The sequence below is a fragment of the Rhizobium sp. B230/85 genome, assembly GCF_019355735.1.
Classification (GTDB): Bacteria; Pseudomonadota; Alphaproteobacteria; order Rhizobiales; family Rhizobiaceae; genus Rhizobium; species Rhizobium rhododendri.
Genome location: NZ_CP072156.1, coordinates 2858765 through 2915183 on the forward strand (window position 1 = coordinate 2858765; position 56419 = coordinate 2915183).

Genomic DNA, 56419 nt, shown 5'->3' on the forward strand with positions numbered 1-56419 from the left:
CCTTGTCGCGCGACGACAGGATCGGGAACATGATGCGGTCGCGAAAGCGGTCGTAAGCAACCGGGATGTCCGACCCGTGGACGACGAGCCCGCAGGCCTCGATCTGGTCCTTGGGCACGTTCTTTCCAGCCAGATATTCCTTCAGCGCGTTGCGGCTGTCGAGCGCAAAGCCGAGCCGAAAGGTCTCGATGGTCCGGCCCGTCAGGCCGCGGTCACGAAGATAGGCCCGGGCCCGCGCGCCGCTTGGGCTCTGCAGCTGCTCCTGGAAATACTGCGTTGCCATCTCCATCACGTCGAGCAGCGAGGTCTGCTCGCGCTGGCGCTTCTCGGCAACCGGATCGGCCGCCGGCATGGCGATGCCGGCCATATCGGCCACCTGCTGCACCGCCTCGGGAAAACTCAGGCCCTCGAGATCGGTCAGGAAACGAAAATGATCGCCGGTGACGCCGCAGCCAAAGCAATGATAGCGGCCCTTGCGGTCCTCGCAGTGGAAGCTCGGCGACTTCTCGCCGTGGAACGGGCAGCAAGCCCAGTAGTCGGCCCGCGACACGTTGGTCTTGCGCTTGTCCCAGCTGACGCGCCGCGCGATCACGTCCGATATCGGAACGCGGTCGCGGATCTCGTCAAGAAAGGTCGGGGAAAATCGCATGGACACCTCTGGCTGATGCTTCTCCTATAAGCCCTAACGTCCGCCATTGCCATGAAACTCGTGGGGGTCAGTGCTGATCCACAGGATTGACAAAGCGGGTGCTGTATATACAATTTGAAATACAACAATCGAGTTTAGCGGCTGTGAGGGACGAGAGAACTCCATGCCGCTGATCCGAATACGATTTGCCTCCCACGAATGGGACGATGACAAACGCCAATCGAATTTGCGCAAACACTGAATAGATTTCGAAGATGCCGTTCTCGCTTTGCGTGAACCGCATATCGAATACGGCTTTGACAGAGAAGGAGAAGTCCGCACGGTGGCAATCTGCACCGACTCCGGAAAACTGATCGCCATTGTCTATACGATGAGAGGCGAGATATGCCGGATCATTTCAGCCCGTGCGGCACGAAAGAATGAAATCAGAGAATATCACCAGAATAACCACTGACGAAATCCTTGCGAAACGCGCCCGTGGCGAGGTGAGCGAGACAGACTGGGCGCGCGTCGATGCCATGACCGATGAAGACATCGAGCGTGCCATGCGCGACGATCCCGATTGGGCTGACTTCATCGACATCGACTGGTCGAAGGCCGAGTGGATGGTTCCCGTCGCCAAGAAAGCCGTGTCGATCCGGCTTGATCAGGATATCGTCGATTTCTTCCAGGCCAGCGGCAAGGGCTACCAGACCCGGATCAATGCTGTCCTGCGTCACTACATGAGCGAGGAAAAGAAGCGGCGCGCCAAATAGTGGCGGCATCGGTCGCAACAAGGATGCAGATCGCCGCTGCCGACACCTCGATCACGGCGCATTTGCGGCCGAACTTGCCGCGCGAAACATTATTTTTTTGTAATTTGAAAAGCATGCTGCAGCGCAATAGCTTGCAGGTACGGGCTAGGACATGCCGGCAGAGTTGATATCTTTGCGACGCGACATGTCCGGACAGCCCCGCCGAACCGGAAGCCGAGGAGAGCTTCCTGTTTAGGAGAATGGCATGCGAATACTGATCGTCCCCTTTGCCGCCGCAGCCATCTTCGCGATGGCAAACTACAGTGCCTCGGCCATGAACGACAGTCAGGCAAATAGCCTGAAATCTTTCGACCAAGCTGTCATGGCTTGGCAGATGGCGCATCACCCCGCGACACAAACGAAGGCCTCGACAAACCGCTGATTTTTCGAATTCCCGTGTGAGACACCATCCCTACCCCCGGCGCGGTCTCACATGGGTGGCTTTGCTATAGACGTCTGATTTTGGGCCCCACCCTGCGTCATCAGACGGCTGCAAAGTACAAAGGCAGGAGCTCCCCCCAGCTCCTGCCTTTTTTATGTCCTTGGGCTCGTTGGCATTATTTCAGCAAATCCTTCAGGATCCCGGAGGCTTTGGCGAAATCCATCTGGCCCGCATAGCGCTCCTTCAGCACGGCCATGCACTTCCCCATGTCCTTGATGCCGGCAGCGCCGGTCTCGGCGATAACCCCGGCAATGATCTCCCGGGCCTTGTCGTCGGAAATCTGCTCCGGCATGTAGCCTTGGATAATGGCGATTTCCTCGCGCTCCTTGGCAGCCAGTTCCGGGCGCTTGCCCTCGTCGTAGATCTTGGCCGATTCGTCGCGCTGCTTGATCATCTTGGCGAGGATCTGCAGGATCTCGTCGTCGCTGGCCGCCTCCTTGGCGACGCCGCGATTGGCGATGTCGCGGTCCTTGATGGCCGACAGGATCAGCCGCACGGTCGAAAGCCGGGCAGCATCCTTGGCGCGCATCGCATCTTTCTGGGCGTTGGCAAGCGTTTCGCGGATCATGGTACACTCCTTCAACGGGCCAGCCGCGAAAATCGGCCGCCCCTCATCTGTTTGCATGTCTCTTAGACTATCGGGTCGCGACCGATCAACGCAATTGCACGGGAATTGCCCTAGATAGATTGACCGGCGGGACACATTTGGCTATTGACCGGGACCTGCACACACATCGATATCAGGACCTGATACAGCGCGACCTTTGTCGTGCGCTCCTGTCCGCGAACCAGAATGGCGACTGCGGCCGACCTTTGCAAGGTTTGGCACGCGCACGCCGGAAACGGGATAACAATGACCGCGACTGCCCCCTGGACGACCGAACTGCCGACCGCCATGCTGGTTCTTGCTGATGGCACCGTGATCGAGGGCAAGGGCATCGGCGCCACCGGCAAGGTGCAGGCCGAAGTCTGCTTCAACACGGCGCTGACCGGCTACGAGGAAATCCTCACAGACCCCTCCTATCTCGGCCAAATCGTCACCTTCACTTTCCCGCATATCGGCAATGTCGGCGCCAATGACGAGGACGTCGAGGATCTGACGCCCGCCGGTCGCCACGGCGCCGTCGGCGTCATTTTCAAGGCCGACATCAGCAACCCTTCGAACTATCGCTCGCTCAAGCATCTCGATGCCTGGCTGAAGGGCCGCGGCATCATCGGCATGTGCGGCATCGACACAAGGGCGCTGACCGCCTGGATCCGCGAGCATGGCGCGCCCAACGCCGTCATCGCCCACGAACCGACCGGCACCTTCGACATCGACCAACTGAAGGCCGACGCCAAGGCGTGGAGCGGCCTCGAAGGCCTCGATCTCGCCAAAGTCGCGACTTCGGGCCAATCGGCCCAATGGGCGCAGACCCCTTGGGTCTGGAACGAAGGCTATGGCGAACTCGGCCCCGAAGAGGCAAAATACCACGTCGTCTGCCTCGACTACGGGGTCAAGCGCAACATCCTCCGGCTGTTTGCCGGCCTCGACTGCAAGGTGACGATCCTGCCGGCCAATGCCTCGAGCGAAGATGTGCTTGCCCTCAAGCCGGACGGCGTCTTCCTGTCGAACGGCCCCGGCGACCCGGCAGCAACCGGAGAATATGCCGTGCCTGTCATCAAGGACCTGATCGACAGCGACATCCCGATGTTCGGGATCTGCCTCGGCCACCAGATGCTTGGCCTGGCGCTCGGCGGCAAGACCGAAAAGATGCATCAGGGCCACCACGGCGCCAACCATCCGGTCAAGGACCACACGACAGGCAAGGTCGAGATCGTCTCGATGAACCATGGCTTCGCGGTCGACGCGAAGTCGCTGCCGGAAGGCGTTGAAGAGACTCACGTATCTCTGTTCGACGGCTCGAACTGCGGCCTCAGGCTTTCCGGTAAGCCGGTGTTCTCCGTCCAGCACCATCCGGAGGCTTCGCCCGGCCCGCAGGATAGCCACTACCTCTTCCGCCGCTTCATCAACATGGTGCGCGAGAAGAAGGGCGAACCGGCCCTGACTGAACGCTAAACCTTATTAAGGAACATCGATCTGAGCCCTGGCTGAATTTTCAGTCCGGGGCTTTTTTGTTGCCAGGGGCCAATTTCAGCTGGAGGTCGAGAGCGTTGAGCACGCCAAGCAGCGTGCTCAGCTTCGGATCGCCGTCGGCGCTGAGAGCTTTGTATAGCGCTTCGCGGGTGATGCCTGCCGTTTTCGATACTTCCGTCATGCCTTTGGCGCGCGCAATGACGCCCAACGCCACCGCGACATAGGATGCGCTCCCGGAATTAAAAGCATCGCTCAGCAACTCAAGCTGGGATTGGCCGCTCTGCAAATGATCTGCAGCATCGAAAGGTAGCGTCTTCACTGGCAATCAAATCTCCAAATCATTCGCCATGGCCTTGGCTTTCCGTATATCGCGGGTTTGAGAACTCTTGTCGCCGCCCCACAGTAAAATGACCAGGACAGATCCGCGCTGCACAAAATAAACCCGATACCCAGGCCCATGATCGACGCGCAACTCGCCGATGCCATCGAAGAATTTTATGTCTCCAAACAAACCGGCTTGCAGTCGAACGATACGCTGGGTGATCCGCTCAACCGCACGCTTGTCTTTCAGGCCATCGAACCAACGCCTGAACAAGATCGTCTGCCGAACTTCGGGCATCGACACAATGTAGAGACAGCTCACAGTTTTGTAAACTGTAGATTACAGCTTCTTCACAGGATTCATCCTCCGAGCCGCAAATTCAGTCAGCCAACTCGTCGCGCCCTTCCGCCTTCACCAGCAGATAAAACCGGACGCACAGCATCGTTGCTGCTGCGGCGAGACCTAGAAGGAAGCCGAGCCAGATGCCTATGCCACCGAGACCGAGCGGAAACGCCAGCACCCAGGCGAGCAGGAAGCCGATCGGCCAGTAGGCGACCAGTGCGATGATCATCGGTACCCGCGCGTCCTTCAGACCGCGCAAGAGGCCGCTGGCGATAGCCTGCAACCCATCCACCAGCTGGAAAATTCCGGCAACGACGATTAGCGGCGCGGCATAGGCGAGCACCTGCGGCGCCTCGGCGGAGGTTACATCGAGGAACCAGCTGCCGAAATATTCAGGCATCGTGGCAAACAGGATCCCGCCTATTACGGACAGCGTCGAGGAGATGATGAGCACGGTAATCGCCGCGCGTATGAGTGCGGTGCGGTCCCCACGGCCATGGGCGACACCGATCAGGACGGTGGCCGCCTGCGAAAGCCCGAGCGGGATCATGAAGGCGATGGATGCCCATTGCAGCGCGATGCCGTGGGCGGCAAGCTCGATGGTGCCGATCCTGCCGATCAGCAACGAGGCTGCGGTAAACAGGCTGACTTCGGCAAGGATGGTGATGCTGATGGGCAGGCCGAGCCGGACGACGTCCCACAAGGCATGCCAGTCCGGCCGCCAGAGGCGAACGAAAATCTCATAGCGGCGTGTCTCGGCAATGCTCTGCACATAGCCGACGATGAACAGGAATCCAGCTGTCTGCACCGCAAGCGCCACATAGGCGGCACCCCGCAGACCCATGGCAGGCAGGCCGAAATGGCCGAGCACCAGCCCGTAGGCCAGCAGCGCATTCATGGCGAGCATGGCGATGGTGACGTAGAGCACGATACTCGCCCGCCCGATGGCGCTGACCAGCGAGCGGATCACATTGTAGAGCGACGCCGGCAGCAGCGCGAAGTGGCCGATCGCGATATAGCCTGCGGCAAGTCTGGCGACATCCGGCTTCTGCCCGGCGGCAAGCAGAATGTCCTCGGCGTAGTAAAACGCCGGTTGCATGATTAGCCAGTAGGCAACGGCCACCCACAGCCCCATCCGCAGAGAGCGGCGAACGCTGATGACGTCGTCGCGCCCATAAGCCTGCGCCACCATCGGAATGACGGCGATGGAAAAGCCGGAGCCGAAGATCAGGATGGTGAACAGGAACTGGCCCGAAAGCACCATGGCGGCCAGTTGCTCGGCCCCGAGCCTGCCGACGATCATCACATCCGTCGTGTTTATACCGAGCTGCGCCAGCTGTGCGCCGATCAGCGGCACGCCAAGCATGATTGCAGCGCGGAAATGCGCTGGCCAGGAATTGTCGTCGTTATGCGCAAAACGCTGCGCAAGCAAAGGCGTATCCATGTCGAAAGTCTCGTCGTTCGCTGCGCCGGTCGACCGGATGGGTCGCAAGCGTTTCGGGCGCTGGTAGCGCAAATAGGCTTCATAAGCCAGTCGCGAGCGCAATTTTGACGAAGAATGCGGCAGATTCCATGAGGAATGACTAAGCCTTAGGCATTTTCTTCAACGTCTCGCGCTTTCGAGCGCACCCTGACCACAAAGACCAGAAGCGCCACCAGCAGGAAGACCGATGCCAGCGCATAGGGAGCCCCGGCAAAGACGATGGGTGCACTGGGCCCGGTGAACCAACCGAACAACTGGGTGAAGATCAGCGGTCCGATGATCGTCGTCAGGCTGGAAAGGCTGCTCATGGCACCCTGCAACTCACCCTGCGCCGAGGCCGGCACAGAGGCTGAGGCAATGCTGCGCAGCGGCGCATCCGCCACGCTTTCCAACGCTGTCGCAACGATGACCGCATAGACCATCCACCCCTCCCAGGCGGAGGCATAGCCGGCAAGACCAGCGGTACAGAAGGCAAGACCGACCAGCGCCGTCCGCCATTCGCCGAGGACGGGCACCAGGCGCGGCATGACGAAGCCCATGACGACGGCGCTGCCGATGCCGAACACGCCGAGCGACAGACCGATCTGCCGCTCGTTCCAGCCGTACCGGTCGGCGCTGACGAAAGGCCAGACGGCGGGATAGACGGTGTGAGCCAGCCAGTAGAGAAAAAACACCAGGCCGATCCAGCCGATACCGGGATAGCTGCGCATCTGCTTCAGCGCACCGAAAGGGTTGGCCCGCGAGAGGTCGAACCGGCGGCGGTTCTTCGCTTCCAGCGTCTCCGGCAACATGAAGCAGGCGAGCACGAAGTTGACCAGCGACACGAATGCAGCGCCGAAAAACGGCACGCGCGCACCGAACCCGCCGAGAAAACCGCCGATGATCGGCCCGAGCACGAAACCCACGCCGAAAGCGATGCCGATCAGCCCGAAATTTTTCGAGCGGTTCTGGTCATTGCTGACATCGGCGATGTAGGCCGAGCATGTGGCGATGCTGGCACCGCTGATGCCGGCCAAGATTCGGCCGACGAACAGCATCCAGTAACTTGTCGCCAGCGCGCAGATCAGGTTGTCGATGGCAAAGGTCAGTACCGACGCCAAAAGGACGGGCCGGCGCCCGAACCGATCCGAGAGATTGCCGATAAACGGCGCAAACAGGAACTGCATGCCGGCATAGGCGAGCAGCAGCCACCCCCCTTCCACCGCAGCCTCGCTGATGGAGGCCCCCGTCAATTCCTCGAGATAGGCCGGCAGCACCGGCATGATGATGGCTATGCCGATGATGTCGAGGAGCAGGATGACAAAAACGAGGAAGAGGCCGCGGCGTGCAAATGTCGGATCGATCATGAAAGGCGCCTGTGTTGATAGGCCCGGGCATCTGAAGAGACAGAACGGGAACGCAAAACCGCAGTACTTGTGAGCGCTATCGTAGCGCAGAAACAATGGGTGAACAGATCAAATTTATTGATCGATAAATCGCCAAAATTCGTTCCAGACCAGAACATTAGATATTGATTTCACGGCTGCACGGCCCGTTTCTGGTCGGCCTTCAGAAAATCCACGAAGGCGCGCAGCGGCCCGGGCATGTGGCGGCGGCTGGCATAGTAGAGAAACGGTCCGGGAAAACGGCTGACCCATTCGTCGAGAATAAGGACCAGTTCTCCCTTTTCGACGGCAGGCGCGACTATCTCCTCGAAACAGCGCAGCACGCCCAGTCCGCGCACGGCGGCACCGACCTCGATCTCGAGCGAATCGGTGATCAGCGAGGCCGGCGGCGAGAGGACGAGGCTCTCCTCGCCTCGCTCGAATTCCCAAAGTCCTACCGAACGGCTGACGAAACGGTGTCGGATGCAGCGGTGCTCGAGCAGGTCGCTCGGATGTTGCGGCGTGCCATTGGCTTCGAGATAGGCCGGAGACGCGGCGGTCACATAACGCTGCTCGCGCGGCCCGAGCGGTACCGCGATCATGTCCTGTTCCAGCCGCTCGCCATAGCGCACACCGGCGTCGAAGCCGGCGGCCAGCACGTCGATGAAGCTATCGTCGGCCGCCACCTCCAGCCGGATATCCGGATAGAGCGCCATGAAACGACCAAGCAGCCCAGGCATGATATAACGGGCAACGATGGAGGGGATGTTCAGCTTCAACGTGCCGGCCGGGTTATCGTCGGAACTGTTGATCTGGTCGAGAGCGGCAGCAACGTCGCTGAAGGCAGGCGCCAGCCGTTCCATTAGCCGCTCACCGGCTTCCGTCGGGGTAACGCTGCGGGTGGTACGGTTCAACAGCCGCAGGCCGAGCTTTTCTTCCAGCCGGCGCACCGCCTCGCTAAGCGCCGAAGGCGAGACGTTGCGGTTGCGAGCGGCGGCGCGAAAACTGCGTTCTCGGGCAACGGCATGGAAGGCGGCGAGATCGCCGAGCGGCAGGTCGTCCATTGTGCAAAATTCCGTACGGCCTGTTTCTCAATATACCGATTATCGCACAACGCGCGAGGGAGTAAACGTCTTTCGAAGACTTCAGACGGAAGTCCGCCATCAAGGAGAATGAGCATGGAAAAGGTTCGTCTGGGCACCACCGGCCCGCAGGTATCGTCAATCGGCCTCGGCTGCATGGGCATGTCCGGCATGTACGGTCCATCGGACCGGGCAGAAAGCATCGCCACCATCCACGCGGCTCTCGATGCAGGCGTCAACCTGCTCGACACCGGTGATTTCTACGGCATGGGCCACAACGAGATGCTGATCGGCGAAGCCATCAAGGACCGCAATCGCGACGACTTCCTGCTCAGCGTCAAGTTCGGTGCGCTCCGCGATCCCGCCGGCGGCTGGAGCGGCTATGACTGCCGGCCTGCGGCAATCAAGAACTTCGTCGCCTACACGCTGCAACGGCTCGGCGTCGATCACATAGACATCTACCGCCCTGCGCGGCTCGATCCGAACGTGCCAATCGAAGAGACGGTTGGCGCCATCGCCGACCTCATCAAGGCGGGATATGTCAGGCATATCGGCCTTTCGGAAGTCGGTGCAGATACCATCCGCCGGGCCGCAGCCGTGCACGAGATCGTCGACCTGCAGATCGAGTATTCGCTGATCTCGCGCGGCATCGAGGAGAAAATCCTGCCAACGTGCCGCGATCTCGGCATTGCCGTCACCGCCTATGGCGTCCTTTCCAGGGGCCTGATCAGCGGCCACTGGCAGAAGGATGGCGGCAAGTCCAAAGGGGATTTCCGCGCCTTCAGCCCACGTTTCCAGGAAGGCAATATCGATAAGAACCTCGCACTGGTAGAGGCGCTTCGCACAATCGCGAAAGCCCGGAATGCCTCGGTGGCGCAGATTGCCATTGCCTGGGTGACGGCCAAGGGCGCGGACATCGTCCCCCTCGTCGGCGCCCGCCGTCGCGACCGTCTGAGCGAGGCGCTCGGTTCGCAGGCCGTGCATCTTTCCGCCGACGATCTGGCCGACATCGAGACAGCCGTTCCGAAAGATGCTGCCGCCGGCGACCGTTACCCGACCGCAATGCTGGCACACATGGACAGCGAAAAGAGCCAGCGCTGAATTCACCAATGCGCTGGTCAGCTTCAAACAAGACTGAATTGGCAATGAGACAACGGGGCAGAAACTACGATTACCGCGTCTCTTGAAAGCCGATTTTATGAACCAGTACGTCGTGCCTTTGTCTCCCGAGCCGTCAGCCCTTTCCGCCATCCTCGGCCGAACGGCGGAATTGCTGGGCGCGGCAGACTATGATGGTGCCATTGCCCTCCTGCAGTCGGAGCACAGGCTCGTCACCGGCGAACCTGTCGCCTGCAATACGCTCGCCTATCTCCTGATCCAGGTCGACAGGCCATTGGAAGCCGTTTCCTGGTTCGAAGCATCCCTGCGCCTACGGCCGGACGACATCCAGGCGTTAAACGGCCTGGCGATGGCACTGCGATCGACGGGCGATGCGGCAGGTGCCTTGCAATGCTACGACAGGCTCGTGACCTTGAGGCCGGACGATGCTGCCTGCTGGTATAGCCGCGGCGAGTTGCAGGCCGAGGGCTGGCATCTGCAGGAAGCCCTCTCCAGTCTCGACCGGTCGATTACACTGAAAAACGATCATGCCCCTGCCTTCGTCAAGCGCAGCCATGTGCTGGAATCGCTGGGCGATCTGCCGGCGGCGATCGATGCCGCTGCCCGCGCCTGCACGCTTCAGCCGGCCGACGTCTCGTCCTGGTCGTTGCTCGGCGATCTCCTGCAGAAGGCAGGCAATCTTGGCCAGGCGATTGCGGCCTACGAACGCGCCCTGACGCTCTCGCCCGATGATATCTCATGCATGACGAACCTCGGTGTAGCCCTGAAGGCTGCGGGAAAGATGGATGATGCCCTGCTGGCCGCTCGTGCGGTTCTGGCACTCGAACCCGGCAATCAGGACGCGCTGCTTCTCTGCGGCAACGCCGAACTGCACCTCGGCAACACCGATGCCGCAAGGGCGAGCTTTCTTGCTGCCGCCAAGGCTGGCGTGGCCTGCAGCTATCCGGCATCACAGCAGCCGGCAGCCTTCCGGGCGCTGATGCTGTTCTCGCCCTTTGCCGGCAATACACCCTACGAAGATCTCATCCGGAATGTCCGCTTCGATACGGACCTCGTGATCGTGCTGGAGAACCATTACTACGATGTCGCGGCACTCGCCAAAAATGCCGACGTCGTCGTCAACCTCATCTCCGACGCCGACCTCGGCCTCGACATGATCGGCGCTCTCGGTGAACTCGTCGCTTCTCTGCGCAAACCGGTAATCAATCATCCGGCGCTGATCGTCGGAACCGACCGCCAGACAATCTCGCGGCGCCTGGTCGCCGTCCGCGATACCGTCGTGCCCGCTACCAGCCGTATCGGCGCGGCCGAACTCCTGCGCCGCCTTGCCGATGGTGAGAGCCACGCCTTTCCGCTGATCGTGCGCCATGCCGGCACGCATGGTGGCGAGATGATGGAAGTTGTGGCCAGCCGGCAAGAATTGCGGACTTTTGCCGAGCAAGCCGGCGATCAGCCGCTCTATCTCACAGACTTCGTAGACTATCGCTCGCAGGACGGTTTCTTTCGAAAATACCGGCTGATTTTCGTCGGCGACGAGATCTTTCCCTACCATCTGGCGATCGGCGAAAGCTGGAAAGTCCATCATATCTCGACACGCATGACGGAACTCGAATGGATGCGCCGGGAGGAACAAGCTTTCCTGGAAAAGCCGACGCATGTCTTCGGCCCATCCGCCATGGCAGCCCTCGAGACCATCAGGCGCATCGTCAATCTCGATTATTTCGGCATCGACTGCTCCATCGATGCAAGTGGCAAGGTCGTGGTCTTCGAGGTCAATGCCACCATGCTGGTCCATCTCCACAATGAAGGCTTCGAATACAAGACGCCGCATGTCATGAAGATCAAGGCGGCTTTCGAACAGCTCCTGGAGAAGCGGGCGTCCGCCGGCTGAAACGTCTCTCAGGCTATTCCGGCGGCGTTCAGATCGACTTTCCCTCACGAGCACGTTGACGGTCCGCGGCAAGCACGCGGATGCGGTCGGCGATACCTGGGTCGACTGGATTGTAGATGAACAGGCTGAGATCGGGCCGGCCATCGACGGCGAAGGCGGAGTATTCCAGTTCAACCAGGCCGAGGATCGGATGATGGATCCGCTTCAGGCCATCGCCGTGGATCTTGACGTCGTTTTCCCGCCATAGCGCCGTGAATTCGGGGCTGGCCTGACACAGTTCCTCGACGAGATCGGCAACCTCGGACACCGCACCTGCCCGCGCCACATCGGCCCTGAAGGCGCTGACGACAACGCGCGCGACACTTTCCCAGTCGTGCTGCTTGCCCTTAATGGCTGGGTTGCAGAACATCAGGCGCAGGATATTGCGCTGCTCGGCCGGAAGTGCGCCGTAGTCCGTCAAAACGACCGCAGAGGCCTGGTTCCAGGCGACGACATCCCAGGTGGCTGTCTTGATGAACGCAGGACTGGCGTCGAGCGTATCCAGCAGTCGTTGAAGACGGGGAGAGACGCCCTCGACCGATTTGTAGCAGACCTCGGGTGGCCGCCCGAGACCAAGCATGAACAGATGCTCGCGTTCCGGCTCTGTCAGCATCAGCCCGCTGGCAATCCGGTTCAGGACGTCGGCAGACGGTGCGCCACCGCGCCCCTGCTCCAGCCATGTGTACCATGTCGGACTGATATTGGCGCGCTGGGCAACTTCCTCCCTGCGCAATCCGGGCGTCCGCCTGCGCCCGGAGAACCCGAACGCTGCCGGGTCGAGCCGTGTGCGACGATCCTTCAGGAAGGACGCCAGTGAACCTGCGGCATTTGTCGGCATGGCGATCCCGTTATAGTTTATACCCTGATAAGGTCACTACTTTAACAGGATAAATATGTCGGCGATAGTGATTGCAACCAACAAGGAGGTCTATCGTGCGTATATTTCTGACCGGTGCTACCGGCTTCATTGGTTCGGCCCTCGTGCCCGAACTCCTCAAGGCAGGCCATCAGGTGATCGGCATGACGCGCTCGGATGCAGGTGCTGCGGCTTTGGCTGCAGCAGGTGTCGAAGTCCACCGTGGAACGCTGGAGGACACCGACAGCCTGCGCAGCGGAGCGGCAAAGGCGGACGGCGTCATCCACGCCGCCTTCGACCACGACTTCTCGCGATTTGTCGAGAACTGCGCAAAAGACGGGCGAGCCATCGAAGCGCTGGGATCGGCGCTTGCCGGTTCGGACCGGCCGCTGGTCATCACATCAGGCACCGGCATCGGTAGCCGCGGCCCTGGCGAGCCTGCCACCGAAGACGTGTTCGATGTCAGCCATCCCAATCCACGCATTGCCTCGGAGTTTGCCGGCAACGCGCTTCTGGAACGGGGGATCAACGTCTCGGTGATGCGGTTGCCGCAGGTCCACGACACGCACAAACAGGGCCTGATCACGCCGCTACTTGATATAGCGAGGCAGAAAGGCGTCTCGGCCTATGTTGGCGATGGCCGCAATCGCTGGCCTGCCGGCCATCTCCTGGATGTCGCGCGCCTCTATCGGCTCGCCATCGAAAAGGCTGAACGGGGAGCGCGCTATAACGCCGTTGGCGAGGAAGGCATCGAGAGCCGTGCAATCGCCGAAGCCCTCGGGCGGGGTCTCAACGTGCCGGTCGTCTCGATCGCACCTGAAAAGGCGTCGGAGCATTTTGGCTGGATGGGCATGTTTGTCGGCATGGACATGCCCGCATCGAGCGCCCACACGCAGGCAGCGCTCGGCTGGCGCCCAACCGGCCCGACGCTGCTGTCGGACCTCAATGCCATGAAATACGCTTAAAAAGCAAAAGGCCGGCATCGCAGTATCCCTGCAATGCCGGCCTTTATCGATACCAAACCGGACAGCGAGCGTTCGCTCAGACCGGGTTCGAAAACGTGTCGCAGGAGGTCAGCTTGCCGCTGTCGAAGCCCTGCTTGAACCATTTGACACGCTGCGCCGATGTGCCGTGGTTGAAGCTGTCAGGCACGACATAGCCCTGGCTCTTCTTCTGCAGCGTGTCGTCGCCGATCTGCTGGGCTGCGTTCAACGCCTCCTCCAAATCGCCACTGTCGAGAATGCCCTTTTGCTGCGTAAACTTGCCCCAGATCCCGGCAAAGCAGTCAGCCTGCAACTCGATGCGAACGGACATCTTGTTGCTGTCCACCTCGTTCATCTGGCTGCGCGCCTGATCGGCCTTCGGCAGGATGCCGAGCAGGTTCTGGACGTGATGGCCGACTTCGTGCGCGACGACATAGGCCTGCGCGAAATCGCCTGAAGCACCGAACTTGTCCTTCATCTCCTGGAAGAATCCCATGTCAAGATAAATCTTGCGATCGGACGGGCAGTAAAACGGCCCGGACGCGGTGGAAGCTAGGCCGCAGCCCGAGTTCAGCCTGTTGGTGAACAGCACCAGCTTCGGGTCCTCATAGGTCTTGCCCATGGATTTGAAGATGCCGCCCCAGGTATCCTCGGTCTCGGCAAGCACGGTGGCGACGAACGCCTTTGTTTCATCGTTGCCCGGGTTCTGCGGCGCCGAGTTGCTCTGCTGGTAGCTGGAGCCGGTATTGCCGGTATCACCCTGGCTGAGGATCTGCAGCATGTCGATGCCCATCGCCTTGAGAATGAGGTAGATCACCACCAGGACGACGATCGTGCCAATGCTGAGGCCGCCGCCGGCCCGCCGCATGCCACCGCCCGGAAAGTTGAAACCTCCACCACCGCCGCCAAGCGGTCCGGTGCCTCCTGAAGAGCCACGCTCATCCTCGATATTGTCGGACTGTCGACGTCCCTTCCATTCCATGACCTGTCTCCCCGGCTGCGCTCACGGATATCCCGTTAAAGCCTATATATCCGCCGCATGCCCGATGACCAGTCGCGAAGGCCAACATCGCACATCAGACGGGAATGCTCCGGGCGCCCCAGGCGGCCCATGCAAGGAATAATGCCATCGCCACCAGCAGCAGCAGGGGCATCGTCTCGTGACCGGTAAAGACCACAGCGTTCATGATCCGGTGCGGCAGCAGCGTGAAGGCGCCGGCACCCCCGATACCACCAAAATAAAGTCCCAGGACAACACGACGATGACGCGCAATGTCATGCCGGCGAGCAGCGACAATCGCCTGGACGCAGGAATAGAGGACGAAGACCGACAGAAGATGGATCGGGCTGAAGCCATGAAAGACGTTTAGTTCATGGATGAAGAAGCTGGAAAACGCCCCGACGGCCATCAGCAAAAGCCAGATCTTACCAAGCAGCCGATGCAGCCACGTCCCCTTGCGCCGCAACAGCAGGTAGGCGCCGAGCAGCGCTGATGTGACCACGGCAACCACATGGATGTGAATGGCGGGCGAAGCCGACAGCAGCGGTTCGAGGGTCATGGCACGGCACCTCACAAGGCCACCGATCCAACGTCGGCTGGCTCGATCATACCCGACGGCTGCCCGAAGTCGAGAGGCCGACGCGGACGAGAATTTGGTTATAATAGCAGCAGATAGCCTTGACGCGGCAAGGTTTTTGACGACCATTGCCCGCCAGTCCATATATCTCTCTGGGAGGAGACATCGATGCAAGCCATACGTCTCGACGCCATCGGCCAATTGACCGTCAGCGAGATCGAAAAGCCGGTGCCCGGTCGAGGCGAACTGCTCGTCCGCGTCGAGGCTTGCGGCATCTGCGGCACGGATCGCCATATCCTCCACGGCGAATTCCCGTCCGCACCGCCGGTGACGCTGGGCCACGAATTTGCCGGCATCGTCGAGGCTGTCGGCCCAGATACGACAGGCTTTGCGCCCGGTATGCGCGTCACCTGCGATCCGAACATTTCCTGCGGCCTCTGCAGCCAGTGCCGCAGCGGCCGCGTCAACCTCTGCGAACGGCTGCAGGCGATCGGCATCCACCGCGATGGCGGCTTTGCCGACTACGCGATCCTGCCCGTCTCCCAGGCCTTCGAACTGCCGCTCGGGCTCGACCCGCTGCACGGCGCCTTCTGCGAGCCTCTCGCCTGCTGCCTGCATGGCGTTGACATGGCGAAAATCGAAACCGGTGCCTCGGTGGTCGTGCTCGGCGGCGGCGTCATCGGCCTTCTGGTCGTGCAACTGGCACGGTTGGCCGGCGCCACCCGCGTCGTCCTAGTTACCCGTCACAAGGACAAGCGCGCCCTTGCCGAGCGCCTCGGCGCCACCGCGACGCTCGATCCCAGCCTCAGCGACCCCATCGCCGCCATATCGGGGCCGGATGGCCTGCTGCCCGGCGGTGCCGATGTGGTGTTCGAATGCGCCGGCGTCGCCGAGACGGTGCAGCAATCGACGCGCATGGCAAAGAGCGGCGGCACCGTTGTCATCCTCGGCGTCATGCCGCAGGGGCAGACCGTGCCGATCGAGCCCTTCGACCTTCTGTTCCGCGAACTGAAATTCATCGGCTCCTTCATCAACCCGTTCACCCACCGCCGCGCCGCCGATCTCATTGCCTCGGGCGCCGTCGACGTTGCCCCACTCATCTCCCGCGTCGTCGGCATGACAGACGGTGCCGAAGCCATCCGCCAGCCGGCCCGCCCCGGCGAAATCCGCGTCCTGGTGGTGCCCGATCACGCCGCAAGGTAGGCAGCAATCGGAATCCTGTCGATTGGACGATTTATGGGGTTCCGTTTGCAAAAACATTTGCCTATAAGCCGCTTCTAGCCTTTTGAGATGCAGAGCGCGCGCCCGGCCGGTGGACACACCTGGCTGGTTTTTGGCGCACGCAGAAAATGGATAGAGATCATGCCGAAGCGCGAAGACATCAAATCGATCCTCATCATCGGCGCGGGGCCGATTGTCATCGGTCAGGCATGCGAATTCGACTATTCAGGCACCCAGGCCTGCAAGGCACTGAAAGAGGAAGGCTACCGCGTCATCCTCGTCAACTCTAATCCGGCGACGATCATGACCGACCCGGATCTGGCCGACGCCACCTATGTCGAGCCGATCACCCCTGAAGTCGTCGCCAAGATCATTGCCAAGGAGCGTCCCGATGCGCTGCTGCCGACCATGGGCGGCCAGACCGCGCTCAATACTGCGCTCTCCCTGAAGAGAATGGGCGTGCTCGATCGCTACAATGTCGAGATGATCGGCGCCAAGCCGGCCGCCATCGACATGGCCGAGGACCGCGCGCTGTTCCGCGAAGCCATGGCCCGCATCGGCCTCGAAACGCCGAAGTCGCTGCTGGCCAACGCCACCGACATCAAGGAACTTGATCGCAACCGCCACGAAGCAGCGCGCGACGAGGTCAGGTCCCGGTTGAGTGGCGCCGAGCTCGACACAGCGCTTGACGACCTCGAAAACACCTGGAACCTCGGCGAAACGGACCGCAAGCAGCGCTACATGAGCCACGCCATGGCTCTGGCAGCCCAGGCGATCGACGTCGTCGGCCTGCCCGCCATCATCCGTCCGTCCTTCACCATGGGCGGCACCGGCGGCGGCATTGCCTACAATCGCTCGGAATTCTTCGAGATCGTCGGCTCCGGCCTCGACGCCTCGCCGACCACGGAGGTGCTGATCGAGGAATCGGTGCTCGGCTGGAAGGAGTATGAAATGGAAGTCGTCCGCGACAAGGCGGACAACTGCATCATCATCTGCTCCATCGAGAACATCGACCCGATGGGCGTCCACACCGGCGATAGCATCACAGTCGCGCCTGCCCTGACGCTGACCGACAAAGAATACCAGATGATGCGCAACGCCTCGATCGCCGTTCTGCGCGAGATCGGCGTCGAGACCGGCGGCTCAAACGTGCAGTTCGCCGTCAACCCGGCCGATGGCCGCCTCGTCGTCATCGAGATGAACCCGCGCGTTTCGCGCTCATCGGCGCTGGCCTCCAAGGCGACCGGCTTCCCGATTGCGCGCGTCGCCGCCAAGCTCGCGGTCGGCTACACGCTCGACGAACTCGACAACGACATCACCGGCGGCGCGACGCCTGCTTCGTTCGAACCGTCGATCGACTACGTCGTCACCAAGATCCCGCGCTTTGCCTTCGAGAAATTCCCCGGCGCCTCGCCTGTGCTGACGACCGCGATGAAGTCGGTCGGCGAAGTCATGGCCATCGGCCGGACCTTTGCCGAATCCCTGCAGAAGGCGCTTCGCGGCCTTGAAACCGGCCTCACCGGCCTCGACGAGATCGAGATCCCCGGCACCGAGGAAGGCGAAGGCAGCCGCAACGCCATCCGCGCCGCCATCGGCACGCCGACGCCGGACCGACTGCGCATGGTGGCCCAGGCGCTGCGCATGGGCATGAGCGCCGAAGAGGTGCACGAAGGCTGCAAGATCGACCCATGGTTCATCGCGCAACTCAAGGCCATCGTCGACATGGAAGCCCGTGTTCGCGAACACGGCCTGCCGGACGATGCAGTCAATCTGCGCATGCTGAAGGCCATGGGCTTTTCCGACGCGCGCCTGGCGACCCTCACCAACAAGCGTCCGAAGGAAGTGGCCGAGAAGCGCAATGCCCTCAACGTGCGTCCGGTTTTCAAGCGGATCGACACCTGCGCTGCCGAATTCGCCTCGCCGACTGCCTACATGTATTCGAGCTACGAGACGCCCTTCGTCGGCGAAGCGCGCTCCGAAGCCAATGTGACGTCAGCCAGGAAGGTCGTCATCCTCGGCGGCGGTCCGAACCGCATCGGCCAGGGTATCGAGTTCGACTATTGCTGCTGCCACGCCGCCTTCGCGCTGCAGGATGCCGGCTATGAAGCGATCATGATCAACTGCAACCCGGAAACCGTGTCGACCGACTACGACACCTCGAACCGGCTCTATTTCGAGCCGCTGACGGCCGAGGACGTGATCGAGATCCTGCGCGCCGAGCAGGAAAGCGGCGAAGTCGTCGGCGTCATCGTCCAGTTCGGCGGCCAGACGCCGCTGAAGCTTGCCGAAGCGCTGGAAAAGAACGGCATCCCGATCCTCGGCACAGCGCCTGACATGATCGATCTCGCCGAAGACCGCGACCGCTTCCAGAAGCTGTTGATGAAGCTCGACCTCAACCAGCCGAACAACGGCATCGCCTATTCGGTCGAGCAGGCCCGCGTCGTCGCCTCGGAAATCGGCTTCCCGCTCGTTGTCCGCCCGTCCTACGTGCTCGGCGGCCGCGCCATGCAGATCATCCATTCGGAATCGATGCTGCAGACCTACCTGCTCGACACCGTGCCGGGCCTGGTGCCCGAGGACATCAAGCAGCGCTATCCGAACGACAAGACCGGCCAGATCAACACGCTGCTCAGCAAGAACCCGCTGCTGTTCGACAGCTACCTGTCGAATGCCATCGAGATCGACGTCGATTGCCTGGCCGATGGCGAGAATGCCTTCATCGCCGGCATCATGGAACATATCGAGGAAGCCGGCATCCACTCCGGCGACAGCGCCTGCTCGTTGCCGCCACGCACGCTTTCATCGGAGATGATCGACGAACTGGAACGCCAGACCAAGGCGATGGCCAAGGCGCTGAATGTCGTCGGCCTGATGAACGTCCAGTACGCCATCAAGGACGACGTCGTCTACGTGCTCGAAGTCAATCCGCGCGCCTCGCGCACCGTGCCTTTCGTTGCCAAGGCCATCGGCGCGCCGATCGCCAAGATCGCTGCCCGTATCATGGCTGGCGAAAGCCTCGACGCAGCTTTTGCTGCCTACGGTGAAAAGCCCGATCCGCGCAACCTCAAGCACATTGCCGTCAAGGAAGCCGTTTTCCCGTTCGCCCGCTTCCCCGGCGTCGACACACTGCTCGGCCCTGAAATGCGCTCGACCGGTGAAGTCATCGGCCTCGATACCGACTTCGCTCTCGCCTTCGCCAAGGCTCAGCTCGGCGCCGGCGTCGAACTGCCGCGCGGCGGCACGGTTTTCGTAGCCGTGCGCGACGACGACAAGCCGCGCGTCCTGCCGGCCATCCGCATGCTCGTCGAACAGGGCTTCAAGGTGATGGCAACCGGCGGCACGGCCCGCTTCCTCGCCGAACACGGCATCGCCACGACCAAGATCAACAAGGTGCTGGAAGGCCGCCCGCACATCGAGGATGCCATCCGCAACCGCCAGGTCCAGCTCGTCATCAACACGACGGACAGCAACAAGGCGATCTCGGACTCCAAGTCGATACGCCGCGCAACGCTGATGCAGAAGGTGCCCTATTACACCACCATGGCCGGCGCCGAAGCCGCCGCCATGGCGATCCAGGCCCTGAAAGCCGGCAATCTGGAAGTCCGGCCGCTGCAGAGCTATTTTCGTTGAAGACACCCGAAGCATGACTGCGGTGCAGTCAGCATAAATCGCCCTGCGCAAAAACGCCTCCGATGCTATTAGCTTTGCTATAGCTTCGGAGGCGTGCGACATGGCCAAAAACATAGTCATATTATTCGACGGCACATCCAACGAGATATCGGCCGACCGCACCAATATACTGCGGCTCTTCGGCATCTTGCGACGCACCGACCGGCAGATCGTATATTACGACCCCGGCGTGGGAACGTTTGGAGCGGCAAATGCCTGGTCCAAGGCATACCGCAGGGCCGTCGAGATATGGGGTCTGGCCACGGGGTGGGGGTTCGACCAGAACGTCAAGGACGCCTACCGTTTCATCGTTGATAATTATCAACGCGCACCCCGAGGGCCGGATGGCAAACGGGTTGGTGAAGACGACCGCATCTATATTTTCGGTTTCAGTCGCGGTGCCTATTCTGCACGCGTTCTTGCTGGCTTCATTCACGCCTTGGGAATTGTCAGCAAGTACCATGTCAATCTCATCGACTACGCATACCGGACCTATAAGGGCATCCCCGACATCGAGCAGACAGTCTGTACGCCCGCCGAACGCGCGACGGACGATGCCCCATCTGCGTTCACCAGCATGCGTCTCTACGAACGGACATTGAAGACCTACAGGCCCAAGATCAAATTACTGGGCCTCTTCGACACCGTAGCCTCGATCATCGAGTCGGGAAAATGGATGCCGCAGCTTAAAACCCTGCCTTTTACCAATACCAACCCCAGTGTCGAATGGGTGCGACAGGCATTGGCGATTGACGAGCGTCGAACGATGTTCAATCCGATGCCCTGGGCCGCCGGCCAGGAATATTGGGGTGGTCCATTCCGGCCTGCGAACCCCGAGATGCAGAATTCCAAGGAAGTCTGGTTCACGGGCGTGCATGGCGACGTCGGTGGCGGATACCCGGAAAAAGAGAGCGCAATTATCAAAATACCGCTCGAATGGATGATCCGCGAAACTATGCCTACTGGGCTGGATTACAGCCAGCCAACGATTGACAAAATAGTCCTCGGAGACGATCCGAAGGAGGTTTACGTCAAACTGGATCCCTTGGCGAAAATGCACGACTCGATGACAGCCATGTGGAAGGTCCTCGAATGCGTCCCTCGCCGCGTGCCGGAGACTTCCTGGAAAAGACGCGGAAATACAAAAGGCATTTACATACCGTTTTGCGATCATCGTCTCATTCCGGACGGCGCGATCATCCATCAATCAGTCATCGAGCGAAAAGAGGGGCGACCTATGGATGGTCCATATGCACCGCTGAATTTTCCATCCCGCTATGGCGTGGAACGCGGACCAGCCTCCATCACGTCATGAGGGCCCTTATAGAACGAATCTCCGCTTGAAACCGCGCCAGTTCCTCAGCCTTGCGCCCCGCGTCGGGAATGCGCAGCAGATAGGACGGATGGACGGTAACAAACAGTTTGCTGCCATCTGCCAGCGGAACCGGACGGCCCCTCATATCCTCGAGCTTCTCCCGGCTGTCGGTTAGCGCGAACAGCGCCGTAGCGCCGAGTGCCACGGTCAGTTTCGGGCGGATCAGCGCACGCTCTCCGTCGAGCCACCAGCGGCAGTGGCGGACCTCGCCCATCGTCGGCTTCTGGTGGATGCGCCGCTTGCCCCGCAGTTCGTATTTGAAATGCTTGACGGCATTGGTCACGTAGAGCGTCGTCCGGTCTATGCCGGCATCGTCGATCGCCTGGTTGAAGACCTTGCCGGCCGGGCCAACGAACGGGCGGCCTGCAAGATCCTCGTGATCGCCCGGCTGCTCGCCAACCACCATCACCGATGCGTCGACAGGCCCCTCACCGAACACCGTTTGCGTGGCGTGGCAGTGCAACTCGCAGCGGGTGCATTGGCGGGCCGCCTCCCGCAGCCCTTCCATGCTGCCCGCTGGCGCCGCCGATACGGGCATTTGCTCGGCAGCTGCCGCCGCCTGCAGCCTCTGGTGAAACGGCAGCGGCTCGGTTGCCGCGCGCCTTGCCATCGCCAGCACGCTGGCCTCGGCGCCGGCGATGAGACCGGGAATGAGATCGGCCTCCGGCAGGTTTTTCCAATATTTTTTCGGCATCTCGGCCTGCATGGCCTTCACCTTCAATCGTGCAGGATTGAAGATATTGCTGAAATAGGTGCGCCACAGCGTGTCCGCCTCGTCTGTCAGCGATGGTTTTTCAACCGGCAGATCGGAGATCGTCAATTGGGTGCCGTCCCAGGCGGCCGAGCCGCGCGGCGTGGCGATCAGCCAGTCCATGTCGTTAAACCGGCGCTGAAAGAACGGCGCGCTGCGGGCGACGATATGATGGTCCGGCTCGAACCAGGCAACGAAGCGCCGCCGCGGCAATGCCAGCGCGGTATCCACCTCCTTGAATCGCACAAAGGCGGTCATCTTGTGACAGTCCCGACGGACAGACTTCTGCAGCATCAGCGCCCGGTGAACATCGACATCCGAGACCATGCCGAGCAGATGGCGGTCGCTGCAAAGACGAAACAGGATGCGGTAAAGCAGCGCAAAACGACCGGGATCAGAATGACAGATCACGGCCTCCGCCAAGCTGATGAAGGCTGGAGGCACGGAAACGGGTGATGAGCCTGCAGGCCTGACGCCCGCCTCGCAACCTGATGGAAGCTCCGTCGGCTCCAGCAACAGGCGCTCGCCAGCAGTGCCAAACAGGTCTCCGCCCAACGTGGCCTCGTGCCAGTCGATGGCCTCGGGCAACACACCTTCCGCAAGCAGCCGCCGCGCCACGTCGCGCCATTCGGCCAAGTCACCCCTACCCTTCAGCGTTACACGACGCATCGCTGCCGAACCCATCAGAGCAGCGTCAACTGTACGGGCTTGGGCGCAAACATGGCACGAAGATCCTGCCGGTCGGCCAGCTTTCGCGGGCTCCAGCCCTCGGCAACGATGAAAGCCTGCACCTTCTTCACGGACACTCCGAGGCGCGCGAGGTCCTCGATCCGAAGCCGGCAAAAACCACGGGCCGACAGAATGGCCTTGACCGTCTTCGTGCCGAGCCCCGGCACCCGCAGCAGCGTCTCGCGCTCAGCGGAGTTAATGTCGACCGGGAATGCGTTTCGGTTGCCAAGCGCCCAGGCCAGTTTCGGATCGAGATCGAGATCCAGCATGCCACCCGCCTGTTGGCCGGTAATCTCGGCGATCCCAAAGCCGTAAAATCGATACAGCCAGTCCGCCTGGTAAAGGCGATGCTCGCGCATCAGCGGCGGCTTGATCAGCGGCAGGTTCTTCGACGAATCGGGGATCGGGCTGAATGCCGAATAGTAGACCCGCCTCATCCCGTAGCTACCGTAAAGCCGTGCGCTGGTCCCGAGAATGGTTGCATCGTTCGCATCGTCGGCGCCGACGATCATCTGAGTGCTCTGGCCGGCCGGCGCGAAGCGCTTGCGCTTCTTGCTCTGTAGCGTCGGATCGCTGGCTTCCTCGATCTTCAGCCGCAGCGCACCCATCGCCTGGCGGATGCCGGCAGGCTTCTTTTCCGGCGCCAGACGGGTGATGCCGACATCGGTCGGAAGCTCGATGTTAAGAGACAGGCGGTCGGCATAAAGCCCCGCCTCCTCGATCAGCTTCGGCGACGCCTCCGGAATGGATTTGAGATGGATGTAGCCCCGAAAATTATGCGTGGTCCGCAGTTCACGTGCGATCCGGACCATCTCTTCCATCGTGTGGTCGGAGGAGCGGATGATGCCGGAGGACAGGAACAGGCCCTCGATGTAATTGCGCCGGTAGAATTCCATCGTCAGCCAGACGACCTCCTCGACCGTAAACCGGGCTCTCTCGACGTTGCTTGAAGATCGGTTGACGCAATAGGCGCAGTCATAGATGCAAAAGTTGGTCATCAGGATTTTCAGAAGCGAAATGCATCTTCCGTCCGGCGCATAGGAATGGCAGATGCCGGAGCCTTCCGTTGACCCCAATCCGCCGGACTTCGCCGAACTGCGCGTCGAGGTACCGCTGGAGGCACAGGACGCATCATACTTGGCGGCATCGGAAAGAATGGCTAGACGATCGTTCAGCGACTTTTTCATATCATGTTCACTATATGTTCTATCACTAATCGTCAAGACGGACCGCTTCGGATTGTCGATAAAGTAAGCAGGCTAACGAAAAGAACCACATGCACTTGCACCGTTGCGGTGCGAATTCTCTGGAAATCGGCGGTCGTATTCTGTTATAAGTGCCCCATATAGCGGCTATTGCACGGTTCCGAAGTTTTCCTTCGGGACCTGTTTTCTTTTGTGTCGGCAGCTACGACATAGGACTGAAGGACAGAGACATGGTTGACAAGGTACCGATGACGCAGAGCGGCTTCGCCAATTTGCAGGAAGAACTGCGCTGGCGCCAGCAGCAGGAACGGCCGCGGATCATCGAGGCAATTTCCGAGGCTCGCGCCCACGGCGATCTGTCGGAAAATGCGGAGTATCATGCCGCCAAGGAAGCCCAGAGCCACAACGAAGGTCGCATCGGCGAAGTCGAGGATCTTGTGGCTCGTGCCGAAGTCATCGACCTGTCGAAAATGTCCGGCACCACAGTCAAGTTTGGCGCCCGCGTCAAACTGGTGGATGAGGACACCGAGGAACAGAAGACCTACCAGATCGTCGGCGACCAGGAAGCCGACGTGAAGGCCGGCCGCATCTCCATATCTTCGCCCATCGCACGTGCGCTGATCGGCAAGGAAGTCGGCGATTCCATCGAGGTCAATGCCCCCGGCGGTTCCAAAGCCTACGAAATTCTCTCCATCACCTGGGGCTGAGCCCGGTGGCAGCAGACCTGCGCGAGACCGAGATCGTCGCGCCGAATTTCAAGCGGCGATTGTCGGGGGTCACCTCGACCATCGTGCAGCTCATTCCCAAGCAGGTCGCGCTCGGCACCCGCATCGTAACGCTCGGCCCAGGCTTGCCGCCGCACCTGCCGAAACTTGGCTGGAGCCAGTTGCCGAGCCTCTGGGTGCGGCCACGCCGATACAAGGTTCGCGTCTGGCATGCCCGCCGCAACAATGAAATGCTGTTTGGCCTCTTGTTGCGGGCTGTGTTGCGCATGCCGATCAAGCTGCTGTTCACATCGGCAGCGCAACGGCGCCATTCGGCTTACACGCGTTTTCTGATTCGCCGCATGCACGCCGTCATCGCCACCAGCACCCGTTCCGGCAGCTTCCTGCAGGTGCCCCACACTGTCATCCAGCATGGTGTCGACCTAAAACTGTTCCATCCGCCGGAAGGGCCGGCCGACCGCATGGCCGCGACGGACCTCCCCGGCCGATACCTGATCGGCTGCTTCGGCCGCGTGCGCCACCAGAAAGGCACAGATCTTTTCGTTCAGGCAATGATTGAGCTGCTGCCCAACCATCCCGATTGGGTAGCGATCGTCTGTGGCCGTGTGACACCGGAGCATAAGGTGTTTGCCGACGGTTTGACCAAGGCCGTCGCTGACGCCGGCCTGTCGGATCGCATCCGCTTCATGGGAGAAGTCAACGACATCCGCCCCTGGTATCGCCGCGCAACGCTCTACGTGGCGCCTTCGCGCAATGAGGGTTTCGGCCTTACGCCGCTGGAAGCCATGGCCTCGCAGACGGCGGTCGTCGCCTCCGATGCCGGTGCCTATGCCGAGATGATCGTGCCGGGCGAGACCGGCATGGTCGCTCCGGCGGGCGACGGCCCTGCCCTCACGGCAGCCATCGAAACCTATCTGGCCGATCCCGACGAGGCCCGCCGCCAGGGCCAGAACGCTGTCGTCCATGTTCGCAGCAATTTTGCGCTGGAAAAGGAAGCCACCGCTATCGCCGCCGTCTATGCAGGCCTGCTGGGCGAAAAACGGTCGTCATAGCCGAAGCCGGCACCGGCCAGTGCCGACACCGGCGAATAATTGACGATCTCGATGCCCCGCTCAGCCGCAACCGCCCTGGCAAGCACGAAATGTGCAACGATGCGGGCTTCCGCGTCCGCAATGCCGGATGAAGCGGTTTCGCCAGTGGTCTCGTAGAAGCGCGGCTGATGGGCGTTGGATATGTCGATGCCGAACAGCCCGACTGTCTTCGGTTCACAATAGAGAGCAAACTGCAGGGCAGACACGGCAACCGAGCCACCACGAAAAACCCCGCGATCCGGGTCGAACGAAAGGCCGGCATTGACCGCCGCATCCCTGCGAATGAAATCGAAGGCCTGGATCGTATCGTACCGCCGCCGCCTTGCACCGTAGGGTTTACGGATATCATCGATCAGCACGATGATCCGGTCGCGCAGGAACCCCAAGTCTATCTCGCAAATAGCCCGCAACACCTCGACGGAAAACAGGCAGGGCGTATCGTCCTTCACCCGCTGTTTCAGGAGATCGAAGTGTCGCCAGATGAACCGCTCGTCCTCGACGGCAACGGCCAGCGCGTCTGCGACCGGCTGGCCGGACAGGCTGATGGCCCCGTTCAGCAGAATGGCAGTTTGCGGCGGCAGACGGGAGAGATCGTTACCGGCTATCGAGGGGCCGGAGCCGACGATCGCCACCGTGTCGCTGGAGCGGCTTCGGAGGATAGAGGCGCTCGACAGCGCCGCGACAGCAGCGCCACGATAGCGAACCTCACCCGGCGCATCCACGGTTGCCCGTGCGACGGACAGGCCCGGAAACGCATCCTGGAAATGCGCGCGCGCGCTGCCGAGCAGCAGGCGCGTGCCCGTCTTGATCAGTGAACGGTGCCAGGGGCGATCGGACATGCCTAGAGTTCCACCAATCCCAGCTTCTTGACCTGGCGGATGGTGAGCATGGTGCGGACGGTGTCCACATGCTCGTTGGCCGTCAAAACCTCGATGACGAAATCCTGGAAAGCGGTGAGGTTCTGGGCGACGCAATGCAGCAGGAAATCGCTGTCTCCGGATACCATCCACGCCTGGCGCACCAGCGGCCATTGCAGCGTGGTGGCGGCAAATGCCTTAAGATTGGTTTCCGACTGGTGCTTCAGCCCGACCATGCAGAAGGCGACAAGATCGAAGCCGAGCCGCGGGCTGTTGAGCATCGCATGGTAACCCTCGATGATGCCTGCTTCCTCGAGCTTGCGCACCCGCCGGAGACAGGGCGGCGCCGATATTCCGACTCGGTCGGCGAGCTCGACATTGGTCATGCGGCCGTCCTGCTGCAGTTCGCGAAGAATTTTTATGTCGATGGCGTCAAGTTCTGCCCGCAGCACGGTCATGCCTTTCTTTAATTCCTCCGTCGCACCTTCTATATAAAGAGCAGAAATTCGCAACAATGTTTCCCGCGCACGCCTGAATCTTGCCCGTTGGCCATTTGCCCTGTTGGTAATGCAAGGCTGCCCTTGAATAAATGCATGCGACAATCATAAATGAGGCAGCGCATGGGAAAGATCGACGGCAATGCCGCTAGCAGGCAGGGCCACCATCCCATCGCTGCCATTGAAAGGACTTCCCTCATGTCTGCCCGCCACACGAAGGTGCTCATCATCGGTTCCGGCCCCGCCGGCTATACGGCTGCAGTCTACGCTGCCCGCGCCATGCTGAAGCCGGTGCTGATCGCCGGCATGGAACAGGGTGGCCAGCTGATGATCACCACCGATGTCGAAAACTATCCGGGCTTTGCCGATCCGATCCAGGGCCCCTGGCTGATGGAGCAGATGCTGCAGCAGGCCAAGCACGTCGGCACGGAGATCGTCAACGATCTCGTCACCGAGGTCGACACATCGCGCCGCCCCTTCGTCCTCAGCACCGATTCCGGCACCGTATGGACCGCCGATACGCTGATCATCGCCACCGGTGCAAAGGCCAAATGGCTCGGCATCGAAAGCGAGCAGCATTTCCAGGGGTTCGGCGTTTCCGCCTGCGCTACCTGCGACGGCTTCTTCTATCGCAACAAGGACGTCATCGTCGTTGGCGGCGGCAATTCGGCCGTCGAGGAGGCGCTTTATCTTTCGAACATCACCCGCTCGGTGACAGTGGTTCATCGTCGCGATTTCTTCCGCGCCGAGAAAATCCTTCAGGAGCGGCTGTTCGAGAAGCCCAACGTCAAGGTTCTCTGGAATTCGGAAATCGCCGAAATCACCGGCACGCCAGCCAAACCGCCAATGCCGCCATCGGTGTCGGGCGTCAGGCTGCGCGACATCAAGGCTGGCACTGTCACCGACATGGCGATTGATGGCGTCTTCGTCGCCATCGGCCATGCGCCCGCGACCGAACTCTTCAAGGGCAAATTGAAGCTCAAGGACAACGGCTATCTCTGGACGGCCCCTGATTCGACTGCCACCGACGTGGAAGGCATCTATGCCGCCGGCGACGTGACCGACGATACGTTCCGCCAGGCGATCACCGCTGCCGGCATGGGATGCATGGCGGCGCTGGAGGCAGAGCGCTACTTGACCGGGCTTATGCCGGTCGCGATGGCTGCGGAGTGAAGCAGCCAATGAGGGGGAGCGGAATGCCATTGGATTGGGACAAGCTGCGAATTTTTCACGCGGCTGCCGAAGCCGGATCGTTCACCCATGCGGCAGACAAGCTGCATCTGTCCCAATCCGCCATCAGCCGCCAGGTCAGCGCCCTCGAGCAGGACGTCGGCATCAAGCTGTTCCACCGCCATGCCCGTGGCCTCATCCTCACCGAGCAGGGCGAACTGCTCTATCGAACCGCCCATGACGTGCTGTTGAAGCTCGAAACCGTCAAGATGCAGCTGACGGAGACCACCGACAAGCCAAGCGGCAAGCTGCGCGTCACCACGACCGTCGGCCTTGGCCAAGGCTGGCTGACGGACAAGATTCAGGAGTTCCTGCAGCTTTATCCTGACATGCAGATCCAGCTGATCCTCGACAACGAGGAGCTGGACGTCAACATGCGCCACGCCGACTGCGCCATCCGTCTTCGACAGCCGCAGCAATCGGACCTGATCCAGCGCAAGCTGTTCACCGTCCATATGCACGTCTACGCCGCCCCCTCCTACATCAACCGCCACGGCGAGCCGCAGTCCGTCGACGATCTCGACGATCACAGGATCATCTCGTTCGGCGAACCCGCTCCGCAATACCTGCTCGATATCAACTGGCTGGAAGTCGCCGGGCGCTCGTCCGATAACAAACGATTGTCGCACCTGCAGATCAACAGCCAGACCTCGATCAAGCGTGCCTGCCTGCTCGGCATCGGCATTGCCGTGCTGCCGGATTACATCGTCGGCCGCGACCCTGGCCTGATCCAGTTGTCGCTGAACGCCGACGTGCCATCCTTCGACACTTACTTTGCCTATCCGGACGAAATGAAGAACGCAGCGAAGCTCAAGGTCTTCAGGGACTTCATCGTCGCCAAGGCTCGGAACTGGAACTTCTAGCAAAGGGCAAAATCATTAGCCGCGCTAACGAGCCATGTGCCTGCCACATGGCCGATATGCACAAACAGTCATTGATGCCTGCCCATTTTACGACCATATCGATTATAGCTGATGCATACGGTGGCTTTTCCTCCCAGTTCCACCGCAGAAGCTGTTCCCCTCTGGAGGTTTTTGACCTTCATACCTACAGGGCCCTGGTTTCGACCGGCGGCCCTCTTTTTTTGCCAATTTTCCGGATTTGTCGCTGCGACGCACAAACGCATAGCTGCCGTGCACAAAAAAACATTGCCACCTGCACAAATTGAAGACATATTGCCCACAGCTGATGCACATGGTGGCTTTTACCTCCCAGTTCCACCGCAGAAGCTGTTCCCCTCTGGAGGTTTTTAACCTTCATACCTATAGGGCCCCGGTTTACCGGTGGCCCTCTTTTTTTGCCTATTTTTTAGCCTTTCTCGATCACGCCCATGTGATCGCGCCGTCCTATTGCATCGTGTCCAGCCGATATACATATCGTCTCAACACGATGCAGGTCTGGATCATGGACAGAGATGAAATTCTGAAAGCGCTGGCTCACCCCACCCGGCTGGAAATTCTCAGCTGGCTGAAAGAGCCGGAAAAGCATTTCGCGACGCAGGATCACCCGCTTGAACTCGGGGTCTGCGCAGGCCAGTTTGAGCGCTGCGGCCTCTCCCAATCGACAGTCTCGGCCCATCTCGGCACTCTGCACCGCGCCGATCTGGTGACTACCAAGCGGCTTGGCCAATGGGTCTTCTACCGACGTAACGAGGCCATCATCGCCGAGTTCCTCGCGTCGCTTCAAAAGGAACTCTAGAATGCCTTTAGCCCTATTCATCCTCGGGCTGAGCGCTTTTGCGATCGGCACGACGGAGTTCGTGGTGCTTGGCCTCCTGCCCGACGTCGCCAGCGACCTCGCGGTGACCATTCCACAGGCCGGCTGGCTGGTGACCGGCTACGCGCTGGCGGTTGCAATCGGCGCACCGATCATGGCCGTCGCCACAGCGCACCTGCGCCGCCGCTCCGCACTTATCATGCTGATGGGCGTATTCATCCTCGGCAACGTGATGTGTGCGCTTGCTCCCGACTACTGGATCATGATGATTGCCCGCGTCGTGACGGCGCTCTGCCATGGCGCCTTCTTCGGCATAGGTTCGGTTGCCGCGGCAAACCTCGTCGCCAGCGATCGCAAGGCGAGTGCCGTTGCACTGATGTTTACCGGCCTGACGCTTGCCAACGTGCTCGGCGTACCGCTCGGCACCGCCCTCGGCCAGGCCTATGGCTGGCGTGCACCCTTCTGGGCCGTCGCCATTCTCGGCGTCGCATCGATCATCGGCCTGATGCTCGTTTTGCCGAAAACGGAAACCGCCCCAAAGAGCAATATTTTGGGAGAAATCTCTGCGTTGCGCGGCGCCGGCCTCTGGCTATCGTTGCTGATGACGGTGTTCTTCTCGGCGGCAATGTTTGCGCTGTTCACCTATATCGCCCCGATCCTGCGCGATGTCACCGGCGTCTCGCCCCAGGGCGTGACATGGACCCTGTTCCTGATAGGCCTTGGCCTGACGGTCGGTAATCTCGTCGGCGGCAGGCTTGCAGACTGGAGCCTCGGTACCAGCCTTGCGCTTATCTTTGCCGCCATAGCGCTGACATCGGCGATCTTCAGCGTCACCAGCGAAGCGCTTGTTCCAGCCGAGATTACCCTGTTTGTCTGGGCTTTCGTCACCTTCGCCGCCGTCCCTGCCCTGCAGATCGGTGTGCTCCGCTACGGCAAGGACGCACCGAACCTTGTCTCGACCATCAACATCGGCGCCTTCAACGTCGGCAATGCACTCGGCGCGTGGGCCGGTGGCGTGGTGATCGCAAACGGCTTTGGGCTGACCCGCGTACCCCTCGCCGCTGCAGCGCTGGCGCTGGTCGGCCTCGGCATCGTCGCCCTCATCTTCGCAACCCCACGTGCACGTCGCAACGCCATTGCGGCTGCCGAATAAGTCACTACCTCCCAACCACCAACAACGAGGAAATACCATGACAAAACTGTTCGAACCGACCAAGCTCGGCGATATCTCCATCGCCAACCGCGTCGTCATGGCACCGCTTACCCGCAACCATTCCCCGGGCGCCGTACCCAATGACCTGAACGTCACCTATTACGTGCAGCGCGCCAGCGCCGGCCTGATCATCACAGAAGCCACCGCCATCACTCAGCAGGGTCAGGGCTACGCCGACGTACCGGGCCTCTACACCAAGGACGCCCTAGATGGCTGGCGCAAGGTCAACGACGCCGTCCATAAGGCAGGCGGCAAGATGGTCGTGCAGCTATGGCACGTCGGACGCATTTCCCACGACAGCCTGCAGCCGAACGGTGGCAAGCCGGTCTCCTCGACTGCCAAGCAGGCCGACGCCAAGACCTTCATCATCCAGGACGGCAAGGGTACCTTTGTCCCGACGTCCGAGCCACGCGCACTGGAAACCTCCGAGCTCCCCGGCATCGTCGAGGACTACCGCAAGGCTGCACGTGCCGCTATCGATGCCGGCTTCGATGGCGTCGAGATCCATGCCGCCAACGGTTACCTTATCGACCAGTTCCTGCGCTCGGGCGTCAACGACCGCACCGACCAGTATGGCGGCTCGATCGAGAACCGCGCCCGCTTCCTCTTCGAAGTCGTCGAGGCCATCACCAAGGAAATCGGCGCCGGTATCACCGGCATCCGTCTCTCGCCCGTCACCGCCGCCGGCGACAGCAGCGACCCGCACCCGCAGCCGCTCTTTACCTACGTGATCGAGGGACTGGCGCAATACGGCCTGGCTTATATCCACGTCATCGAAGGCCAGACCGGCGGCCCGCGCGACTTCCAGCAGGGCGAGACACCGTTCGATTATCAGGCACTGCACGCCGCCTACAAGGCTGCGGGCGGCAAGGCTGCCTGGATGGTCAACAACGGCTACGACCGCGAAATGGCGATCGAAGCTGTCGACAGCGGCAAGGCCGATATCGTTGCCTTCGGCCGTCCCTTCATCTCCAACCCCGACCTCGTTGCACGGTTGAAGCTGAATGCCGAGCTGACGCCGATGGATCCCGCCAAGCTCTACGGAGCCGTCAACGGCGCTGAAGGCTATACGGACTACCCGACGCTAGACAGCGCCGCCTGATCGCAAACCATATACAAGGAAAATCCCGCCGCGATGGCGGGGTTTTTTTTTTGGCGACCGGCTCAAAGACTGCCTATCGATTCCAGCGTCGCACGAACCGCCACATCGATGGGTGTCTGCGGCTCCTCGCCGATCGCAGCCACGAGCCGGTTGTTCGGCATCTGCAACGGTTCCGACCACAGATAGCGCATCTCGCGCAATTCGCGCATGAAGCCGACAAACGGCGCTGCCAGGGGAAGCAGCCACCAGGGGAAACCTCCCCGCTTCAACGGCCGGCCGGCGACCCGCTCGATCGATGCCACCATCTGCCGCCCGTCGGCATCCCAGAAACCCCGCATGTGGTAGACGGCAAAGACCGGCAGGCTATCGCCCCGCTCGAGAAGCCGGATCATCGTCTCCGCAACATCCGGCACATAGGCCCACTGATGACCGATGCCAGGCTTGCCGGGATAGGTGACCGACGCAACCGGCTTGCCGGCCTTGACCAACCCTTGCGAAAACCAGCTGCTATCCGCGTGCGGCCCGAAATAGTCGCCCGCCCTGACGATGATGACAGGCACGCCCTGCCCCGCCGCCACCTGCAGGCGCCGTTCCATCTCGACGCGGATCGCGCCCTTTACGCTTGTCGGATGCTGGGGGCTTTCCTCGGTGATTTCCGGGAAGGTATCGGGACCGAAATTGTAGATCGTACCGGGCAACACGATCCTGGCACCAACGGCCTTTGCGGCTGCGACCGTATTATCGATCATCGGCAGGACCAGCTTGCCCCAGTTGACATAATCGGGGGGATTGACCGCATGGACGATGACACTGACGCCCTGCGCTGCACGAAGCACATCGGCGGCATTCATCGCATCGCCTTTCACCCAGAGAAAGTCCGGCAAGCGCGAGGCGGCCTTTTCCGGGTCACGGTTCATCGCCACGACCTGCCAACCCCGTGCGGAAAGCCCGCGCGCTACCGCACCGCCGATACCACCCGTTGCGCCGAGTACCAGTGCCGTTTTCTTCATGTCCATCTGATTTTGCATCGTCGTCTCCATTGGTTCGATGAGGAGACAATGCGCCCAAGGCCGCATAAACGAAATTGCCGAAATATGTGGACATGCTATACGAATATGCATGAACAGGAACGAACCCAGCTGGGACCTCTATCGCAGCTTCCTCGCCGTGCTCCAGCATGGATCGCTGTCAGCGGCAGCGCGCGAGCTCGGACTGACGCAGCCGACCATCGGACGCCACATCGACACGCTGGAACAAACGATCGGCGCGGAGCTATTCACCCGCTCGCAGCTCGGCCTGCTGCCGACGGATGCCGCAGCCGACTTGAGACCCTATGCCGAGGCGCTGCAATCGACTGCAGCCGCCTTGCTGCGCAGTGCCTCCGCGCGGCGCGACCGCGTGTCGGGCACGGTCCGCATCAGCGCCAGCGAAGTCATAGGCGTCGAAGTCCTGCCGCCGATCCTGGCCGGCCTGCAGGAGGCCCATCCCGACCTGACGATAGAACTCTCGGCCTCCGACACGGTGGAGGACCTGCTGCACCGACAGGCCGACATCGCCGTGCGGATGGCCGAGCCGTCGCAGGCAGCCCTCGTCGTCCGGCGCATCGGCGATATCCCGATAGCGTTCTTCGCCCATCGCCGTTACCTCGAGCGCCATGGCGTACCCACCACTCTCGAGGAGCTGGCCGGGCACAGGCTGATCGGCTTCGACCGCCAGAGCGCCTATATCCGTTCGATGATCCGCCGTTACCCTATCCTCGATCCCCAGCGTTTTTCGTTTAAAGCCGACAGCACGCTGGCGCAGATTGCCGCCATCCGCGCCGGCGTCGGCATCGGCCTCTGCCAGTCTCCGCTTGGAAATGCCCATCCGGACCTCGTTCGCCTGCTGCCGGAGATAAGCCTGCCGCTCGGCACTTGGGTCGCCATGCATGAAAACCTGAAGGGATCGCCGCGGTGCCGCGTCACCTTCGATGCGCTCGTGGCGGGATTGCTGGCCTATGTCGGGGAGAAACGGATGGATGACCCCAGAAGAGTGACTTGAAGCCCGCCATCGCGGCAGGCCGTCACTCGCTCAAGCGTCGGGCGATGCGCCCTCGCCGCTTTTTGTCCAGTTGCTGTCGACGACCTCGGTTTCCGGCCTGTCGCCGCCGTCGGTATATTCCTCGTGCCACTTGCCCTTGTCATCCTGATAGCTGATCTCGGCCGGCTCGCCGCCCACCTGCTGTTCCGCAGCCACGATGCGCGCCGCCTGCAGCGCATCGGAGTGCGTCGGAAATGTCTCCGAGTAGACGTCCAGAAACTTGTAGGCCCAGCCGCCATCATGAGGAACGACTTCGTAGGTGACCTTGACCATATCCATGTCTCCCGTTTCCTGCCCATAACGTCTGTCTTCCCGATAAATCGAGCAGGCAGACAAGGCCCTCCCAAGCCTGTTAGCACTATCCCACCAAATGCCCTCAACTTCAACTTGAGCGGCGGCCGACGCTTGATGTAGCGCCTCATTGCTTTAGATAGGACGAAACATTGAAGGGGCCGGGGCCCCAACAAAGGGGCCGGGGCCGTTGACGATATCGACTATTCTGAAGGAAGAGCGGCTGTTGCTGGTCGCCGTCGCCGTGGCTGTCGCCGCGTATTTCCTCGAGCATGCCGTGCTCGAGATGGGTCAGATGGCAGCTGTAATCGGCGCGGTCGTCTTGATCGCTACCATCGTCATCGCCTCGATGCGCGTCGCCCACCATGCCGAAGTCCTGGCGACAAAGGTCGGCGATCCCTACGGCACGATGATCCTGACACTGGCCGCCGTTGCCGTCGAAGTCATCATCCTCGCCATCCTGATGACCGGCGAAAGCTCGCCGACGCTGGTGCGCGACACGATCTATTCCGCAGTCATGCTCGACATCAACGGCATTCTCGGGCTGGCCGCCCTGCTGGGCGGTCTGAAGCACGGCGAGCAGTCGTACAACGACGATTCCGGCAAGACCTACGGCGTGATGATCCTCACGGCCATCGGCATATCGATGATCGTCCCGGAATTCGTGCCGCATGACAAATGGCACTATTATTCCGCCTTCACGATCTTCGCGATGATCGCGCTCTACGCCCTCTTCCTGCGCATGCAGGTCGGCCAGCACAGCTATTTCTTCAGCTACAGCTATCCGCGCGCCGAGAAGAAGCGCAGCACGCACGAGGCCGAGGAGACGGAAGATTCGACCACCGCGTCGATCGTCACCATCCTCGTCGGCGTCGTCATCATCGGCGTGCTAGCGGAATTCATGTCGGCCTTCATGAGCGTTGGCCTGAAGGATACCGGTGCGCCACCGGCCGTCGCCGCTGTAGTCGTCGCGGCAATCTCCGCCGCCCCCGAAATTCTCACGGCCCTCCGCGCAGCTCTGCGAAACCGCATGCAGGCGACCGTCAACATCGCCATGGGCGCCTCTCTGTCGACAGTCATTCTCACAGTGCCCGTCATGGAAGGCATCGCCCTCTACACCGGCCAGCCCTTCGTCATGGCGATGTCCCCGGTGCAAACCGTGATGGTCGTCATCACCCTCGTCGCCGCCGCTATCAATCTCAACGACGGCGAGACAAACGCCATCGAGGGCATGACCCATTTCATCCTCTTCGCCACCTTCGTGATGCTCACGGGATTAGGGCTTTGACTGCGATATCAACGCGATAGCTGCGCGGGCGGAATCAAGCCGGCAGCGAGTTCATGCGGGATGGCAGGTTGGACACCCGGCTTGCATTTGGATCCCCGGATCAAGCCCGAGGATGACGACGCGGCGGGGATGGCGGCGCTGTTGGCTTCGGTAGTGTGGTGCGCAGTTCGCGTGGGACTTGCCAGGCGAATGAACGTCCGTAAATCGCCGCCTCGCCCGATGCCTATTTTTGCCAAGCCAAGACCACCGAACTTCGTCATCCTCGGGCTCGACCCGAGGATCCACGCCCAAGCGCTGCGGGATATCAATACGCTCTGTCGTCAATTCGACGCATAGACACGCATCGGCCATCGTTGCGGACGGTTTGTCGAGATCGGACACCCGTTGCGCGCAATGTGCGGCGGCCATCGAGTCAGCGTATTTGGCGTTCCACAGAAGCCGACCAACGGGCTTGCGTATGGATCCTCGGGTCAAGCCCGAGGATGACGATGCCGAGGGGGTGGCAGCGCTGCTGTTGGCTTCGGTGGTGTGGTGCGCAGTTCGCGTGAAGGACTCGCCAGACGGAAAAACGTCCGTAACTCGCCGCCTCGCCCCGACGTCTCATTCTGCCAAGCCAAGACCACCAAACTTCGTCATCCTCGGGCTCGACCCGAGAAAGCGCATTTATACCAAAAAGGCCGCCATCGCTGACGGGCCTTCAAAATCTCGAGAGATCTGAAGCTTACTTGCAGGCGCCGCAGAAGCGCTGGATACGGCGGCAGGCTTCTTCGAGCAGATCTTCGGACGTCGCGTAGGAGATGCGGAAGTTCGGGCCGAGACCGAAGGCCGAACCGTGAACGACGGCAACGCCTTCGGACTCCAGCAACTCCGTGACGAAATCCTCGTCGTTGGTAATGACCTTGCCCGATGGCGCGGTCTTGCCGATCAGGCCGGCGCAGGACGGATAGACGTAGAATGCGCCTTCCGGAACCGGGCAGGAAATGCCCTTCGCCTGGTTGAGCATGCCGACGACCAGATCACGGCGGCCCTCGAAGATCTTCTTGTTTGCGGCAATGAAATCCTGCGGACCGTTGAGCGCCTCGACAGCCGCCCACTGGGCAATCGACGAAGCACCGGATGTCTGCTGGCCCTGGATCATGTCCATGGCCTTGATAAGCGACAGCGGGCCGGCAGCGTAGCCGATACGCCAGCCGGTCATCGCATAGGCCTTGGAGACACCGTTCATCGTCAGCGTCCGCTCATAGAGCGAAGGCTCGACCTCCACCGGAGTGACGAATTTGAAATCGCCGAAAGTCAGGTGCTCGTACATGTCGTCGGTGAGGACCCAGACATGCGGATGCCGGACCAGCACGTCCGTCAGCGCCTTCAACTCGGCGTGGCTGTAGGCCGCGCCTGTCGGGTTGGACGGCGAGTTGAACAGGAACCACTTCGTCTTCGGCGTGATCGCCTTTTCGAGATCGGCCGCCGTCAGCTTGAAATTGTTTTCCTGGGTCGCCGCCACGAAGACGGGCGTACCGCCGCACAGTGCCACCATCTCCGGGTAGGATACCCAGTAAGGTGCCGGGATGATGACTTCATCGCCCGCGTTCATCGTTGCCATGAAAGCATTGAAAAGAATCTGCTTTCCACCGGTGCCGACGATTGTCTGCTCCCAGCTGTAGTCGAGGCCGTTCTCGCGCTTGAACTTCGCCGCAATAGCCTTGCGCAGTTCAGGGATGCCGGAGACAGGCGTGTACTTCGTCTCGCCGCGATTGATCGCGTCGATGGCAGCCTGCTTGATGTTGTCCGGCGTGTCGAAGTCCGGCTCGCCGGCGCCAAGCCCGATGACATCGCGTCCCTTGGCTTTCAGCTCGCGCGCTTTCTGGGAAACGGCGATGGTGGCGGAAGGCTTCACACGGGAAAGAGCGTCGGCAAGAAAGGCCATGATGATCGGTCCTATTCGGTTGAGACAACAGAAACGCTGTGGGACCAGTTTTCTGCGGTAAGGTCTATGTCGAATGTACAGCCGCGTTTCAAGCAGAAAGGCGTCACCGGGACGTTATTTGTGTAACTCGCGCGCGCGGCCTATCACACGATGGCGTGAGACGCGACGGCAATGGCTTGAACCTGCCCTCTCCGCCCCCAGATCTCTCTGCTATCGATCCCGGGAGAAACAGATGACCCTTTCCACCAGAATGCGCGTCGCGATGCTATCTGCAGCTCTGCTGTCGGCCGGACCTCTGGCGGCGGCCGACGACATGGAGGTCATCAAGACGGACAAGGTCCGCGTCCAGGTCGAAACGATTGCCAGCGGACTGGACCACCCCTGGGCAGTCGAAGTTCTCCCCGACGGCGCCTATATCGTGACCGAAAGGCCGGGCGCGCTCAGGATCGTCCGCAACGGCACGATCGAGGCACCGATCTCCGGCCTGCCGAAGATCGCGGCAACCGGTCAGGGCGGGCTGCTCGACATCGCCCTCGATCCGCAATTTGCCACCAGCCGCACCCTGTATTTTACCGCCACCATTGCCGGCCCCGGAGGAACAGGCACCGCTGTTTACAGCGCACGTCTCTCCCCGGACGAAAAGCAGCTGACGGACGTCAAGCGCCTGTTCCTGATGAACCGCCTCAGTGGCGGCGGGCTGCAATTCGGCGCTCGCATCGCCATAGCGGCCGATGGCAGCCTGTTCGTCGGCCTTGGCGACCGTGGCGAGATGGATCGCGCGCAGGATTTCGAGGATGACGCCGGCTCCATTATCCACATCAATACCGACGGCAGCATACCGGTCGACAATCCGTTCAGGAAAAATCCAAAGGCACTGCCGGAAATCTGGTCCAAGGGTCATCGCAACCCGGAAGGCCTCACCTTCGACAGCGCCGACGGAACGCTGTACAGCGTGGAGCACGGCGCAAAGGGCGGCGATGAGATCAACCACCCCGAGGCCGGCAAGAATTACGGCTGGCCTGTCATCACCTACGGCCGTGACTACTCCGGCGAAAAGATCGGCGTCGGCACCGAAAAGGAGGGCATGGAGCAGCCACTGTTTTACTGGGATCCCTCGATCGCGCCTGGCGGACTTGCCGTTTATCGCGGCAAGATGTTCCCCGAATGGAACGGCGACTTCCTGGTGGCCGCGCTGAAATTCAAGCTGCTTTCGCGGCTGGAAAAGGATGCCTCCGGAAAAATAGTCGAGCGCGAAAGGATGTTCACCGGCGCGTTCGGACGGCTGCGGGATGTCATCGTTGCCCCCGACGGCGCATTGCTTCTTACAACCGACGCAACCGACGGCGCGCTCATCCGGATTTCCCGCGCCGTCGATTGAGCCCTGCAGCCGCACAACCTGACCTTGCCTGCCTGAAAAGCAGCTGCTAACAAGCCGCACTCCATCAGGGTGCACTCGCGCCTAGTCTGCTCTCCCCATAAGTTCCAGTTGCATGACATGACGCGCGTTCAGGCGAATCTTCTTCTATTGCTCGCAGCCGCGATCTGGGGCGGCGGATTCGTCGCCCAGTCGACGGCGATACAGGCCATCGGGCCGCTCTGGTTCATCGGCCTGCGCTTTGCCGTGGCCGCAGTCGTCATCCTTCCGTTCGCTTGGTTCGAAAACCGCCGCGCCGCCACGCCCGTCAGCCCGAAACACTGGCGCGCCTTTATCCTGATCGGTCTTGCGCTGTTCGGAGGTGCTGCCACGCAGCAGATCGGGCTCCTGACCACCAGCGTCACCAATTCGAGCTTTATCACCGGCCTCTATGTTGTCTTCGTGCCATTGATCGCCGTCGGCATTCTCCGGCGTCCGCCACACTGGATCGTCTGGCCGGGCGCCCTGATGGCGCTGCTGGGCATTTTCCTGTTGTCCGGCGGCGCGCTGTCGCGGCTGACGGTCGGCGATATGCTGACGGTCGTCTGCGCCATCTTCTGGGCCATCCAGATCACTCTCGCCGGCACCGCCGTGACCGAGAGCGGCCGCCCGCTGATGCTGTCCGCCGTACAATTCGCCGTCAGCGCCGTGGCCGGGCTTGTTATCGCTGCGGCGCTGGAGCCGATCAGCTTCGACATCATACGCGCCTCGCTCGGTGAAATCCTCTATGTCGGCGTTTTTTCGTCGGGGCTCGCCTTCGCGCTGCAGGTCATCGGCCAGCGCTATACGACGTCGTCGCAGGCAGCGATCTTCCTATCGTCGGAAGCGCTGTTCGGCGCCTCGCTTGGGGCGCTTCTCCTGGGGGAAACCATCTCGCCGATCGGCTATGTTGGCTGCGCCCTGATGTTTGCCGCCATGCTCGTCGTCGAGATCGTCCCCGAGGTCCTCCGGCGACGGGATCGAACCGGCTGAATTCGCGAAAAAATTTGCGCACGAAATCCGTTGTCGACGATGGAAAAAAGCTACGCGTAGCCTGGCTGGTGAAAAATTGCCGCCGACGGCAGCACACTCCGCGCAAGTCATGGGATCGAGGCGCTTCCGACGCTTTAAAGTTTCCCTTGCCAAAGGCGAACAAAGACAGCACACTTGACCCGTTCAGGCGTTTTACGAGCTTGGAAAGTCCTAAAAAGAATTGCGCACCGGGAACGCAAATATTCCGGTCCGCCTCGTCCAAGAGCGATGTTTACAGGTCGTCTTTGGGCAAGGCTCGAGAGACGGGACAATTCCTTAAAATTCGAGAACCGCCTGAAAACTCCCGCAAGGGGTTGAGACACTGGTGCTGTCCGCGGGCATGGCGGGCAGCGAGAGAGGGACATAAGGCATGGCCGAGACTGGCATCGTGAAATTTTTTAACATCGACAAGGGCTTCGGCTTCATCAAGCCTGACAACGGTGGCGCGGATATCTTCGTGCATATCTCTGCCGTACAGGCCTCCGGCCTGGATGGACTGACTGAAAACCAGAAAGTCAGCTTCGACACGGAGCCGGATCGTCGTGGCAAGGGGCCGAAGGCCGTCAACCTGCATGTTTCCGCGTAAACCGGGTCTCTGCCTTTACACGAAACTCAGGCAGAGAGAGCCATCAATATTCAGTCTGGGTTCACCTTGCTGCCGCTAGATTGGCACAATCAAAGCATACGAAACAATTGTTCAAGTTTCTCTGCAAGGACAGGACCATGAAGACTCTCGGAAAGACCATTATCTTGTCGGCCGCTGCTGTCGCATTGACGGTGGCGTCCTTGACACCGGCTGCTGCCGACGATCGCTGGCATCATCACGGCAACGGCTGGGGCTTCGGCGCTGCTGGCCTCGCCACCGGCCTGATTGTCGGCTCGGCTATCGCCAGCCAGCCACGCTATGTCGAACCCGGCTACTACTATGACGACGGCTACGCGCCGCCGCCCCCGCCGCGCTACTATTACCCGCGTCGCGCTTACTACGCACCGCCACCCCCGCCGCCGGCCTACTACGCTGGCGGCCTGCGTCCGTGGTCGCCTCAGTGGTCGCGGTATTGCTATGACCGGTATGCCACTTTCGACGGCCGGACCGGCACCTATGTCGGCTACGACGGCGCACGTCACTTCTGCACCGCCGGCTGAGCGATCATCCGCCATCATACAAAAGCGTCGCCCTCCGGCGGCGCTTTTTTTATGCCGAGGTCACAGACCTCGCAGGTAGGGATTGCTGCGGCGCTCCTCGCCGATCTGCCCGCCCGGCCCATGGCCGCAGATGAAGCCGACGGCATCGCCAAGCGGCAGCACCTTGTCGCGAATGGAGTCCAGCAGCTGCTGGTGATTGCCGCCCGGGAGATCCGTACGCCCGATCGAGCCGTGAAACAGCACGTCGCCGACATGGGCGAAATTCTGCACCTTGTTGAAATAGATGACGTGGCCAGGCGAATGGCCGGGCGTGTGGAACACCTGGAACTCGTGCTCGCCGAAGGAGACGATATCGCCGTCCTTGAGGAAGCGGTCCGGAATGACGTTCTGGACACCCTCGATGTTGAAGGCCCGACCGCGAGCCTCAATCTGCCCGAGCAATGGCAGATCGTCCTCGTGGGGTCCGATAATCTCCAGCCCCAGCGCCTCCTTGACCTCCTTGGCACCGCCTGCGTGGTCGATATGGCCGTGGGTCAGCCAGATCTCCTTCAGCGTGATGCCGTTTTCCTTGACGGTCTGCAGGATCACGTCGACATCGCCGCCGGGATCGACCAGTACCCCCTCCTTGGTGTCGGGATCGAACAGGATGGTGCAGTTCTGCTGGAAGGGAGTTACCGGAATGATGCCGGCCTGGAGCATGCCCATGGACGCCTCGCGCGTTGAGTGACGATAAGGATCGATATAACGTCAAATGCCGGTCGGGGCAGCCCAGAGACGATAGAAAAGAATGCTCTGTCCTATCCTCTCCTCCGCCGACAGGTGAGCAGCCAGGCTAAAACCCTGCAAACACTGGATGACGTTCATTCCGTGAACGACACCGCCGCCGCTCTGCGCTAGGTTATCCCTGTCCCAAAAGAGGAAGGATGTGCCAAGGTGCCACGCCAGACGAACGAGAACGAGAAATCGGACCTGCTGTCGACGCCGCTTCAGGATACCGGGGGCATCGATTTCGAGATCATTGAGCTTCTCTTCTTCGCCTATCGCGATTTCGTCTCGGATCCGGACGCAATTCTGGCCATCGGCGGCTTTGGCCGGGCTCATCACCGCGTGGTGCATTTTGTTAACCGTGAACCGGGCATGACCGTTGCGGACCTTCTGGAAACTCTCAAGATCACCAAGCAGAGTCTGGCGCGGGTGCTCAAACAGTTGATTGATTCGGGTTATATTCATCAGGTTGCCGGCGACGAAGACCGGCGACAGCGCAGGCTCTATCCAACCAGAACAGGGCGCGACCTCGCGCTGGCGCTGGCCGAGCCGCAATCGCGCCGTATTGAAAAGGCATTCGAAGGAAGTTCGGCTCCGGCGCGAGACAGCGTCAAGGCCTTCCTGCGGGGGATGCAGGATCGACAGAAAAACGAGACGGATTGAATGACGACAAAAATGCCCATTTCGGACGATGCCCCGCACCTTCTGGTGGTGGACGACGACACCCGTATCCGGGTCCTTCTCAACCGCTACCTCATGGAGAAAGGCTTTCGCGTGACTGTTGCCGCCGAAGGCGCAGAGGCCCGGCGCAAGCTCGAAGGTCTGGATTTCGACCTGATCATCATGGACGTCATGATGCCCGGCGAATCCGGCATATCGCTCACCGCAGCCCTGCGGGAGATAAAGAATATCCCGATCATCATGCTGACGGCTCTCGCCGAATCCGATTCCCGCATTGCCGGTCTGGAGGCAGGAGCCGACGACTATCTCTCCAAACCCTTCGATCCGCGCGAACTGGTGCTTCGCATCACCAACATCTTGAAACGAAACTCGCCGGCCGATGCACCGAAGATCGAACAGGTGATGTTCGGCCCCTATACCTTCTCGCTGTCGCGCAAGGAATTGAAGCGCGCCTCCGAGGTCATACGCCTGACCGACCGCGAGCAGGACATCATGCTGCTGTTTGCAAGGAAAGCCGGCGAAACCATTCCGCGCCATGAATTGATTGGCGATGATGCCGATGTTGGCGAGCGCACCATCGACGTCCAGATCAACAGACTGCGCCGCAAGATCGAGGACGATCCTGCAAACCCCGTCTGGCTTCAGACGGTGCGCGGTATAGGCTACCGTCTCAGCATCGACTAGACTGAAGCGGACAGAGCCGGCAGGACCCGTAACGATGGCAGCATTCGACACGATCAGGCGCAACCACGAGCACGTGCCGACGTCGCGCATCAAGTCGGCAAACCGCTGGCTGCGCCGCCGCCTGCCGACCGGTCTCTATACGCGCTCGCTGCTGATCATCATCATTCCGATGATCCTGCTGCAGGCCGTCGTCGCCGCCGTGTTCATGGAGCGCTACTGGCAGATGGTGACGCAGCGGTTGTCGATGGCGACGACGCGCGATATCGCCAGCATCATCGACATCATCCAGACCTATCCGCAGGATGCCGACTACACCGAAGTCACCCGCATCGCCCGCGACAAACTCGGGCTCAGCATATCCATCGAGGCGAACAGCGAACTGCCGAGGCCGCTTTCGAAACCGTTCTTCTCCATCCTCGACGATATCCTCAGCGAGGAAATCCATGAGCAGATCAACCTGCCCTTCTGGATCGATACGGTCGGTGATTCCGGTGTTGTCGAAATCCGCATCAAGCTGAAGGACAAGGTCCTGCGGGTCTTTGCCCGCCGCAGCCAGACCTATGCCTCCAACACCCAGATCTTCATCTTCTGGATGGTCGGCACCTCGTTGGTGCTCATCATTATCGCGGTGCTATTCCTGCGCGGCCAGATCAGGCCTATCGAGGCGCTGGCCAGGGCTGCCGAGAGCTTCGGCAAGGGCCAGAAGATGGAAACTTTCCTGCCTCGCGGCGCCGACGAAGTCCGCCGTGCCGGCCTCGCCTTCATCCTGATGCGAGAGCGCATCGAGCGCCAGATCGAGCAGCGCACGGCGATGCTGAGCGGCGTCAGCCATGACCTGCGCACTGTCCTCACGCGGTTCAAGCTGCAACTGGCGCTGGCCGGCGACAATCCCGACCTCGCGGGCCTCAACGAGGACGTCGAGGACATGCAGAGCATGCTCGAGGGCTACATGGCCTTTGCTCGTGGCGAAGCGGAGGAGGACGTCGGAAGCCTGAAGCTGACCGATCTTTTCGATAGACTGGAGGTCGATTTCAGCCTGCATGGCAAGTCGTTCGCTTATGAACTCGAAGGCGACAACGTCGTCTCCGTGCGCCCCAACGCCTTCAACCGGCTGGTTACCAACCTTGCCTCGAATGCACGGCGCTACGCCAATACCCTGCGTATCGACGCCAAGCACAGCGCCCGCTGGCTGACGGTCGTTTTCGACGACGACGGCCCCGGCATTCCAGCGGCCAACCGCGAGGACGTCTTCAAGCCGTTCTTCAGGCTCGACGCCGCACGCAATCTGGACAATTCCGGCACGGGCCTCGGTTTGTCAATCGCACTCGACATCGCCCGCAGCCATGGCGGCAACATCACACTCGGGGACAGCCCGCTGGGCGGCCTGAGAGCCACCGTCCGTATTCCTGCCTGAGGAGGCCTTATGACGTTCGATCTTACAGCCATGACCTGGCTGAATGAGCCGCCTTTATCGGAAGTGCGTGACGGACGACTGTTCGTCCGGTCCGGCGAAAAAACCGACTTCTGGCAGGGTACCTATTACGGCTTCCACCGAGACGATGGCCACTTCCTGCACCAGCCGCGCCACGGCGATTTCACCGCCAGTGTTAGCTTTTCGGGCCGTTACGAACATCTCTATGACCAGGCAGGCCTGATGATCCGCCACGACGCGACGCACTGGGTCAAATGCGGCATAGAATTTACCGATGGTGCCAAGCACTTCAGCGTCGTCGTCACCAACGGGCATTCCGACTGGTCGGCCTTCAGGCTGGATCAGGATTTCGATGCTTTGTCGGTGCGCGTGACCCGCAACGGCGACGCGCTGTTCATCCAGTACCGCACGGACGCAATGACCGACTGGCACATGGCAAGGCTCGCCTATTTCGACCCGGCGATCGCGGAGTTGATGGTTGGCCCGGCCTTCTGCTCACCACAGCGCACCGGCTTCGAAGCCGAATTCTTCGACTTCAGCGTCACCGACCCGGTGTCGCGGGATATCCACTGAACGGCAATGCCGTTTACATCATCCGGCGCCCGTTCGGCGTGCCACGCTCGACAGCGGCAAGCACGATGGCGCCCGCCTCATCCTCGAAACCGAGGGTGAGCACTTCCGAGCGGAATGGCCCGATCTGGCGGGGCGGGAAATTGACGACGCCGAGCACCTGGCGACCGATCAGCGTTTCAAGGGTGTAGTGGACGGTGATCTGCGCCGAGGATTTCTTGATGCCGATTTCCGGGCCGAAATCGATTTTCAGCTTGAAGGCCGGCTTGCGTGCCTGCGGAAAATCCTCAGCCTCGACGATCGTGCCGACGCGGATGTCTAACTTCTCAAAATCGCCATAGGTGATCTCTTCGGTCATGGGGAACTCCGTTGGGTCAGCCAGCCAGTTCCTGCGCGCGCAGGCGGGCAGCGGCAATCGCCTCGTCGAACAACGGCTGCATGCCGTCCTCGGCCATCAGGACGGCGAGTGCCGCGGCAGTGGTTCCGCCCGGCGAGGTGACGTTCTGGCGCAGCCTCGAAGCATCGTCGGGGAGCTGGTGAAGAAGTTCGCCAGCTCCCGCGACGGTTTCCCGTGCGAGACGCATTGCGAGGTCCGCCTGCAGGCCGAGCTTGCGACCTGCCTCCGCCATGCATTCCACGAGATAGAAGACATAGGCCGGACCGCTGCCTGAAACAGCCGTTACGGCATCGATATCGGCTTCCTCGGGCACCCATTCGACAGGGCCGGAGACTTTCAGGAGATTCTGGACGATCTGCCGTCGGCGCTCGTCTGTCTCCTCGTTGGCATAGGCGCCGGTGACGCCACGACCGACCATGGCCGGCGTGTTCGGCATGGCGCGGACCATGGCTGCCTTGCCGAGATGGGTCTCCAGAAATGCCAGCGTCTTGCCGGCCGCGACGGAGACGATGACTGTCTCAGTGCCCACGGCATGGCGCAGCGACGGCAAGACCGCCTCCATCACCTGCGGCTTCAGCGCCAGAAAAAGAACGCCGGCCTCTATACCCTCGGGCAAACTGGTAACATGCCGGGCGCCGGCTTCCGCAATCATTGTCAGCATCGGGGCTGCCGGACCCGGATCGACGACGATCACCGACGAGCCGGCAACACCGCTCTTCAGCCAGCCGGTCAGCAGCGCGCCGCCCATGTTGCCAGCACCGACCAGAACGATCGGACCTGAAGAAGAGGCGGAAGCGGCGGCAGGCGTCATATCAGCACTCACCGACGGTTTCGAACAACACAGCTTCCATCGCGCTCTTGGCCTCCATGCCGGACCAGACGACGAACTGGAAGGCCTGATAATAGGCTTCGCAGGTCTCAAGACCGTTGGAAAGCAACACTTCGACCTGGCGGTTGGTAGGCTCGGCACCGCCGGCAAGGAGCAGCGACTGGCGGAAGATCACTACGTCTTCCTGGCGCCACAGGTCGAAATGGCCCATCATCACCTGGCCGTTGATGCAGGAGAGCAGACGGATGACTTCGTTGACGCGGGTTTCTGCGACCTTGATGTCGAACGCGCAGGCAATGTGCAGAGCCTCGCACTCTTCCATCCATGAAAACGACACGTGATAATCGGCCCAGTGGCCGGCTACGGTCATGGCGATCTCGTCTTCGCCCGACCTCTCGAAGGACCAGTCGTTATTGGCAGCGACGAACTCGATCATGTCGACCGGGTTGGACTGGCGCTCAAGTTCAATTTCCATCAGGCTCATACAGCACCTTTTCAACCGGAGTGAATGCAGCTGCTTGTGCTTCAACACACTACCCTGCAGACAGTAACTCCGGCACAACCACTGGGATGATGTTGAACGGGGCCAGTATATCGTGACCACCATGCCCGGAGCTTACCAAGGCCGTTCCGAATCATCATTTAAAATCAGTGTATAGGCGCTGTAGGCCGGCGCCATCCCCTCAAATTACAAATCCCCGATCCGCCTGTGGAAAGGTGTTGCGAGATCGATTCAGAAGCGAGTCATAAATGACTCTGGCGATTGAGTTTTTTGTACATGTCCACAGGTCTTAAAAAATTCGTTCAAATGATAACAAAACGGGCATGGTGGAGATCCACCATGCCCGTCGGACCAGCCTTGGGGGCTGAAATCACTTTGCCTTGGCGGAAAGCTTCGCCTCGAGCGCTTCGATACGGGCCTTGAGCGCATCGTTTTCGTCACGCGCCTTGACCGCCATTTCGCGCACGGCTTCGAACTCCTCGCGCTTGACGATGTCCATGCTGTTAAGCCAGCGTTCGGCCTGGGCATTGAAGGCGGTTTCGATTTCGCGGCGGACGCCCTGCGCGGCGCCAGCGGCATCGGTCATCAGCTTGGCGAATTCATCCATGATGCGGTTCGGTCCTGTGGTCATGCTGCTCTCCTTTGCGGCCAACGGCCCGGTGAAGGGTTTTCACCTCCAAGATAGTGTTGAGTTAGGATTTCGGAAGTCCCGTTGCAAGCGGTTTAAGCCGTGGGCAACTCAGCACAGCGCTTGCAATTGTCATGGTTCGGTTTAATCGACATCATCATGCCTCGTTTCGGCAGCATGTTCAGCGCGCATTATTGGATCGATCACCTTGCAGACACCCGCCCTTCTTATGGCAATGATTCCCTTCCCGGATATCGATCCGGTGGCCTTCTCCATAGGTCCGCTGGCGATACACTGGTACGGACTTGCCTATGTCATCGGCATCCTGCTCGGCTGGGGCTATGCGAGGCGTCTGGTCACCAACGAACGACTGTGGCGTGATGGCAAGGCGCCGATGACCATTGCCCATCTCGATGACTTCGTTGTCTGGATTGCACTCGGCATCGTGCTTGGCGGTCGCATTGGCTACGTGTTGTTCTACGACATGCAAGCCGTCAGCGAAAATCCGCTGCGCGCATTCGAAATCTGGAACGGAGGAATGTCGTTCCATGGTGGCCTTATAGGCTCGACCGTCGCGATGATCCTGTTCTCCCGCCGCAATGGCATTCCGATGTGGAGCCTGTTCGACGTCATCGCCACCGTCGTGCCGATCGGACTGTTCTGCGGACGCATCGCCAATTTCGTCAACGGCGAACTCTGGGGTCGCGTCTCGACGGTGCCGTGGGCTATCGTCTTTCCGACAGGCGGGCCGCTCAGCCGTCATCCGAGCCAGCTCTACGAGGCAGGCCTCGAGGGCATCGTGCTGTTCCTGGTGCTGTTTGTCATCACCCATTGGCTGCTGACCCTGAAGCGACCGGGCCTCACCAGCGGCGTTTTCGTCACCGGCTATGCGCTGTCGCGCATCTTCGTCGAGTTCTTTCGCGAACCGGATGCGCAGCTCGGCTATCTCCTCGGTACCGACTGGCTGACCATGGGTATGGTGCTGTCGCTGCCGATGATCCTGCTCGGTCTCTGGGCTGCCATACGCGCTGTTCGGGCTGTCCGGGCCGATACCATCCAGCGACATCCAGTCTGAGCGTTTCGGGGGAGATGCGATGACAACCGCGCTAGGGGAAAAGATCAAGACAATCATCCGCGCCAACGGGCCGATCAGCGTCACCGATTATTTCTCGCTGTGCCTCGCGGACCCGCAGCACGGCTACTACCGCACGCGCGAACCCTTCGGCCCTTCCGGCGACTTCGTGACCGCGCCAGAGGTCAGCCAGCTGTTCGGCGAGATGATCGGCGTCTTCATGGTGCATGCCTGGCAGCGCCACGGCACGCCGCCGGGTGTGCGCCTTGTCGAGATCGGCCCCGGTCGCGGCACGATGATGTCGGACATGCTGCGCGTCATTCGGCGCCTTGCACCGCTGCTCTACGACAGCATGCAGGTGCATCTGGTCGAAACCAGCGAACGACTGCGCGACATCCAGCAGGAGACGCTGCAGTCCCATGGCGCCAAGGTCGCCTGGCATGTGGATTTCAACGACGTCCCCCATGGCTTCACGCTGCTGGCCGCCAACGAGCTGTTCGATGCCATCCCGATCCGCCAGTTTGTATGCACCGCAACGGGCTTTCGCGAGCGGGTGGTGGTGCTCGACATCGATGACGAGCTCAGCTTTGCTGCCGGCGTCGCAACCCTCGATCCAGCACTGATGCCCGAATCCGCGCCCAAAACGCCGCTCGGCACCGTCTTCGAAATCGCCCCTGCCCGCCAGGCGGTGATGAGCGCCATCTGCGAGCGGCTCGGCAGCAACGGCGGCACTGCCGTCATCATCGACTACGGCCATCTGTCGACGGGTTTCGGCGACACGCTGCAGGCCGTGCGGATGCATGAATACGATCCGCCGCTCGCCCATCCCGGCGAAGCGGACCTCACCAGCCACGTCGATTTCCAGAGCCTTGCCGAAGCAGCGCTCGCCGAAGGCATCCACGTCAACGGTTGCGCCTACCAAGGCGATTTCCTGATAGGGCTCGGACTGGCGGACCGCGCCGGTGCGCTTGGCCGGGGACAGGACGGCACGGTGCAGCGCGATATCCAGCTAGCCGTGGACAGGCTGGCCGGCGCTGGCGAAGGCAAGATGGGGGAACTGTTCAAGGTGCTGGCAGTTTCCAGTCCGGCCATCGACCTGATGCCGTTCCGCCCGGTGGATTGACAGCCCGCCTGCCGTGGGGAAAACATCTGCGCCATCGAAGCAGCGGACCGCACGCCAGGCAACGGCTGCGCAAGCCAGACGAAACCGGACGTGAAGGACGACTCATTGCTGCAACCCCTGGAAAGCCCGCTGCTGGCGGCAATCGGCCGTCCCGGCATCCGCCACGGCTACTTTACCCGACAAGGCGGCGTCTCCGAGGGTATCTATCGTGGCCTCAATGTCGGACTCGGCTCCCGCGATGAGCGGGCTGCGGTCGAGGAAAACCGCCATCGGGTCGCTGCGTGGTTCGGCCAGCCGGTCGAAAGGCTCGCCACCGTCCATCAAATCCACTCCGCCGACGTCGTTACCATCGATGCCGGCTATGACGGCACAAGACAGCAGGCCGACGCGCTGGTGACAGCCGTGCCCGGCATAGTGCTCGGCGTGCTGGCAGCCGATTGCGGCCCGATCCTTTTTGCCGATGCCAAGAACCGGGTGATCGGTGCAGCCCACGCGGGATGGAAGGGTGCGCTGACAGGCGTACTCGAAAACACCATCGACGCGATGGTGTCGCTTGGCGCAGAGCGCAGATCGATCGTTGCCTGCCTCGGCCCGTCGATCAGCAGCAGCAGCTACGAAGTCGGCCCGGAGTTCGTCGAACGCTTCCTCGCCCATGATCCGGCCTACACGCGCTATTTCTCGGGGTCGGCCAATCAGGGCCACGCGATGTTCGACCTGCCGGCCCTCACCATCGACCGGTTGACGGCAGCCGGCGTCACGGCCGAAAGCCTGGGCCTTTGCACCTACCCCGATGCCGACCGCTTTTTTTCCTACCGCCGCACGACCCATGAGCGCCAGGAAGACTATGGCCGGCAGATCTCAGCCATCGCAATCGAGGACACGTTTTAACATGGCCCTGCACTTCGAACGCACCGAATTCGCCGACCGCCTCGCAAGGTTGACGGCAAAGATGGAAGAGGAGAAGCTCGACGCGATGCTGCTCTTTGCCCAGGAGAGCATGTACTGGCTGACAGGCTACGATACCTTCGGCTACTGCTTCTTCCAGACGCTGGTGGTAAAGGCGGACGGCACCATGACGTTGCTGACCCGCTCGGCAGACCTGCGCCAGGCGCGCCAGACGTCCATCATCGAGGACATCCACATCTGGGTCGACCGCATCAACGCCGACCCGACGCTCGATCTGAAGAACCTGCTGAGCGAAATGGACCTGCTCGGCGCCCGCATCGGCGTCGAATACGATACGCACGGCATGACCGGCCGCGTCGCACGCCTGCTCGACGATCAGCTGACATCGTTCGCCCAGCTGGTCGATGCTTCCTACCTCGTCGGCCGTCTCCGGTTGGTAAAGAGCCCGACCGAACTTGCCTATGTCGAGCGCGCGGCAGCCCTTGCCGACGATGCGCTGGATGCGGCGCTGGCATTGACCGGGCCCGGCGGCGATGAAGCCGCGATCCTTGCAGCCATGCAGGGAGCGGTATTTTCCGGCGGAGGCGACTATCCGGCCAACGAATTCATCATCGGCTCCGGCATCGATGCCCTTCTCTGCCGCTACAAGGCGGGCCGTCGCAAGCTGGATGCCAACGACCAACTGACGCTGGAGTGGGCCGGTACCTACGCCCACTACCATGCTGCCATGATGCGCACGATCGTCGTGGGCGAGCCGACACATCGCCACCGCGAGCTGTTCAGCGCCTGCCTCGAAACTATCCAGGCCATCGAGACCGTGATGAAGCCGGGCCATAACTTTGGCGACGTGTTCGACATGCATGCGAGGATCATGGACGAGCGCGGCCTGGCGCGGCACCGGCTCAACGCCTGCGGCTATTCCCTCGGCGCCCGCTTCTCGCCCTCCTGGATGGAACAGCAGATGTTCCACATCGGCAATCCGCAGGAGATCGAGCCCGGCATGTCGCTGTTCGTTCACATGATCATCATGGATTCCGACACCGGCACGGCGATGACCCTCGGCCAGACCTACCTGACGACCGCGGACGCTCCCAAAACTCTTTCGCGCCATCCGCTCGAATTTCTTAACCGGTAGGGGCGTATCCTGTTTCCTTGAGCGGGAACGTGGATCAAGCCGATGCTGTCCAGTCACCCGCCGGCTCAACCGGGCGATGAAGGGACGCAGGAACCATGGTGTCTGTCAGGTCGATACCGATCATCGTGGTCGCATTCGCGACCTTGTCCGCCTGTAACACGACCGACGCGCTGACACCTCGGGTCGGTATCGGCGACGATGTCGCCTCCGCCCCGGTCACCCAGCGCGAGGTCGAGCGGATGGCGGCGGCGCCTCACCAGCCGACTTACGGCGCCCAGACCCGGGACAGCTATCAATCCAGCTACCAGCAGCAGGGCTACAGCACCACCGGCAGTTCATCCGCAACGCTGGATGAGCAGGCCGATGCGCTGCGCAGCGGCGGCCGCAACCCGGTTGCGTCCAAGCCGCTCCACGATAGCATGTCGCAAGGTCACGATGACGCGGAAAATTCCCTGCCGTCGCAATCCGACGAGCAACGCGAGGCCGAGCGCCGACTGAGCGACCCGCAGCCTGCGCAAGAGCAACAACAGGCCGCCGAGCAGAGCGATCAATCCGACGCCGGGCAACAACAGCCCGATGGCGAGCAGCAGCAAGCATCGCTGCCGCCGGCTGCAGCGAGCGACGGCAACACCATCCGCTTCCTGCCGATCATCGGAGGACCGGTTGAGGCCGTCACGCCCCTGTCGCGACAGCTGGGCGTTGAGGCGCGCGCCAACGGGCTGACGATCAAGGGATCGGGCGACACCGCCGCCGCCTACATTCTGAAAGGCTACCTCACGACCTTTGCAGACGGCCCCCAGATCACCGTCTCCTACGTCTGGGACGTGCTGGACAGCACTGGCGGACGCCTGCACCGTATCCAGGGCACGGAGAGCGTACCGCTGAAGCGCGGCGATCCGTGGGCCGCTGTTCCGCCCTCCGTCATGCAGAAAATCGCCTCGAAGACGATCGCCGAATTCAATGGCTGGCGCCAGACACGCGGTGGATAGCATCCCCCCTACACACAATTCTGGGCTTCACTTGTCCTAAGCCCTTGCATTCGAGACCGGGGCGGTTAAAAGCGCGGCTATCAAACTGGAAATGGGCGGACCAAAATGAAGGTTTTCGCAGGGAACTCGAACCGGCAACTTGCCGAAGCGATCTGCAATTATCTCAACGTGCCCTTGGGCAGGGCAACTGTCCGCAGGTTCGCAGACCAGGAGATCTTCGTCGAGATCCAGGAAAACGTCCGCGGCGAGGACGTCTTCCTTGTACAGTCTACTTCATATCCTGCTAATGATCACCTGATGGAACTGCTGATCATGATCGACGCAATGCGTCGGTCTTCCGCTCGGCGCATTACTGCCGTTCTTCCCTATTTCGGTTATGCCCGCCAAGACCGCAAGCCCGGTCCGCGCACGCCCATTTCTGCGAAGCTGGTGGCCAACCTAATCACCGAGGCCGGGGCTGACCGTGTTCTCACACTCGACCTTCACGCCGGGCAAATTCAGGGCTTCTTCGACATCCCGACAGACAATCTTTACGCCTTGCCAATCCTGACGCGGGACATCAAGGCGCATTACGACATCAGCAACATCACTGTTGTTTCCCCTGATGTCGGCGGCGTAGTTCGCGCACGGGCGCTTGCCAAAAGATTGGACTGTCTGCTCGCGATCGTTGACAAGCGGCGCGACCGCCCGGGCGAATCCGAAGTGATGAACATCATCGGCGACGTCCATGGCAAAGATTGCATCTTGATCGACGATATTGTTGATTCCGGCGGTACGCTAGTCAACGCCGCCGAAGCATTGTTGAAGAACGGCGCCCTTAGTGTAACCGCTTACATTACCCATGGGGTGTTGTCCGGTGGCGCCGTCACGCGCGTGACATCGTCGAAACTGAAAGAGCTGGTCATCACCGACTCGATCCAGCCGACGACAGCTGTACAGTCTGCCCACAACATCCGCGTCATCTCGACGGCGAGCCTCATGGGCGAGGCGATAAACCGGACCAGCCTGGAAGAATCGGTTTCCAGCCTGTTCGACTGAGACTGCTGTCACCTCGAAGCCATCGTTCCTAGACCCTTTTCACCAAGGGGATCGCGCAGGCTTCGCCTCCGTCGAACATTCGTGAGCGCGTCAAAAACCTTTTCTCGCGGCCATTGTCGAGCGAGAACATGCCGCCCCTGCCCGGCACCACGTCGATGATCAGCTGCGTGTGCCGCCAGGCTTCGAACTGGCTGCCGGATATGTAGACCGGGACGCCGCCGATCTCGCCGAGCTTCACGTCATGATCCCCGATCATGAATTCCTCCACCGGGTAGCACATCGGCGACGATCCATCGCAGCAGCCGCCGGACTGGTGGAAGAGCACGTGGGGATGGTCGACCTGGATTTCGCGGATCAACTCCAGCGCCGCATCGGTCGCCAGAACCCGCGGTTCGCCATTGATTGTTTCGGACATCTCGCCTCCTGCGAACGCATTGCCCTCCCCCCTTGTCAGGGAGAGGGCCGATACCTTCAGCCATTCGACATGGCTCTCAGAAGAAACCGAGAGCCTTTGTGCTGTAGCTCACCAGCATGTTCTTGGTCTGCTGGTAGTGATCGAGCATCATCTTGTGGTTTTCACGGCCGACGCCCGATTGCTTGTAACCGCCGAATGCCGCATGGGCCGGATAGGCGTGGTAGCAGTTGGTCCAGACACGTCCCGCCTGGATCTCGCGGCCAAAACGGTAGCAACGGTTGGCGTCACGGCTCCAGACACCAGCACCGAGGCCGTACAGCGTGTCGTTGGCGATCTCTAGCGCTTCCTTGTCGTCCTTGAATGTCGTCACCGAGACCACGGGGCCGAAGATCTCTTCCTGGAACACCCGCATCTTGTTGTGGCCCTTGAAGATCGTTGGCTTGACATAGAAACCGTTGGCGAGTTCGCCGCCGAGGTCGTTGCGCGAGCCGCCAGTCAGCACTTCCGCGCCTTCCTGCCGGCCGATGTCCAGATAGGCCAGGATCTTTTCCAGCTGCTCGCTGGATGCCTGCGCGCCGATCATCGTGGCGCTGTCAAGCGGATTGCCCTGCTTGATCGCCTCTACGCGCTTGACGGCCTTTTCCATGAACCGGTCATAGATGGATTCCTGGATCAGCGCCCGGCTGGGGCATGTGCAGACTTCGCCCTGGTTGAGCGCGAACATCGCAAAGCCTTCCAGCGCCTTGTCGAGGAAATCGTCGTCCTGCGACATGACGTCGTCGAAGAAGATGTTCGGCGACTTGCCGCCCAGTTCCAGCGTCACGGGGATGAGGTTCTGGCTGGCATATTGCATGATCAGCCGGCCTGTCGAGGTTTCGCCGGTAAAGGCGATCTTGGCGATGCGCGGGCTGGTGGCCAGCGGCTTGCCAGCTTCGAGGCCAAAGCCATTGACGATGTTGAGAACGCCGGCAGGAAACAGGTCGCCGACCAGCTCGGCCCAGATCAGCAGCGACGCCGGCGTTTGTTCGGCAGGCTTGATGACCACGCAATTGCCGGCGGCAAGCGCCGGCGCGAGCTTCCACGCGGCCATCAGGATCGGAAAGTTCCATGGAATGATCTGGCCGACGACACCGAGCGGTTCATGAAAATGGTAGGCGACGGTGTCGTGGTCGATCTCGCCGATCGAGCCTTCTTGTGCACGGATGCAGGCTGCGAAATAGCGGAAATGGTCGATCGCCAGCGGAATGTCGGCCGCCATGGTTTCGCGGATCGGCTTGCCGTTATCCCAGGTCTCGGCCTTGGCGAGCAGCTCGAGATTGTCCTCCATACGCTGCGCCACCTTCATCAGGATGTTCGAGCGCTCCGTGGTGGACGTCTTGCCCCAGCTATCCTTGGCGGCATGGGCGGCGTCGAGGGCGGCGTTGATATCCTTCTCGTCGGAGCGGGGAATTTCGCAGAGCTTGCCGCCGGTCACGGGCGTGGTGTTGTCGAAGTATTTTCCGGAGATCGGCTCGCGCCACTGGCCACCGATGTAGTTGCCGTATTTCAGCTTGAACGGCGACTCGACGATTTTCTGATGCAGCATGTCATTCTCCCTGGGTGAACTGATCCTGCGGATCGATGGGAGGAACCTGCACCCGGAAAGGCGCCTGAGGTAGAGCCGGCAATCAATGCCGCAGTGCACAGTGTTTCACTTGTG

The 56419-nt window shown here is 61.1% G+C and carries 57 protein-coding genes (1 of these 57 only partly in view); 33 read left to right on the plus strand and 24 right to left on the minus strand.

Features of this window, described 5'->3' with window-relative positions; all coding sequences use genetic code 11:
• Positions 1-649, minus strand: partial view of a DNA primase gene (gene dnaG, locus J5289_RS13810; RefSeq protein WP_209184284.1) — the beginning only. It extends 1358 nt beyond the left edge of the window; the window shows 649 of its 2007 coding nt (coding positions 1-649); it begins with the start codon at positions 647-649; its stop codon lies off the left edge, out of view.
• Positions 650-917: 268 nt separating this feature from the next.
• Between dnaG and J5289_RS29225 the strand changes: the two genes are divergently transcribed.
• The 3 genes from J5289_RS29225 (at position 918) to J5289_RS13825 (ending at position 1825) form a co-directional block, all read left to right on the plus strand.
• Complete coding sequence (locus J5289_RS29225; RefSeq protein ID WP_247749157.1) at positions 918-1103, plus strand: BrnT family toxin; 186 nt, start codon at positions 918-920, stop codon at positions 1101-1103.
• On the plus strand, positions 1069-1404 hold the full coding sequence (locus J5289_RS13820) for a BrnA antitoxin family protein (protein WP_209184285.1): 336 nt from the start codon (positions 1069-1071) through the stop codon (positions 1402-1404). The genes J5289_RS29225 and J5289_RS13820 overlap by 35 nt, the downstream gene beginning before the upstream one ends.
• A gap of 244 nt (positions 1405-1648) precedes the next feature.
• The gene (locus tag J5289_RS13825; protein ID WP_209184286.1) at positions 1649-1825 is read left to right on the plus strand and encodes a hypothetical protein; all 177 of its coding nucleotides are present in this window, start codon (positions 1649-1651) and stop codon (positions 1823-1825) included.
• 175 nt (positions 1826-2000) lie between these two features.
• Here J5289_RS13825 and J5289_RS13830 read toward each other — a convergent pair whose 3' ends face one another.
• A complete protein-coding gene (locus J5289_RS13830) occupies positions 2001-2453 on the minus strand; it encodes a GatB/YqeY domain-containing protein (RefSeq protein WP_142823290.1) in 453 nt (150 codons plus the stop codon).
• A 285-nt stretch (positions 2454-2738) separates the two neighbouring features.
• Between J5289_RS13830 and carA the strand changes: the two genes are divergently transcribed.
• Positions 2739-3944, plus strand: coding sequence for a glutamine-hydrolyzing carbamoyl-phosphate synthase small subunit (carA, locus tag J5289_RS13835; protein WP_209184287.1), 1206 nt, complete (start codon positions 2739-2741; stop codon positions 3942-3944).
• Positions 3945-3984: 40 nt separating this feature from the next.
• Here carA and J5289_RS13840 read toward each other — a convergent pair whose 3' ends face one another.
• The 5 genes from J5289_RS13840 to J5289_RS13860 all read right to left on the minus strand — a co-directional run bounded on the left by J5289_RS13840 (position 3985) and on the right by J5289_RS13860 (position 8537).
• Complete coding sequence (locus J5289_RS13840; RefSeq protein WP_307877418.1) at positions 3985-4281, minus strand: addiction module antidote protein; 297 nt, start codon at positions 4279-4281, stop codon at positions 3985-3987.
• 6 nt (positions 4282-4287) lie between these two features.
• Complete coding sequence (locus tag J5289_RS13845; RefSeq protein ID WP_307877405.1) at positions 4288-4557, minus strand: type II toxin-antitoxin system RelE/ParE family toxin; 270 nt, start codon at positions 4555-4557, stop codon at positions 4288-4290.
• Positions 4558-4663: 106 nt separating this feature from the next.
• Entirely contained in the window at positions 4664-6070 is a 1407-nt protein-coding gene (locus J5289_RS13850) for an MATE family efflux transporter (RefSeq protein WP_209184290.1), read from the minus strand.
• A 146-nt stretch (positions 6071-6216) separates the two neighbouring features.
• Positions 6217-7455, minus strand: coding sequence for a TCR/Tet family MFS transporter (locus tag J5289_RS13855; RefSeq protein ID WP_209184291.1), 1239 nt, complete (start codon positions 7453-7455; stop codon positions 6217-6219).
• A gap of 170 nt (positions 7456-7625) precedes the next feature.
• Positions 7626-8537: a LysR family transcriptional regulator gene (locus J5289_RS13860; protein ID WP_209184292.1), complete on the minus strand. Its 912-nt coding sequence runs from the start codon at positions 8535-8537 to the stop codon at positions 7626-7628.
• Between the two features lie 114 nt (positions 8538-8651).
• On the opposite strand from J5289_RS13860, the gene J5289_RS13865 reads away from it, so the two are divergent.
• Together J5289_RS13865 and J5289_RS13870 are read left to right on the plus strand one after the other, a co-directional pair.
• Complete coding sequence (locus J5289_RS13865; RefSeq protein WP_209184293.1) at positions 8652-9656, plus strand: aldo/keto reductase; 1005 nt, start codon at positions 8652-8654, stop codon at positions 9654-9656.
• A 97-nt stretch (positions 9657-9753) separates the two neighbouring features.
• Positions 9754-11565: a tetratricopeptide repeat protein gene (locus tag J5289_RS13870; protein ID WP_209184294.1), complete on the plus strand. Its 1812-nt coding sequence runs from the start codon at positions 9754-9756 to the stop codon at positions 11563-11565.
• Positions 11566-11593: 28 nt separating this feature from the next.
• Here the strand turns inward: J5289_RS13870 and J5289_RS13875 are convergent, their stop codons facing one another.
• Entirely contained in the window at positions 11594-12442 is an 849-nt protein-coding gene (locus J5289_RS13875) for a helix-turn-helix transcriptional regulator (protein ID WP_209184295.1), read from the minus strand.
• A 95-nt stretch (positions 12443-12537) separates the two neighbouring features.
• Here J5289_RS13875 and J5289_RS13880 point away from each other — a divergent pair, with 95 nt between their 5' ends.
• Positions 12538-13425, plus strand: coding sequence for an SDR family oxidoreductase (locus J5289_RS13880; RefSeq protein ID WP_209184296.1), 888 nt, complete (start codon positions 12538-12540; stop codon positions 13423-13425).
• Between the two features lie 76 nt (positions 13426-13501).
• Here the strand turns inward: J5289_RS13880 and J5289_RS13885 are convergent, their stop codons facing one another.
• Together J5289_RS13885 and J5289_RS13890 are read right to left on the minus strand one after the other, a co-directional pair.
• Positions 13502-14425, minus strand: coding sequence for a neutral zinc metallopeptidase (locus J5289_RS13885; protein ID WP_209184297.1), 924 nt, complete (start codon positions 14423-14425; stop codon positions 13502-13504).
• Between the two features lie 94 nt (positions 14426-14519).
• A complete protein-coding gene (locus J5289_RS13890) occupies positions 14520-15002 on the minus strand; it encodes a DUF2306 domain-containing protein (RefSeq protein WP_209184298.1) in 483 nt (160 codons plus the stop codon).
• A gap of 186 nt (positions 15003-15188) precedes the next feature.
• On the opposite strand from J5289_RS13890, the gene J5289_RS13895 reads away from it, so the two are divergent.
• From J5289_RS13895 to J5289_RS13905, 3 genes are all read left to right on the plus strand, one after another.
• Positions 15189-16223, plus strand: coding sequence for a zinc-dependent alcohol dehydrogenase family protein (locus J5289_RS13895; RefSeq protein WP_209184299.1), 1035 nt, complete (start codon positions 15189-15191; stop codon positions 16221-16223).
• A gap of 159 nt (positions 16224-16382) precedes the next feature.
• On the plus strand, positions 16383-19871 hold the full coding sequence (gene carB / locus J5289_RS13900) for a carbamoyl-phosphate synthase large subunit (protein ID WP_209184300.1): 3489 nt from the start codon (positions 16383-16385) through the stop codon (positions 19869-19871).
• Between the two features lie 100 nt (positions 19872-19971).
• Positions 19972-21225: a DUF2235 domain-containing protein gene (locus tag J5289_RS13905; RefSeq protein WP_209184301.1), complete on the plus strand. Its 1254-nt coding sequence runs from the start codon at positions 19972-19974 to the stop codon at positions 21223-21225.
• Here J5289_RS13905 and J5289_RS13910 read toward each other — a convergent pair.
• Positions 21215-22705, minus strand: a complete 1491-nt coding sequence (locus J5289_RS13910; RefSeq protein ID WP_209184586.1) for a UdgX family uracil-DNA binding protein — start codon at positions 22703-22705, stop codon at positions 21215-21217. The two genes, J5289_RS13905 and J5289_RS13910, sit on opposite strands and share 11 nt — an antisense overlap.
• Before the next feature lie 14 nt (positions 22706-22719).
• Complete coding sequence (locus tag J5289_RS13915; protein ID WP_209184302.1) at positions 22720-23952, minus strand: putative DNA modification/repair radical SAM protein; 1233 nt, start codon at positions 23950-23952, stop codon at positions 22720-22722.
• Between the two features lie 248 nt (positions 23953-24200).
• Between J5289_RS13915 and greA the strand changes: the two genes are divergently transcribed.
• On the plus strand, positions 24201-24677 hold the full coding sequence (gene greA, locus J5289_RS13920) for a transcription elongation factor GreA (protein ID WP_142823305.1): 477 nt from the start codon (positions 24201-24203) through the stop codon (positions 24675-24677).
• 17 nt (positions 24678-24694) lie between these two features.
• Positions 24695-25747: a glycosyltransferase family 4 protein gene (locus J5289_RS13925; RefSeq protein WP_209184587.1), complete on the plus strand. Its 1053-nt coding sequence runs from the start codon at positions 24695-24697 to the stop codon at positions 25745-25747.
• Here J5289_RS13925 and J5289_RS13930 read toward each other — a convergent pair.
• Both J5289_RS13930 and J5289_RS13935 read right to left on the minus strand, forming a co-directional pair.
• Complete coding sequence (locus J5289_RS13930) at positions 25711-26625, minus strand: glycosyl transferase (protein WP_209184303.1); 915 nt, start codon at positions 26623-26625, stop codon at positions 25711-25713. The two genes, J5289_RS13925 and J5289_RS13930, sit on opposite strands and share 37 nt — an antisense overlap.
• A gap of 2 nt (positions 26626-26627) precedes the next feature.
• Positions 26628-27095: an Lrp/AsnC family transcriptional regulator gene (locus J5289_RS13935; RefSeq protein WP_111223008.1), complete on the minus strand. Its 468-nt coding sequence runs from the start codon at positions 27093-27095 to the stop codon at positions 26628-26630.
• Positions 27096-27338: 243 nt separating this feature from the next.
• Here J5289_RS13935 and trxB point away from each other — a divergent pair, with 243 nt between their 5' ends.
• From trxB to J5289_RS13960, 5 genes are all read left to right on the plus strand, one after another.
• Positions 27339-28313: a thioredoxin-disulfide reductase gene (gene trxB / locus J5289_RS13940; RefSeq protein ID WP_111222731.1), complete on the plus strand. Its 975-nt coding sequence runs from the start codon at positions 27339-27341 to the stop codon at positions 28311-28313.
• Positions 28314-28336: 23 nt separating this feature from the next.
• Positions 28337-29233, plus strand: coding sequence for a LysR family transcriptional regulator VtlR (locus tag J5289_RS13945; protein ID WP_111222730.1), 897 nt, complete (start codon positions 28337-28339; stop codon positions 29231-29233).
• A 541-nt stretch (positions 29234-29774) separates the two neighbouring features.
• On the plus strand, positions 29775-30068 hold the full coding sequence (locus tag J5289_RS13950) for a helix-turn-helix transcriptional regulator (RefSeq protein WP_142823308.1): 294 nt from the start codon (positions 29775-29777) through the stop codon (positions 30066-30068).
• Position 30069: 1 nt separating this feature from the next.
• A complete protein-coding gene (locus J5289_RS13955) occupies positions 30070-31239 on the plus strand; it encodes an MFS transporter (RefSeq protein WP_209206501.1) in 1170 nt (389 codons plus the stop codon).
• A 37-nt stretch (positions 31240-31276) separates the two neighbouring features.
• A complete protein-coding gene (locus tag J5289_RS13960; RefSeq protein ID WP_209184305.1) occupies positions 31277-32401 on the plus strand; it encodes an alkene reductase in 1125 nt (374 codons plus the stop codon).
• Between the two features lie 62 nt (positions 32402-32463).
• Here J5289_RS13960 and J5289_RS13965 read toward each other — a convergent pair whose 3' ends face one another.
• Positions 32464-33429, minus strand: coding sequence for an SDR family oxidoreductase (locus J5289_RS13965; RefSeq protein ID WP_247749160.1), 966 nt, complete (start codon positions 33427-33429; stop codon positions 32464-32466).
• A gap of 91 nt (positions 33430-33520) precedes the next feature.
• Between J5289_RS13965 and J5289_RS13970 the strand changes: the two genes are divergently transcribed.
• A complete protein-coding gene (locus J5289_RS13970) occupies positions 33521-34441 on the plus strand; it encodes a LysR family transcriptional regulator (protein ID WP_209187510.1) in 921 nt (306 codons plus the stop codon).
• A 30-nt stretch (positions 34442-34471) separates the two neighbouring features.
• On the opposite strand, the gene J5289_RS13975 is transcribed toward J5289_RS13970, so the two are convergent.
• The gene (locus tag J5289_RS13975) at positions 34472-34753 is read right to left on the minus strand and encodes a DUF2188 domain-containing protein (protein ID WP_209184588.1); all 282 of its coding nucleotides are present in this window, start codon (positions 34751-34753) and stop codon (positions 34472-34474) included.
• A gap of 304 nt (positions 34754-35057) precedes the next feature.
• Here J5289_RS13975 and J5289_RS13980 point away from each other — a divergent pair, with 304 nt between their 5' ends.
• A complete protein-coding gene (locus J5289_RS13980; RefSeq protein ID WP_374108279.1) occupies positions 35058-36059 on the plus strand; it encodes a calcium:proton antiporter in 1002 nt (333 codons plus the stop codon).
• 721 nt (positions 36060-36780) lie between these two features.
• Here the strand turns inward: J5289_RS13980 and J5289_RS13985 are convergent.
• Complete coding sequence (locus tag J5289_RS13985; protein ID WP_142823315.1) at positions 36781-37983, minus strand: pyridoxal phosphate-dependent aminotransferase; 1203 nt, start codon at positions 37981-37983, stop codon at positions 36781-36783.
• Positions 37984-38215: 232 nt separating this feature from the next.
• Here J5289_RS13985 and J5289_RS13990 point away from each other — a divergent pair, with 232 nt between their 5' ends.
• The 4 genes from J5289_RS13990 (at position 38216) to J5289_RS14005 (ending at position 41554) form a co-directional block, all read left to right on the plus strand.
• Positions 38216-39361 (plus strand): PQQ-dependent sugar dehydrogenase, encoded by a 1146-nt coding sequence (locus tag J5289_RS13990; RefSeq protein ID WP_247749161.1) that lies wholly within the window; start codon positions 38216-38218, stop codon positions 39359-39361.
• Between the two features lie 117 nt (positions 39362-39478).
• Positions 39479-40369 (plus strand): DMT family transporter, encoded by an 891-nt coding sequence (locus J5289_RS13995; protein ID WP_209184310.1) that lies wholly within the window; start codon positions 39479-39481, stop codon positions 40367-40369.
• Between the two features lie 409 nt (positions 40370-40778).
• Positions 40779-40994, plus strand: a complete 216-nt coding sequence (locus J5289_RS14000) for a cold-shock protein (RefSeq protein WP_142823317.1) — start codon at positions 40779-40781, stop codon at positions 40992-40994.
• A 137-nt stretch (positions 40995-41131) separates the two neighbouring features.
• A complete protein-coding gene (locus J5289_RS14005; protein WP_142823318.1) occupies positions 41132-41554 on the plus strand; it encodes a BA14K family protein in 423 nt (140 codons plus the stop codon).
• Positions 41555-41614: 60 nt separating this feature from the next.
• On the opposite strand, the gene J5289_RS14010 is transcribed toward J5289_RS14005, so the two are convergent.
• On the minus strand, positions 41615-42259 hold the full coding sequence (locus tag J5289_RS14010) for an MBL fold metallo-hydrolase (RefSeq protein ID WP_209184311.1): 645 nt from the start codon (positions 42257-42259) through the stop codon (positions 41615-41617).
• A 228-nt stretch (positions 42260-42487) separates the two neighbouring features.
• Between J5289_RS14010 and J5289_RS14015 the strand changes: the two genes are divergently transcribed.
• The 4 genes from J5289_RS14015 to J5289_RS14030 are packed head-to-tail and all read left to right on the plus strand — an operon-like array spanning position 42488 to position 45689.
• Positions 42488-42982 carry a MarR family winged helix-turn-helix transcriptional regulator gene (locus J5289_RS14015; RefSeq protein ID WP_111222719.1) on the plus strand — a complete coding sequence of 165 codons (495 nt, stop codon included), beginning with the start codon at positions 42488-42490 and terminating at the stop codon, positions 42980-42982.
• Entirely contained in the window at positions 42983-43684 is a 702-nt protein-coding gene (locus tag J5289_RS14020; RefSeq protein WP_142823319.1) for a response regulator, read from the plus strand.
• A 34-nt stretch (positions 43685-43718) separates the two neighbouring features.
• Positions 43719-45098, plus strand: a complete 1380-nt coding sequence (locus J5289_RS14025) for an ATP-binding protein (RefSeq protein ID WP_209184312.1) — start codon at positions 43719-43721, stop codon at positions 45096-45098.
• A gap of 9 nt (positions 45099-45107) precedes the next feature.
• Positions 45108-45689, plus strand: coding sequence for a DUF1349 domain-containing protein (locus J5289_RS14030; RefSeq protein ID WP_209184313.1), 582 nt, complete (start codon positions 45108-45110; stop codon positions 45687-45689).
• 13 nt (positions 45690-45702) lie between these two features.
• On the opposite strand, the gene J5289_RS14035 is transcribed toward J5289_RS14030, so the two are convergent.
• The 4 genes from J5289_RS14035 to J5289_RS14050 form a co-directional block, all read right to left on the minus strand.
• A complete protein-coding gene (locus J5289_RS14035; RefSeq protein WP_209184314.1) occupies positions 45703-46044 on the minus strand; it encodes a tRNA-binding protein in 342 nt (113 codons plus the stop codon).
• 16 nt (positions 46045-46060) lie between these two features.
• Positions 46061-46894 carry a pyrroline-5-carboxylate reductase gene (proC, locus tag J5289_RS14040; RefSeq protein ID WP_209184590.1) on the minus strand — a complete coding sequence of 278 codons (834 nt, stop codon included), beginning with the start codon at positions 46892-46894 and terminating at the stop codon, positions 46061-46063.
• Position 46895: 1 nt separating this feature from the next.
• Complete coding sequence (locus tag J5289_RS14045; RefSeq protein ID WP_111222713.1) at positions 46896-47396, minus strand: YbjN domain-containing protein; 501 nt, start codon at positions 47394-47396, stop codon at positions 46896-46898.
• A gap of 388 nt (positions 47397-47784) precedes the next feature.
• Entirely contained in the window at positions 47785-48045 is a 261-nt protein-coding gene (locus J5289_RS14050) for an accessory factor UbiK family protein (protein ID WP_142823324.1), read from the minus strand.
• Between the two features lie 205 nt (positions 48046-48250).
• Between J5289_RS14050 and lgt the strand changes: the two genes are divergently transcribed.
• From lgt to J5289_RS14080, 6 genes are all read left to right on the plus strand, one after another.
• Positions 48251-49117 (plus strand): prolipoprotein diacylglyceryl transferase, encoded by an 867-nt coding sequence (gene lgt, locus J5289_RS14055; RefSeq protein ID WP_142823325.1) that lies wholly within the window; start codon positions 48251-48253, stop codon positions 49115-49117.
• Positions 49118-49136: 19 nt separating this feature from the next.
• Complete coding sequence (locus J5289_RS14060; RefSeq protein ID WP_209206500.1) at positions 49137-50237, plus strand: class I SAM-dependent methyltransferase; 1101 nt, start codon at positions 49137-49139, stop codon at positions 50235-50237.
• Between the two features lie 90 nt (positions 50238-50327).
• Positions 50328-51125: a peptidoglycan editing factor PgeF gene (gene pgeF / locus J5289_RS14065; RefSeq protein WP_142823327.1), complete on the plus strand. Its 798-nt coding sequence runs from the start codon at positions 50328-50330 to the stop codon at positions 51123-51125.
• A gap of 1 nt (position 51126) precedes the next feature.
• Positions 51127-52278, plus strand: a complete 1152-nt coding sequence (locus J5289_RS14070) for a Xaa-Pro peptidase family protein (protein ID WP_142823328.1) — start codon at positions 51127-51129, stop codon at positions 52276-52278.
• 95 nt (positions 52279-52373) lie between these two features.
• Positions 52374-53267: a hypothetical protein gene (locus tag J5289_RS14075; RefSeq protein WP_209184316.1), complete on the plus strand. Its 894-nt coding sequence runs from the start codon at positions 52374-52376 to the stop codon at positions 53265-53267.
• A 105-nt stretch (positions 53268-53372) separates the two neighbouring features.
• Positions 53373-54305, plus strand: coding sequence for a ribose-phosphate pyrophosphokinase (locus J5289_RS14080; RefSeq protein WP_142823330.1), 933 nt, complete (start codon positions 53373-53375; stop codon positions 54303-54305).
• A 28-nt stretch (positions 54306-54333) separates the two neighbouring features.
• Here J5289_RS14080 and J5289_RS14085 read toward each other — a convergent pair whose 3' ends face one another.
• The gene (locus J5289_RS14085) at positions 54334-54720 is read right to left on the minus strand and encodes a DUF779 domain-containing protein (RefSeq protein WP_142823331.1); all 387 of its coding nucleotides are present in this window, start codon (positions 54718-54720) and stop codon (positions 54334-54336) included.
• A 76-nt stretch (positions 54721-54796) separates the two neighbouring features.
• Positions 54797-56305 (minus strand): aldehyde dehydrogenase, encoded by a 1509-nt coding sequence (gene adh, locus J5289_RS14090; RefSeq protein WP_209184317.1) that lies wholly within the window; start codon positions 56303-56305, stop codon positions 54797-54799.
• Positions 56306-56419: the final 114 nt, after the last annotated feature.

What these genes read in the sequence shown, in the direction of transcription:
- J5289_RS13955 (WP_209206501.1), top strand. Translation starts at nt 30,070, where the DNA reads ATGCCTTTAGCCCTATTCATCCTCGGGCTGAGCGCTTTTGCGATCGGC.
- J5289_RS13970 (WP_209187510.1), top strand. Translation starts at nt 33,521, where the DNA reads ATGAACAGGAACGAACCCAGCTGGGACCTCTATCGCAGCTTCCTCGCC.
- J5289_RS14060 (WP_209206500.1), top strand. Translation starts at nt 49,137, where the DNA reads ATGACAACCGCGCTAGGGGAAAAGATCAAGACAATCATCCGCGCCAAC.
- J5289_RS13875 (WP_209184295.1), bottom strand. Translation starts at nt 12,442, where the DNA reads ATGCCGACAAATGCCGCAGGTTCACTGGCGTCCTTCCTGAAGGATCGT.
- adh (WP_209184317.1), bottom strand. Translation starts at nt 56,305, where the DNA reads ATGCTGCATCAGAAAATCGTCGAGTCGCCGTTCAAGCTGAAATACGGC.
- proC (WP_209184590.1), bottom strand. Translation starts at nt 46,894, where the DNA reads ATGACGCCTGCCGCCGCTTCCGCCTCTTCTTCAGGTCCGATCGTTCTG.
- J5289_RS13960 (WP_209184305.1), top strand. Translation starts at nt 31,277, where the DNA reads ATGACAAAACTGTTCGAACCGACCAAGCTCGGCGATATCTCCATCGCC.
- J5289_RS14000 (WP_142823317.1), top strand. Translation starts at nt 40,779, where the DNA reads ATGGCCGAGACTGGCATCGTGAAATTTTTTAACATCGACAAGGGCTTC.
- J5289_RS13985 (WP_142823315.1), bottom strand. Translation starts at nt 37,983, where the DNA reads ATGGCCTTTCTTGCCGACGCTCTTTCCCGTGTGAAGCCTTCCGCCACC.
- J5289_RS14085 (WP_142823331.1), bottom strand. Translation starts at nt 54,720, where the DNA reads ATGTCCGAAACAATCAATGGCGAACCGCGGGTTCTGGCGACCGATGCG.
- J5289_RS14075 (WP_209184316.1), top strand. Translation starts at nt 52,374, where the DNA reads ATGGTGTCTGTCAGGTCGATACCGATCATCGTGGTCGCATTCGCGACC.
- J5289_RS13860 (WP_209184292.1), bottom strand. Translation starts at nt 8,537, where the DNA reads ATGGACGACCTGCCGCTCGGCGATCTCGCCGCCTTCCATGCCGTTGCC.
- J5289_RS13855 (WP_209184291.1), bottom strand. Translation starts at nt 7,455, where the DNA reads ATGATCGATCCGACATTTGCACGCCGCGGCCTCTTCCTCGTTTTTGTC.
- J5289_RS14020 (WP_142823319.1), top strand. Translation starts at nt 42,983, where the DNA reads ATGACGACAAAAATGCCCATTTCGGACGATGCCCCGCACCTTCTGGTG.
- J5289_RS14005 (WP_142823318.1), top strand. Translation starts at nt 41,132, where the DNA reads ATGAAGACTCTCGGAAAGACCATTATCTTGTCGGCCGCTGCTGTCGCA.
- J5289_RS13990 (WP_247749161.1), top strand. Translation starts at nt 38,216, where the DNA reads ATGACCCTTTCCACCAGAATGCGCGTCGCGATGCTATCTGCAGCTCTG.
- J5289_RS13950 (WP_142823308.1), top strand. Translation starts at nt 29,775, where the DNA reads ATGGACAGAGATGAAATTCTGAAAGCGCTGGCTCACCCCACCCGGCTG.
- carA (WP_209184287.1), top strand. Translation starts at nt 2,739, where the DNA reads ATGACCGCGACTGCCCCCTGGACGACCGAACTGCCGACCGCCATGCTG.
- J5289_RS13825 (WP_209184286.1), top strand. Translation starts at nt 1,649, where the DNA reads ATGCGAATACTGATCGTCCCCTTTGCCGCCGCAGCCATCTTCGCGATG.
- carB (WP_209184300.1), top strand. Translation starts at nt 16,383, where the DNA reads ATGCCGAAGCGCGAAGACATCAAATCGATCCTCATCATCGGCGCGGGG.
- J5289_RS13965 (WP_247749160.1), bottom strand. Translation starts at nt 33,429, where the DNA reads ATGCAAAATCAGATGGACATGAAGAAAACGGCACTGGTACTCGGCGCA.
- J5289_RS14025 (WP_209184312.1), top strand. Translation starts at nt 43,719, where the DNA reads ATGGCAGCATTCGACACGATCAGGCGCAACCACGAGCACGTGCCGACG.
- trxB (WP_111222731.1), top strand. Translation starts at nt 27,339, where the DNA reads ATGTCTGCCCGCCACACGAAGGTGCTCATCATCGGTTCCGGCCCCGCC.
- J5289_RS14045 (WP_111222713.1), bottom strand. Translation starts at nt 47,396, where the DNA reads ATGAGCCTGATGGAAATTGAACTTGAGCGCCAGTCCAACCCGGTCGAC.
- J5289_RS14035 (WP_209184314.1), bottom strand. Translation starts at nt 46,044, where the DNA reads ATGACCGAAGAGATCACCTATGGCGATTTTGAGAAGTTAGACATCCGC.
- J5289_RS13850 (WP_209184290.1), bottom strand. Translation starts at nt 6,070, where the DNA reads ATGGATACGCCTTTGCTTGCGCAGCGTTTTGCGCATAACGACGACAAT.
- J5289_RS13820 (WP_209184285.1), top strand. Translation starts at nt 1,069, where the DNA reads ATGAAATCAGAGAATATCACCAGAATAACCACTGACGAAATCCTTGCG.
- J5289_RS13890 (WP_209184298.1), bottom strand. Translation starts at nt 15,002, where the DNA reads ATGACCCTCGAACCGCTGCTGTCGGCTTCGCCCGCCATTCACATCCAT.
- J5289_RS13915 (WP_209184302.1), bottom strand. Translation starts at nt 23,952, where the DNA reads ATGAAAAAGTCGCTGAACGATCGTCTAGCCATTCTTTCCGATGCCGCC.
- J5289_RS13910 (WP_209184586.1), bottom strand. Translation starts at nt 22,705, where the DNA reads ATGCGTCGTGTAACGCTGAAGGGTAGGGGTGACTTGGCCGAATGGCGC.
- J5289_RS13905 (WP_209184301.1), top strand. Translation starts at nt 19,972, where the DNA reads ATGGCCAAAAACATAGTCATATTATTCGACGGCACATCCAACGAGATA.
- J5289_RS13870 (WP_209184294.1), top strand. Translation starts at nt 9,754, where the DNA reads ATGAACCAGTACGTCGTGCCTTTGTCTCCCGAGCCGTCAGCCCTTTCC.
- J5289_RS13895 (WP_209184299.1), top strand. Translation starts at nt 15,189, where the DNA reads ATGCAAGCCATACGTCTCGACGCCATCGGCCAATTGACCGTCAGCGAG.
- J5289_RS13975 (WP_209184588.1), bottom strand. Translation starts at nt 34,753, where the DNA reads ATGGTCAAGGTCACCTACGAAGTCGTTCCTCATGATGGCGGCTGGGCC.
- J5289_RS14030 (WP_209184313.1), top strand. Translation starts at nt 45,108, where the DNA reads ATGACGTTCGATCTTACAGCCATGACCTGGCTGAATGAGCCGCCTTTA.
- J5289_RS13865 (WP_209184293.1), top strand. Translation starts at nt 8,652, where the DNA reads ATGGAAAAGGTTCGTCTGGGCACCACCGGCCCGCAGGTATCGTCAATC.
- J5289_RS14050 (WP_142823324.1), bottom strand. Translation starts at nt 48,045, where the DNA reads ATGACCACAGGACCGAACCGCATCATGGATGAATTCGCCAAGCTGATG.
- J5289_RS13930 (WP_209184303.1), bottom strand. Translation starts at nt 26,625, where the DNA reads ATGTCCGATCGCCCCTGGCACCGTTCACTGATCAAGACGGGCACGCGC.
- J5289_RS13885 (WP_209184297.1), bottom strand. Translation starts at nt 14,425, where the DNA reads ATGGAATGGAAGGGACGTCGACAGTCCGACAATATCGAGGATGAGCGT.
- J5289_RS13995 (WP_209184310.1), top strand. Translation starts at nt 39,479, where the DNA reads ATGACGCGCGTTCAGGCGAATCTTCTTCTATTGCTCGCAGCCGCGATC.
- J5289_RS14010 (WP_209184311.1), bottom strand. Translation starts at nt 42,259, where the DNA reads ATGGGCATGCTCCAGGCCGGCATCATTCCGGTAACTCCCTTCCAGCAG.
- J5289_RS13830 (WP_142823290.1), bottom strand. Translation starts at nt 2,453, where the DNA reads ATGATCCGCGAAACGCTTGCCAACGCCCAGAAAGATGCGATGCGCGCC.
- greA (WP_142823305.1), top strand. Translation starts at nt 24,201, where the DNA reads ATGGTTGACAAGGTACCGATGACGCAGAGCGGCTTCGCCAATTTGCAG.
- J5289_RS13945 (WP_111222730.1), top strand. Translation starts at nt 28,337, where the DNA reads ATGCCATTGGATTGGGACAAGCTGCGAATTTTTCACGCGGCTGCCGAA.
- J5289_RS14080 (WP_142823330.1), top strand. Translation starts at nt 53,373, where the DNA reads ATGAAGGTTTTCGCAGGGAACTCGAACCGGCAACTTGCCGAAGCGATC.
- J5289_RS13980 (WP_374108279.1), top strand. Translation starts at nt 35,058, where the DNA reads ATGGGTCAGATGGCAGCTGTAATCGGCGCGGTCGTCTTGATCGCTACC.
- J5289_RS14070 (WP_142823328.1), top strand. Translation starts at nt 51,127, where the DNA reads ATGGCCCTGCACTTCGAACGCACCGAATTCGCCGACCGCCTCGCAAGG.